This window comes from Bacteroidetes bacterium SB0662_bin_6, from assembly GCA_009839485.1.
Classification (GTDB): domain Bacteria; phylum Bacteroidota; class Rhodothermia; order Rhodothermales; family VXPQ01; genus VXPQ01.
The window spans coordinates 1-57,671 of sequence record VXPQ01000025.1; the positions used below are offsets into that span (position 1 = coordinate 1).

A 57,671-nucleotide genomic window follows, 5' to 3' on the forward strand; every position below is an offset into this window, starting at 1 on the left:
TGTCACCAATGCGTGTAATCGCTTCGTCGTAGGTCGCAATCGCTGACGCGAATTCGCCGAGTTCCCCTTGCGCATCCCCCTTTTGGACTAAAGCCCAAGCAATCGAATCAAGCAACTCTGGTGTATCGCTGTCACCAATGCGTGTAATCGCTTCGTCGTAGGTCGCAATCGCTGACGCGAATTCGCCGAGTTCTTCATACTTTGCTGCCTTGTCGAACACCGTAGTAACCTCTTCCAACAATCGTTCGACATTCTCGTCGTCGATTGCCATGGCCGGCCTGGATACCCGATCAATATTTGGCCGCACCATATTAGGAAACATGCTGCCAATATCCGGTACTTCTTCTATCGCCCGCTCAATGCCCTCCCAAATTATTGGAAATTTCTCCGCCTCTGCCATCAGCTTAACCGACATCTCGGCCAATTCGGCTTCACTGTAAAACACGGACATAAAATGAATCAAATGTCTCACAACAGCCGCCTCATCGCGTTCGCGACGCAGCTTGTAATAGAGACTATAAAGACGCGCCGTGGCGGTGTAGAACCGCTTCTTGCCAATTTTTTTCCCAGTGACCGCACCCCTTTTGACGAGTCGGCCGAGCAGAGTTGATACAGTTCGAACATCCATGCGAGCTCGCATCGCAATCTCGCCCGTGCTCGACGGCTGCCAAAGATCAATCACCCCGAGATATACACGGCGTTCACTCTTGGCAAACACCTCCAGATGATTGCGAAAATACTCGGTATGGTCGTCGATCAATTGCACCAGATCTTCCATCAACTGATGCAGAGATCGGTGCTGTGCAAAACCGGCGATGATAACAAGGAGGCGTGGGCTACCGCCGGTCAGAATCTCAAGTGGCCTAATCTCCCGTCCGCTCACGTGATCGCCACTAACCACTTTCCACAAGTGTCGACATTCTTCCGTATCCAGCGGTGCGAGGCTAATGATTCGGAACAACTCGAAAAACGGTTGCTCCACATTGTCGAGCCCCCTGAACCGGCTGGTGGCTGTAGCGAGCAGCATGACCTGCGGTTCCGATTGCAGCGTCTCGCGAAGTTGCCAGCCGAAATCCTCTTCCACGTTTGCGCAAAGATCCTGCATGTTTTCGATCATGAGCACAAGTCTTTTGCCCAGCCGATCCGCAGCGTCCAGAACAGTGGCGCGGACGCGATCCGCGAGCGTCTCTTCGCCCCATCGCTTAACCAGCTCGGCATGTACCTCGCGCAATTCTCGCGCGAGTTCGGGATCTCGGCTGGCGCTCTCCCGCACGAGGTAAAACAGCGTCTCAAGCCAGAAATCCGTGAGATTGAATATCTCGTGACTTTCTTCCATGAACCGAACCGGTAGAAGACACTCCGAGAGTTTATCGTCAGCGTTCAACTCCGCTGCAACCCGAGCCAGCAGCATAGTCTTGCCCCAGCCTCGGGGCCCAACGACCAAAACATGCTGGCACGATGCCGAATCAATATTCCCCCGGAGGACATCAAGCACAATACCGAGCTCGCGTTGCCTGACCACGAACTGTGCAATCACCTCCTCGTCAGACTGGAACGTTCCCGGATTAAACTTGCGGACTAAGCGATTAGAAGATTCGTTCATCGGAATCCCATGGGCTGTGCGAAGGGACGATTTTCAAGGGCTTTGTGGTGACCTCGGAAGCGCGACGCCCACCAGTCTTTCAGCAAATGCGATGGGAAACAATAGCCATCTTTACCGGCTGTCAGGTACCCGTCATGCATCAGAATATCAAGTATATCCACGATGAGCCCCGGGGCATCATCAACCATCTGGGAATAAAGCTGCTCAAGACAATGCTGTGCATCCGACGTGAATACATTTTGAGTGGCTGCTTCGGCAAGAATTACCATGGCAAGTGAGTAACTTCTCTCATCGCCCAGCGCCTCTTTAAGGCGCGTCTCGTAGTGTACGAGATCATTCTGTCCCGACGGCCCGAGAAGTTCTGTGCGATAGACCTCGTCGACATCTTCCACCGTCACCCGATTCCGCCCTTGCATGATGGCGTGATCTTGCAAACGTGCGAAAAAAGATTGTACATGATGGGGGATACCCATGCCGAGCGCATCGTATACGGCAGTACCCACGCCTTCTTCGACCTGTAATCCGCAACTTGCCGCGAGCTGGTCAAAACACAGGACGCTCGTATCGCGGCCCCACGGCCCTAGCCGAAAAGGATAAAGATGGTTGATCCGGTCAGGTATCTTCAGCTGCTTTACGAGAGGCGCGAGTCCAATGCTGCCGGATACGATGAGGACCGGAGAATCGTCTCCGAGATCCTGAAGCACGCTGCGTAGCCAACTCAAAAACTCGTCGACTCGCTTAAAGCCATCCTCATCGTGCAACATACGCTTGAGAAAGATCGGTAACTCATCGATGACGAGAAGAACCGGCTTACCCTGCACGGCACACGCACGGAGTAACTCTTCACCGTGCCGCTGCCAGTTTCCTGCATTCAGGCCTGCCCGAATCCCAACGCGAAACTGGTATGCACCGACCTCCTGAATGTTGTTCTTGAACCAGCGCCCCATTCCGGCGGTAAGGCGTCCCATTCTGGCGATAAAGCGCGACATGATCGGGCGAATCGGATACACAGCCTCGGCAATACATGCGATGGCGTCCTCCGCGCAGGTCGCTCCCTCGACATCAGTGAAGAGAAAAACCCAACCCTCGATCTCAAGTCGGCGTCCAAGTTCCCGGGCAACGCTGGTCTTTCCCATGCGCCGCTGTCCGGTCAGCAATATGTGGTTGCGAGCGCGAATCCGTTCCTCAAGTATCCGCAACTCCCGGTCACGGTTGAAAAAATTTTCGCCGCTTACCCAGCGGCCGGTTGATGATTGCATGGCATTACGTTTTTTGTTCAACAAAATCGTTGAAGACAATATAATGGTCAACAATCTTGTTGTCAACAAATTCGTTGAATAAATTTTCGGCTGGCTTGCTACGCTACTCCAGAGACCTACCCCACACCGTCAACCGGTACTTCTGATTCTTCGCGGTAGGCGATTCGGGGTGCGTCATTTCCACTAAGCCCGCAGCCATGGCCGGGTGCAGGTAATTTTTATGAAATGTAGGGCGATGTGACAGTCCTATTATTCCGAAACCCTTCTTCAACAGCTTGTAAGTCGGGGCGGGCGGCTCCAGCGCAACCCCTTGAAACGGGCGAAGTCCCGGTCCAGCGTGATCCATTCGCAGCCGGATTCGATCGCCAGAGCGGCGAACCAGGCATCCGGAATCAGATTGCCCCGCGTTTCCGCATCCCGACAGAGCCGTGTGAAAATATCCCAGTGTCGGAGACCCGGGCTGACCGGAACGCAGTGCGGCTGATTTCTGAGCACTTTCGTGAAGCCCAATGCTTCGTCCGACGAAGCTGGAAGTGTGAAAATGCGTGGATGGGTAACAATGCGAAGAAAGCCGCTCAGCGCCAAATCGGACATGCCGAAAGCCTCGTCCCCATTCAGTACCGCCTCAAGCCATGATCGGCAGGAAATATGCTCCGGAGCATCGTCTCGATACGCCGCAACGAGGACGTTCACGTCAGGCAGAATCACGATCGTCCTCCATCAGATCGAGCAGGGAGGCCGAATCGCTCAGGTCCACGCCGGGCATGAGTCCCGTACCGTGAAACAGCGGCAGATCGACGGCGAGACGCTCCGGGGCGCGGCGCCGGGACAGCGACTCCCGGAGTGCCACGTCAATGACCGCGGTCAGGGTGCGCCCGGTGTTTGCAGCAATGCTCTTGAGCTCCGCAAACAGGTGATCGTCGATATGGATTGTTGTACGCATGCATAAAAACATATGTATTAAACATATTTATGTCAACCCTGAATCTGTCGACAGGATCCCCTCTGGCGAAAGAATAAGCCAAGCCAAAAAAACCCACCGCCCGCCGCCCGGCCGATCGCTTCGCCGATGCGTTCAACGAGGGAAAGAATGTCCGCTGTGATTGTGAACGGCGGCTTTTCGATCATAAACGATAAAACACAATCAGGTCCTGGCTCGGGCCCCGGGCGCCGAGTTGGCGCAACATTGTGGTGACCTGTCCGCGGTGATAGGTGGCATGATTCACCACATGCTGCACGGATTGCCAGAAAACGGACTGGTGCGACTGGCCATCGAGCTCGGTATAGCCAAACACATGGTCGAGGCCGGCCGGACCGACTTGATCGACGACTCGCCGCACTTCACGCTCCTCCTCGATCCAGCGCGCGCGAATATCCTGCACGGTCCCGAAATCCTTCGGGTCGAAAAACTCCGGCAGCGGCTCCCCCTCCCAGCGCAAGCGCCATACCCATTCGGAAAACACGATGTGGAGCAACGTGTCCTGAATGGAGGGAAAACTGTTCCCCATATCCTTATGGAAGTGGTCGGGCGCGATCTCCTCGACCGCATCGAGCAGCCGGTCCCGGGCCCAATAGTGATAGTCGAGCAGGGCAAGAAGGGCTTCCAGCGTCATATCTATTACATCCTCCGTATCGTAGCGACCGGTATCCTAAAACATATTCCTGTCAACCCCAAACCTGTTCCTGTGATCCGTTCCGACGGAACGACTATCAAAGCTATCGGGGTGCGGCAGCGTCCCCTCAGAGAACACCTGTTCCGGGGGGCATTCTGCAAGAAAGAACCCCCTGCCATTCACCATCGGATAACATCGATTTCTCCTGATGTGTACAATCGGCGGCATCGGCCATCGGCAGGATTGCGACAGCATACTTTCGGATATGCTCCGTATTTTTCACCTGTCAAAAATGAATGAACCCGAACACCATGATACGCTTCCGCTGCCTGACGCTTGCCGCTACGTTGTTCTTCGCAGGTTCGGCATTTGCTCAAACGAATGTCTCCGGCACAGTTACCGACGCCGATACCGGAGAGCCCCTTCCCGGCGCGAACGTGATCGTCGAAGGAACGGCGATGGGCGCCGCCACAGACGAAAACGGCCGCTACGCGATCGATGATATTCCGTCGGGCACCCATACGCTGACCGTGTCCTTTGTCGGATACGACGACCTCTCCAGCGTCGTCACCATCCGCTCCCAGGATGTGACCGCCGATTTCCGCCTTGCGTTTTCAAGCGAAGCGCTCGAAGCGCTGGAAGTATTCGCCTCACGCGCTGTGGACCGCAAGACGCCCGTCGCCTTCACCAATGTGGACAAGGTGCAGATACAGCGGGAGCTCGGATCGCGCGACGTACCGCTGGTGCTCAACGTCACGCCGTCCGTGTACGGAACCGCCCAGGGCGGCGGAGCCGGCGACGCCCGCGTGAACGTGCGCGGATTCAACCAGCGCAACGTGGCCATCATGATCAACGGCGTCCCGGTCAACGACATGGAGAATGGCTGGCTCTACTGGTCGAACTGGGACGGCCTCAGCGACGCCACGTCCTCCATCCAGCTCCAGCGCGGCCTGTCCGTCGTCAATCTGGCCACTCCGTCCATCGGCGGCACCCTGAACATCATCACCGATCCGTCGGAGAACACGCGCCAGGTCATGGCCAAACAGGAAGTCGGCAACGATGGCTTCCTGAAATCCACCGTTTCCCTTTCGACGGGCCTGATCGACGGCAAATACGCCTTCACGGTGTCCGGCGTGCGCAAGACCGGAGAAGGCTACTACGACGGCACATGGACCGATGCCTGGGCCTACTACGCCGCCGCGGCCTGGAACGTCAACGACAAGCACCGCCTCGACCTCTATGTCGTGGGCGCTCCCCAGCGTCACGGGCAGAACCTCTATCGCCAGAACATCGCCGCATACGATCACGAGTATGCCCGAGAAGTCTTCGAAAAAGATGGGCTGGACCGCGCAACCATCGACGACATTCTGGAAACCTTCCCGGAAGCGGGCCGGCGCTGGAACGAAAACGTGTCTTCGGTTTCCTCGCAATACCGCATGGAGCAGCACGACGGATTCGGAACGGTCAAGCGCATCCAGGCGGGCCAGATCAACGAGCGGGAGAATTTCTTCCATAAACCGCAGCTCAACCTGAACCACTACGCGCAGCTTTCGGACAAGTCGCTCCTGTCCACCGTGGTTTACTATTCCGGCGGAAAAGGCGGCGGGACCGGCACGAAAGGCTCCATGGAATGGGACTACAGCGGCCCTTCCCGCGTCGTCGACTACGACGCCACGATCGCAAGCAACCGGGAGCACGGGCAATCCCTCGGCATCCTCCGGAACAGCCACAACGTCCAGTGGACGATCGGCGCCATTTCGAAATTCAAGCATGAGCCGAACGAAAACGTTACGCTCGAGGCGGGAATCGACTGGCGCACCGCAGAAATAGAGCACTACCGGACGGTGCGTGACCTGCTCGGCGGAAGCGGCTATCAGCGGTTCGACAGCGATTTCTGGGGAGAGAACGGCAGAATTCTCCAGCCGGGAGACCGTTTCGACTACAACAACACCAACACCGTCGACTGGGCCGGCGCATTCGCACAGGGCGAATACGCCCGGAACGCCCTGACCGCATACGGCATGTTCGGGTACTCCATGGTCAAGTACACCTACGAGGACCTCTTCAAAAATGACGGTACGGGCAATACGTTCAAAACGGAGTCGGACCGCATCGGCGGCTACCAGATCAAGGGCGGCGCCTCCTGGGCTGCAAACGATTACCTGTCGGTTTTCGCGAACGCAGGCGTCGTCTCCAAAGTGCCCATCTTCGACGGAGCCATCGATGACGTAACCGGAACGTTGAACCCGGACCCGCGGAACGAACAGTTTGCGGCCTTCGAAGCAGGCGCCGCGTTCCGTTCCCCGGACCGCAAACTGGCCGGGAAACTCAATGTCTACCACACGACCTGGAACGATCGCACCATCACGCGTTTCGTGACGGAACAGGACGGCGACGATGGCCTGATCAACATCAGGGGCCTCAACGCCCTGCACCGAGGCATCGAAGGCGAACTGGCGTACCAGCCGCTGAACATCGTCCGCGCGGACGTAGCCGTTTCGCTGGGCAACTGGAAATACACGGACAATGTCTCGGCGGCCTACACGCCGGACCAGTCGGACCCGTCCACCCAGACCCAGGTGGATATCTACGTGAAGGACGTCAAGGTGGGCGATGCGCCCCAAACGCAATTCGTCTACGCCGTGACGCTGTTTCCGGTCGAGGGACTGTATGCGAAGTTCACGGGGCGTTCCTACGCGAACTACTACGCGGATTTCGATCCGACAAGCCGTACGGATCCCGCCCAGGCCGGAGCGCAGGTCTGGAAGGTGCCCGCATACAACGTGTTCGATCTGAACATGGGGTACGACATCCCGCGTGAACTGCTCGGCCTGTCGCGTTTCGATATCCGGGTGCTGGCCAACGTGTTCAACGTGTTCGACAGCTTCTACATCCAGGACGCCACGAACAACTCGCGTTTCAACGCCTACCGCGGAAACGGAAGAGATGCGAACACGGCCGACGACGCGGAAGTCTTCCTCGGCCTGCCCAGAACGTTCAACCTCGGGGTCCGGGTTATTTTCAGGTAGGGAAAATCACAGCTTCCCGGACCTGGAACACCCTCTCCGGACCGGCCTGCCAAGGCCTGTTAACATTATGCAGCGGCGCTCTGCGGGGCCTAACTCAAGCCAGATCAAAACGATCGAGATTCATCACCTTGTTCCACGCAGCGACAAAGTCGCGCACAAATGCCTGCTGCGCATCGTCGCATGCGTAGACTTCCGCGATGGCGCGGAGCTGGGAATTCGAACCGAAGACGAGATCGACGGCGGTGCCTGTCCACTTGAGTTCGCCCGTCTCGCGATCGTGTCCCTCGAACACGTGCCCGGATGCAGAGGACGCCTGCCACGCCGTATCCATGTCGAGCAGGTTGACGAAGAAGTCATTGGTCAGCGTCTCAGGCCGCTTCGTGAAGACGCCGTGTTCGGACTGCCCGGCATTTGCGTTCAGGACGCGCAAGCCGGCGACGAGCACCGTCATCTCGGGGGCGGTCAGGGTCAACAACTGTGCCCGGTCCACCAATAACTCTTCGTCGGAGCGGTCGTGTCCGTTCCCGAGGTAGTTGCGGAACCCGTCTGCGGCCGGTTCCAGCACGGCGAATGAGTCCACGTCCGTTTGTTCCTGTAGCGCATCGGTGCGCCCTGGCGAAAAAGGAACCTGCACGTCATGTCCGGCGCTCTTCGCAGCCAACTCAACGGCCGCGCATCCGCCCAGAACGATCACGTCTGCGAGCGACACCTTCTTCCCGTCGGACTGCGCGCTGTTGAAGTCCTTCCGGATATCCTCCAGGACTCCCAGCACGGCCTCCAACCGGGCCGGCTGATTCACTTCCCAGTCCTTCTGCGGCGCGAGGCGAATGCGTGCCCCGTTCGCCCCGCCGCGCTTGTCGCTGCCGCGGAACGTCGAGGCGGATGCCCAGGCGGTCGAAACCAGTTGGGAAATGGACAGTCCCGATTCGACGATACTGCTCTTGAGCGCGGCGATGTCCTGCGCATCGATCAACGCATGATCGACGGCAGGCACCGGGTCCTGCCACAAGAGCTGCTCCTCGGGAACCTCCGGGCCGAGATATCGCGAGATCGGGCCCATGTCACGATGCGTCAGTTTGTACCACGCTCTGGCGAAGGTGTCCGCAAACTCGTCCGGATTCTCGAGGAAATGTCTCGAAATCGGTGCATAGATCGGATCCACCCTCAGTGCGAGGTCCGTCGTCAGCATGACGGGGGTATGCCTCTTCGACGAATCGTGGGCATCCGGCACCGTGTTCGCGCCGCCGGAGTCCGCCGGAATCCATTGATGCGCCCCGGCGGGGCTCTTCGTCAGTTCCCACTCGTAGCCGAACAGGGTCTCGAAGAAGCTGTTGTCCCAGGTCACCGGGGTGGGCGTCCAGGCGCCCTCCAGCCCGCTTGTAATCGCGTCGCCGGCCTTGCCGTTGCCGAAGGTGTTCTTCCAGCCGAGGCCCTGCTCCACGATAGCGGCACCCTCGGGCTCGGGACCGACGTACCGGTCTTCACTGGCGGCGCCGTGGGTCTTGCCGAAGGTGTGTCCGCCTGCGATGAGGGCCACCGTCTCCTCGTCGTTCATCGCCATCCGACTGAACGTCTCCCGAATATCCCTGCCGGCGGCAACCGGATCCGGCTCGCCGTTCGGGCCCTGCGGATTCACGTAGATGAGGCCCATCTGAACCGCACCGAAAGGATTTGCGAGCTCCCTGTCTCCGCTGTAGCGCTCGTCGCCCAGCCACTCGGTCTCGGGCCCCCAGTAGATATCCTCCTCAGGCTCCCAGACATCCTCGCGCCCGCCGGCGAAACCGAACGTCTCGAGCCCCATCGACTCCAGGGCGCAGTTGCCCGCAAGGATCATCAGGTCGGCCCACGAGATCTTCCGGCCATACTTCTGCTTGATCGGCCAGAGCAACCGGCGCGCCTTGTCCAGATTCGCGTTGTCAGGCCAACTGTTGAGAGGAGCGAAGCGTTGCGTACCGGAGGCGCCGCCGCCGCGGCCGTCGTGGATGCGGTACGTGCCCGCGCTGTGCCAGGCCATCCGGATGAACAGCGGCCCGTAATGGCCGTAATCGGCCGGCCACCACTCCTGGGACGTCGTCATCACCGCCTCGATGTCCTTCTTCACGGCATTCAGGTCCAATGTCCTGAACTCCTCGGCGTAGTTGAACTTCCCGTCCATGGGATCGGACAACGGGGAGTTCTGGTGGAGCATCTTCAGGTTCAGTTGATTCGGCCACCACTGGTGGTTCGCTATCGCGCCCACCGCGGTGTGTTGGTGACCCAATACGGGGCACTTGCCATTGGTCGCCATCTTGTCCTCAGTCGTGTCGTGCATGTTCTGCAATCCTTTCTGTTTTTGTTTTGCCCGTTATGTTTTCGCCCGAAGAATACGTTGCGGACATTTGGCTGTCAAGACGCGGGCGGAGGCATTTCACGTACGCGTTGTCCGGCGGTAAAACAACAGCAAATCAGCGCGGAAGATCGACGCGCCATCGCTGCCCTCAATAAACGAACGGCAGCATCGCATAAGGCACCCGCTGCTTGTATTGTTCCCACAACTCCCCATACTTGGCGCGGCAGCGGCGCTCATCACGTCTCGAACGATGCCACAACAGACCCCCCAGCCACACGGGCAAAAGATAAGGCGCCCAGGAGGCGAACCCGGTGGTAAGGGCAAACGCCAGGTAGATGCAGATCTCGCCGGTATAGTTCAGATGTCGTCCAATACCCCAGAATCCGGAAATCAGCAGGCGTCCGTCCAGGGTCCGGGCGGGTTTGCCCCAAATCATGGCGCCAGGATCCCGCTTGAAGCGGTGCTTTTGCCCATTGGCGCCGCGAAAGAGCCAGAAGCCAAAGACGAACAACAAAACGATCGCGACGGCCGCGAGGGGAGACAGCGGCTCCGGGGCATGCACCAGCCACCATCCGGGGAGGCAATAGAAAAACGGCACCAGCACATAGTCCCCCCAAACCAACGCCCATCCGAAGCGCTCACTGATCATGTCCCAGGTGTATATCATCCCGCCTTCGAAATGGAAGTAGTTGAGCACGTACGAAAAGGTAAATAGCTGATAGAGCGCCATGGCCAGGGTCAACCCGCCGTAGGTTTCGTACTGCACGACCGCAAACGACACGTTGAACAGCGCCAGACCGATCAGGGAAGGGCGGTAACTGAAAAGCTTCAAATCCACTCCGAGAAAAGTCGGATTGAATTCCGATCCCATCAGGAAACTTCGCCAATTGCCCGGCGATGCATCCCGAGTCCGTGCTCTTCGGAAGTACAGCCAAGCGGAAAAAGCAAATGCGAATGCGTTTGCCGCCACGAACAGCGCGGCAAAACGGGTATGCAGCACCGAAAGAGAAAACAAGCCGGAGACCTGGGCAAGACATCCCCCGATCACGGTGATCAGGAATAAGGCGAGGCCGTTGAGCTTGTAGGTGCGCGATCGCCCCTCTATTTCCGGTCCCGTAACCCGATGTCCGGGCAGGAGCTTCGAACCCAGAAATAAAACGCCGACGAACGCCAACAGCATTGCGACCGCCTCCAGCACGGTGCGGACCGACAGCGTGGACCACAAGAAGTACGATTCAGGCACCGGCATTTTCACCCTCCGTCTCGTGCGCCAGATACTCCGGCCACGGGCGCACCCTCACTTTTTGAAAAGCCTGCGCCACTGGATTGACCGTGATGAAGAAGCCAATATACCATGCTTACACAAGTCTTGTCGCATGCTGCGCGAATCCCCCGCCGAGCGCAATCCGGCGCGCAATACTCGCCATCATTGCGCCATCCCCCTCCCGAATTTTCCCGTCCGAGCCGGGTTACACTTCCCCATCCGGCGTGTCTATAGGATAGTCTGATTAAGTCCGCGAAGTTCAGAGGCTGAGCGAAGCGGTTTTGATCAGACTATCCTAATACAAATATGAGGACACCCGTTTGCATCATTGCCGCCCTGCTGGCGCTTGCCGCCGCCCCACCCGCCGCCGGGCAGATGGTTACCGACACCACGTTCAGTTGGCGGGGATACCGTAACGTTTCGACCTGCCGCGTGCGCATCTACCGCTCGGCCCCAAAGGCCGCGCGCCCTATGACCGTAGTCCTCGACGAACTCGCCGAGAACCGGGGACGCTCCACGCTCGACGATGCGCCGCACCTCGCGGAAATGCTGTCGCGGAGTTTCCCGGTACGGCCGGACTCGGCCTTCTGGATATTCCGTTGGGGATCGTTCAGCTTCCCCGGGGCAACCCCCGGAAAAAAGGAAATCTACCTCCGCGCCACGTTCCGCCGAAGCAAAAACGGAGCGCTGGGATCGCCTTCCTGGCGCCTGATCGACCGGGCCGCCGTAAGCGAATACACGGACCGGGCCTATCGATAGATCATGAACCGGGCCGGTAACGACAGACAGGGTACCGCACAAAGACATGGGGTTTCCGGCACTGCCTCGACAACCGTCGTCCGTACGGGGCAAACGACCACCTTGAACAAGGCCCTGTGATCGCACATTTTCACGTAACGTAAACGTGCGGCAGGCTACGGGTTCGCAGGCGTTTCTCGGGCCCTACGTTCCCTGAAAATGTGCGACCACAGAGCCTTAAGGTCACCGCCTTACGGGCCCAGACGCTCCACATGCCACACGCCCGCCTCGTCGAGCCGGTACACCAGGCGGTCATGCAGGCGATTCGGACGGCCCTGCCAGAACTCCAGCGCGTGAGGCCGCAGAAGATACCCACCCCACTCTTCGGGGCAGAGCACCTCGCGCCCTTCATATTTCTTCCGTGCCGCTTCCACGGCGGCCAGCAGCGTGGCGCGGTCCGCAAGCGAACAACTCTGCGCGGAAGCCACCGCGGCCAGTTGGCTCTCCCTCGGCCTCGATGCGAAATAGGCCTCCGAAGCAGCCCGATCCGTCCGTTCCGTCCGGCCCTCGACCCGCACCTGGCGATCCAGTTCGTCCCACCAGAACGTCAACGACGCCCACGGATTCGCCTCCAGATCGCGCGCCTTGCGGCTGCCGTAATTCGTGTAGAAGACGAAGCCCTGCCGGTCATACCCTTTCAGAAGCACGATGCGCCCGGAAGGACGGCCCTGGGCATCGACCGTGCCGAGCGACATCGCGTTCGGATCACGGCTCTTTGCGTGCGCAGCCTGCACCGCCTCCTCGAACCATGCCCCGAACAACGCGATCGGATCGTTACCGGCCGCGTCGAAGCTGTCTCCACGATATTCGCGTCTCAGCCCGCTTACATCCATTTTTTGAATCTTGTATGGTTGGACGTGTAAACCCGGATCCCTGGCCGCCCCGAAAGGTAAAGGATGCAGCATTGAACGACCGGTCGGGAAATAGGAGCCCGAACCGCCGCACAACGTACGATCGCATGCACTCCGCATCGACAAAAAGGGTCCTGCGTTCCGTTTTTTCCGGTCATTCCGCGCACCGTATCCGCCACGTGCTTCGATAGTGCATACTACGCCCGATGCGTCTTCCCTTTTTGCTGGCACGCCGCTTCGTTGCGGGAGAATCATTCCAGGAAGCACTCCCTGTTATTCGCGCCCTGAACCATAAGGGCCTGAGCGTGACCCTCGACCTGCTGGGCGAACACGTCACCAGACAGAAGGTCGCCGAGACGAGCCGGGACGCCTACATACGTCTCGTCCGCATCATCGCCAAGGAGAGGGCCCGGGGCGCCATGCACGCCGGCATATCCATCAAACTCTCGATGATCGGGCAGAAAATCGACGAAGACTACTGCCTGAAAAACCTGCACATGCTGCTTGCAGCGGCAAAAGAGTGCGATGTGTTCGTCCGTCTCGACATGGAAGGCAGCGACGCCACGGCGTCCACGATATCCCTCTTCGAGGCAACCTTCCCCGAATACCCCGATCATGTGGGGATTGTGCTGCAAGCCTACCTGAAGCGCACGGAACGCGATGTGGAACGCATGTGCGCGCTGAAGGCCCCGGTCCGGCTGTGCAAAGGCGCCTACAAGGAATCTTCGGAGATCGCTTGGCAGAATATGGACATCATCCGCGAGCACTTCATGGCGTGCGCGCAGGAACTCATTGCGCACGGGCGGTATCCCGGCATCGCTACGCACGACGACAAACTGATTTCCGCCACGAAAATCTTTGTCGCGAATCGCGGCATAGACCGGGACCGGTTCGAATTTCAGATGCTCTACGGCATACGCCCGCAGACCCAGGAACAGATCGTTAGCGACGGGTACGGCATGAGAGTCTACGTACCCTTCGGGACGCAATGGGCGCCGTATTTCACCCGGCGGCTGCGCGAACGAAAAGAAAACGTGTGGTTCGTGCTGCGGAATCTCGTCCGTGCATAGCCATGCGGAACGCCGCGGTGCGCTTACCCGCTTAGCCGGTCCCGATCAGCGGACCCGCAGCCTCTGCCCCGGATCGACCGTGTCGGACGTCAACCCGTTCAGGGATCTGATCCGGTCGATGCTCACGCCGTACCTCCGGGAAATGGTCCAGAGACTTTCGCCCCGCATCACGGTGTGATACACCGGTCCTTCCGCGCCGCCGCCCGGCGAGGCAGCCTCTCCGAACGACCCGTTTTCACCGCCGCCCCGTGCATCCCCGGAAAGCCCGGACGCTTCTGCAAGACCCGTCGGTTTCTCCTCTGTCGAGGTGAGCTCATTCGAAACGGATATCACACCCGGCACGCGCACCGCCACCGCGGCAGCACGCTCACGCTGCGCCCAGGTATCCACATGACCGCGCAGGATCACATGCCCGGCGACCGCCTCTGGACTGAACCGGTGCGCGCGCAGATCGCGCGTATCCACGAGCGCCAGTTGCACCTTCGCAGCCAGCGATGCATCGCTTATTTTTCCGGAAACCGACCGGTTTTCGTCTGCAAAACGGTCCGCCGAAGACGCTCCCGCAGCGCCCTCGACACTTGCAGCCATCGTCGTTTCAGGTGTCTCGCCCGCCCCGGCAGCTTCCTCCACATCGGGGGATGGTGCAATCGCCTCTTCCTCCGGCGCCGGATTGCTTGTGCAACCGGAAGAAAAGAGCAATCCCAAGCACAGTACACTCAGGGTAAACCCTCCCGGCGCTATCCAACGTAATCTTGCCCGGGACATCTTACGCAGGCTCCCCGTCTCCGGACGTTTCGGCATGTTCGGCAAACCAGCGTTCCGCATCGATGGCCGCCATACACCCTGTGCCGGCGGCCGTAACCGCCTGCCGGTATACATGATCCTGCGCATCGCCGCATGCGAACACGCCGGGGATATTCGTATACGTGGATTTTCCTTCCGTCAGGATATATCCCTGGGCATCCATATCGAGCCACCCGTTGAACACCTGCGTGTTGGGCGTATGTCCGATGGCGACGAAGAATCCGCCCACCGCCAGTTCGGAAACCGTGTCCGTTTCCCTGTTGCGCAAGACGAGGCCCGTTACTTCGTCGTCGCCCAGCACATCTTCCACCACCGTGCTCCAGATAAACTCGATCTTTTCGTTTGCGAACGCCCGGTCCTGCATGATCTTCGAGGCGCGGAGGCTGTCCCGGCGGTGAATGACATACACCTTCGACGCAAAGCGGGTCAGAAACAGGGCTTCCTCCATGGCGGAGTCGCCGCCTCCGGCGACGGCCACCACCACATTGCGGAAAAACGCCCCGTCGCAGGTCGCGCAGGACGACACGCCGCGCCCCAGCAGGCGTTTCTCGTTTTCGAGGCCCAGATACCGCGCCGAAGCCCCCGTAGAGATGATAACCGTTTCCGCCAGTATGGGCGTTTCCCCATCCACGAGCAACCGGAACGGACGCTGCGATAAATCCACTGCGTTCACCGTGCCGTAGCGAAGATCGGCTCCGAACCGGGTGGCCTGCCCGTCGAAGAGTTGCATCATGTCGGGCCCCAATACGCCCTCGGGGAAACCCGGATAATTCTCCACGTCCGTCGTAGTCATCAACTGACCGCCGGGTTCGGGCCCCTGAAACACGACCGGTTCGAGATTCGCGCGGGCTGCATACAGCGCAGCAGTCAGGCCGGCAGGTCCCGTGCCGACAATGACCACGTTCCGGCGTTCCGCCCCGGAGAAATCGATCCCATCGAAAGCGGACATATCCGGTTCGGCGCGCTCGGTCATGGGAAAAAAGTGATCGGGGCGATCAGGAAAAGGAAAAAGGCAGAGAACCGTCAGACAGCTTGCGCAACCAGCGCATCAAGCCGGTCAACCAGATCCTTTTTGGGAGAAACCCCGACCAGTTGATCCGCAACCTGCCCGTCCTTGAAAAACAGCAGGGTCGGAATCGACCGGATCCCGTACTGCATCGGTGTTTCCGTATTGTGATCGACATCCATCTTGACCACCTTCGCGCGCCCGGCGAATTCCCCGGCCAGCTCCTCGACCACCGGGGCAATCATACGGCACGGCCCGCACCAGGCGGCCCAGAAGTCCACAAGCACCGGCACATCGGAGTCGAGTACTTCCTCCTTGAAACTGCCGTCCGTAACCGCCAGCGGAGTATGCGTATTCATGTTGTTTCTCCAGAATTTGGGGCGAAATAAGGGATTGTTTTTCCTGGATGCAATGCCGGGAGCACGTTGCACAGCATACTACAAAAAAGGAGCGCGTTGGTTTCCCTGCCCCGCCGCAGCGGCTACTGGTTCATATAGCCGGGAATGGCGTGGTCGTACGGACGGCGAAGGTCTTCCGCGGACAGGTCTACAACCGGCTCACCGTCCAGAAGAATCGTCAGATTGCCGGGGCGCACCATGCCCAGCCGCGTAAGACGCACAGACATCTCTCCAATGGCGCGTTCTATCTCAATGGCCTGTTCCGCAGACGCGCTGAATACGATGCGGGACTGCGCCTCGCCGAACAACACCGCGTCCCGCCGCATCCCCGGCGCGGCCAGATCGATCTCCGCACCGGGGGTTTCCGCATAAAGCACGCACTCGGCCAGCGCCACGGCCAGCCCCCCGTCTGAGACGTCGTGCGCACTGCGCACCAGACCTGCCTTTATGAGGCGCCGCATCGCCTCCTGCACCGCCGCTTCTTCTTTCAGGAGCATATACGGAGCGCCGCCGCGCACCAGCCCGTGCCGGCGCACCAGATACTCGGAACCGTTGATGTCCTCCCGGTGCGCCCAGCCTGCCGGACTGAGCAGATACACCGCATCGCCGGCCTCCCGGAACGGCGCGGTAACGATACCGGTCTCGATATCGTCCACGATGCCCAGCATGCCGATCGTGGGAGTAGGGTAGACAGCCCCTTCCGGATTTTCGTTGTAGAAGGAGACGTTGCCGCCTGTCACCGGCGTGCCGAATACCCGGCAGGCATCGCCCATGCCCCCGACCGCCTCCGCAAAGGTCCAGTAGACCTCCGGCTTGTACGGATTGCCGAAATTGAGGCAGTTCGTGATAGCCACCGGCTTACCCCCGGTGCACACCACGTTCCGGGCCGCCTCCGCCACGGCGATGCGCCCGCCCTGGCGCGGGTCGAGATACACATACCGTCCGTTGCAATCGGTCTTGACGGCCAATCCCTTGTCTGTGCCCTTGATGCGCACCACCGCGGCGTCACTCGACCCCGGGCCTGCCAGCGTGTTCGTCCGCACCATCGTATCGTACTGCTCGAACACCCAGCGTTTCGAGGCGATATTCGGAGAACTGAGCAGGTCGAGCAGTACCGCGCCGGCGTCGGCCGCCGACACATCGGGCACATCGTCGAGGTCCAGCGCAATATCGTCGAGCCGGGCCGGACGGCGCGTTTCCCGCTGATACACGGGCGCCCCGCCGCCCAATACGAGATGATCGGCTTCCACATCCGCAACCAGCGCGCCGTGCCAGAAAATCTTTACGCGGGGTTCCTGAACAACTTCTCCTATACATTCCGCATGCAGGTCCCATTTGCGGAAAATGGCCTCGACCTCATCCTCCCGGCCCTGCTCGCACACGAGCAGCATCCGCTCCTGGCTTTCCGAAAGCATAATCTCGTAGGGGGTCATCCCCACTTCGCGCTGCGGCACCTTGTCCACATGCAAAATCATGCCGCACCCGCCCTTCGCACTCATTTCGGAGGAGGAACAGGTAAGCCCGGCGGCGCCCATATCCTGAATACCCACGATCGCGCCGCTGGCGATGGCCTCCAGGGTAGCCTCCAGCAAAAGCTTTTCGGTGAATGGATCGCCCACCTGCACGCTGGGGCGCTTCGCCTCGCTCCCCTCTGCAATTTCCTCGGAAGCGAAGGTAGCGCCATGAATGCCGTCCCGTCCGGTCGAGGATCCGACGATATACACCGGATTCCCCACCCCCTCGGCAATGGCCGAAGCGGTTTGTCCGATTTTCGCCACACCCACGCTCATGGCGTTGACAAGGGGATTCCCCTCATAGGACGGATCGAAATACACCTCGCCGGCTACGGTGGGCACGCCGAAAGAATTGCCGTAATCCCCTATTCCGCGCACCACGCCGTCGAAGAGATAGCGCACGCGGGGGTTCTCCAGCGCACCGAACCGGAGCGAATTGAGCGAACAGATGGGCCGGGCGCCCATCGTGAAGATGTCGCGCTGGATACCGCCCACACCGGTGGCGGCCCCCTGGTAGGGCTCCACTGCCGACGGGTGATTGTGCGATTCGATCTTGAACGCGACCGCAAGTCCGTCCCCGATATCGACGAGACCGGCGTTTTCCTCCCCGGCTTCCGCAAGAAGCGCTTCCCCCTCGCGAGGCAGCGTCTTCAGCAGCGCAATGGAGTTTTTGTAGGAACAGTGTTCGCTCCACATGACGGAATAAATGCCCAACTCGACGAAGGTCGGCGTGCGACCCAGCTTTTCGAGTATCCACCCGTATTCTTCGTCCGTCAATCCATGATCCCGGGCCATCTCTATGGTGACTTCCGGGGTTGCGTCCGGTTGATCCGGCCTTGTTTTCGCCATGCCTGCGTGAATAGCTGATAACGTCTCTGCGGGACCCGTGGAAATATAGGCCGCAGGCAACCGGTTTCATATGGAGAAATCGTTACTTCAACGTAATATGTCGTTACATCAACGTAATATGTATTATTCGTTTTTCCCCGATTCCGTGGTATACTATATGGATACGGTATCAGGATACCGGAATGCGAACAGGCCCCGAGGCAACCCGGCAACCCCATGCTGAAGATTATCCCGAACATCCCGGTGGCAGATCTCGAACGCTCCGTCGAGTTTTACCTGGATGTGCTCGGCTTCGAGATGGTCAACATACGGGGGCGCGGCGAAATGGCGCGGGCGCACCTGCGCAGAGGCGGGGCGGAAATCATTTTTCGTTCCTGCGACCCGGAGGCGCCGCTTCCGTTTCCCGACCCGTTCCTGACGAATCAGATCATTCTCCACATTCAGGTGAACGACATCCTCGCCTTGTACGACCGTATCAAGGAGACTCGGGTGGAAGTGGTGCAGGCGCTCGAGCCCACGCTGTTCGGAGCTGCCCAATTCATGATTCGCGACATCGACGGGCGCATCATTTCCTTCGATCAACCGGGAAGCGTGCAGGGATAGGCCCTGCGGATACTACGCACCCGCAAAAGACATTGAACGGGCTGATGCGCTATGGCGCAGATTCCTCCGTTAGCCGATGTGCATCTGCAGTTCCTCGCGCCGGTGCTTCTGCCGCAGCTTGCGCAGCGCTTTTTCCTTGATCTGACGAACGCGCTCGCGGGTCAGGTCGAAGCGTTGGCCTATTTCTTCGAGCGTCAGGGGATGCTCGCGCCCGATCCCGAAATAAAGGCGGGTAATCTCCGCTTCACGTTCCTGCAACAGACCCAGCGCACATTCGATATCGATTTTGATGGATTCTTCCAGAAGGGTTTCGTCGGGAGAAATGTCTTCGTCGGGAGAAAATATATCCAGTAAACTATTGTCGTCATCCTCATTGAACGGTGCATCCATCGAGAGGTGGCGCCCCGTATGCTGCATGGCCTCGCGAACCTTGTGGACGTCGATCTCGAGTTCCTCGGCCAATTCCTCGATGTTGGGCGCTCGCTCGTGCTCCTGCGAAAGTCGGGCGCTGGTCTTGCGAATCTTCGAGATCGTGCCGATGCGGTTCAGCGGCAATCGCACCACGCGGCTTTGTTCGGCCAGGGCCTGCAGAATGGCCTGGCGAATCCACCAGACCGCATAGGAGATAAACTTGAATCCGCGGGTCTCGTCGAACCGCTGGGCCGCCTTGATGAGCCCGTAATTACCTTCGTTGATCAGGTCGGCGAGGGACAATCCCTGTCCCTGATATTTTTTGGCCACGGAGACGACGAAGCGCAGATTCGCACGGGTCAGTTTGTGCAATGCTTCCTGATCTCCACCATGGATGCGCTGGGCCAGATATACCTCTTCATCCGGTTCAAGAAGCGGGATGCGGCCGATCTCCTGGAGATACTGATCCAGCATCCGCTGCTGACGAGGGACATACATAGGTCAGGCTGGGGTTGTAGCGGTAGTGCGGGGGGTGGTTTGCCGTTTACTTGAAAAAAACTGGACGAAGCGCCCTGTGCGCCACAAGGCCGGAAAAGCATTGGCCTCCCTGGCGCCCTATCGTATCGAGTCGGTTACAATCCATGCCTGCAAACAAAAAAAGTTCCGGATATTTCCCGATTTCGACGCGAAAGACGCGTTCGTTACAAGATGCGTACATCATTGAATACGAAAATCCTACCGGCGTTCCCCGGCATGGGTTTCCGAGTTGAGCAAAGCAATCACGGCGTCGGCGATTTTTCGATCCTCGCGCATGCGCGGCACTTTGGTTTGCCCGCTCACCTTCTCCCGCGTTTCCCGGAACCACGCATGAAACGTTCCTGGAGGCAAGGCTATCACATCAGGGCGCTCGAACGCCTGCGCCTCGCGACGAATCCGGTAATGCCGGTTGAACTCGTTGAGGTACCCGTCTATTTCCTCCGAAAAACGATCCATGCTGTCCGGCAGGCGCTCGAACTCCACGAGCCACTGGTGAGACGGGGGACGATCTGCTTCAGGAGGTTTCGGAGCCACATGAAAATCACGCACGTGCGCCCCCGTACGCTCGCAGGCCACGCGTAACGCATGGCGCGCTTCCTCGCCGAAAACAGCCTCTCCGTACTTGTCTATCATTTCGCTCGTACGTCCCGCCACAAAGATTTTATGCGGAGAGGTATCCGTGAAGCGCACGACATCCCCGACGGGGTAGCTCCAGAGCCCGCTGCATGTGGAAACGAAAAGACCGTACCGTACACCGGTTTCCACCTCGCCGATCGTATATCGACGCGCATTCGGATCGTTGATTTCATCCATCCGGACAAATTCGAAAAACACCCCGTTGTCGAGGTGCAGGAGCATGGCCGGATCGTTCGCATCGTCCTGAAAGGAGAAAAATCCTTCCGAGGCGCCATACACCTCGAGAAACCGCAGTTTCGGCGAGGCGATCTTCTCCTGGAGCAATTCCCGGTAGGAACTCAGCGCCACGCCTCCCGCAATGAATACCTGCAGCCGGGGCCATACGTCGGCGACCGTTCTGGCGTTGGAACCGAACCGCTTGCGATGCTGGCGGATAAGTTCGTCGAAAAAAACCACGGACCATGAAGGGACCATGATCAGACACCGCACATCCTTCCCTACCGTCCTCCGGGCGATCTCGCGCAACTTTTCTTCCCAGTTCGGCAGAAAGGCTACCTCGTTCGGCACAGCCTGAAGAATATGCCGGTACAAAAAAGGCGTATGTTCGGCCTGAAGCCCACTGACTTCCCCGATTTTCATCCCGGGATAGGCCGGGTCTTCTTCAATGCGGCCGGGCAGCACAACGTGTTTGCCCAGCAGGTACCCGACATTGCCCGTCCGGGCCAGATACGTTATCCCGACAGAGAGCGTAAAACGGCGATTCGCGGCAAGCATTTCCGCACTCACCGGGATGATCTTTCCGGTGGAGGTCGTCCCGCTCGACACCGCGAAGTGCCGAAACGCGCCGGGCCATATAACATCCCGCGCGCCGCCCCGGATACGACGTATGTCCTCCTCGAAGTCGCTGTAGGTATGAAGCGGAACGCGGGCCTGATAGGCCGCAACCACATCCCGGGCGCGGGCTATCTCTTCGAATCCGTACCGGCGGCCCCACTCCGTATCGGCGGCCTGCTGCAAGAGACCTCGCAACAGGATATGCTGCACATGCACCGGGTCCTTTAAAAACCCTTCCACTTTCGCGAGCGTTCGTGAAGGAAGCCAACCCGCCGATTTTTCAGCGGTATCTGGAGAACAGTGCGGATCGGCACCGTTTGCGCCGGACAAAGTAAACATACTTATACTTAAGACAACGTCCGAGACAGGTCTTTATGTTCGAAACACACCCGGCAAAAACGATATCCGATCCTGATGCGTTCCTTATGCGCGTACGCGGGCATACGCTGGATTGTACCCCGGGGATAGCCTCCGGAGCGTATGTCATGGGCATTCTGAACGTAACCCCGGATTCGTTTTCGGACGGCGGAGCATATACCTCCGTGCCGGCGGCTTTGCGCCGCGTCGGGGAAATGCTCGACGAAGGCGCTTCACTCATCGACATAGGCGGGGAATCGTCCCGTCCGAGCGGCACTGTGTATGGCGAAGGGGCCTCCGCCGTTCCGGTCCGCGAAGAAATAAATCGGGTGCTTCCGGTCGTGGAAGCCGTGGCCCATCGCTTTCCCGAAGCCATTCTGTCCATCGACACCTGGAAGCCGGAGGTGGCGGAGGCAACGCTTGCAGCGGGGGCGCACATCGTTAACGACGTCACCGGACTTCGATATACCCGGGAAACGGCAACCGTAGCAGCCGGGTACAATGCCCCGCTCGTCCTCATGCACTCGATCGGCAAACCGGGTGCTATGCCGGCCCGGCACGACTATACGGATGTCGTGCGCGAGGTCACGGCTTCGCTGTCCGCCAGCGTGGAACGGGCGGAAGCGGCAGGAGTGCAGGACATTGTGGTCGATCCCGGTTTCGGTTTCGGAAAACGCCACGAAGAAAACCTGCAACTGCTTGGCGCGCTGGGAGATATATTGGAACTGGGACGCCCGGTCATGATCGGCGTATCGCGGAAAAGCACCATCGGGGCCATCCTCGGCACCCCTGACAACCCTGCCCCCGTCGGGGACAGGCTTTTCGGATCCCTCGGAGCCACGGCGATCGGGGTTCTGCGGGGCGCCTCTATCGTACGTACCCATGATATCCGCCCTACTGTAGAATTGCTTAGAAGTATGCGCGCCGCGCTGTATGCATAAGCCACACCGGAATGCGATAATATTGTGCAGATAGCCGACTGGATCATACCGCTCCGCATCGTCGATTTCGTTGAAATCGCAGCGGTGTCGTACATCCTGTATAAGCTCTACCGGTTCATGCGGGGTACGATCGCCTTGCAGATATTGATCGGGCTCATTGCGCTGTACGTCGTACAGGTGATCGTGACGGCGGTGGATATGACCATGCTTCCGGCTCTTTTTTCGTCGATTGGCGAGGTGGCCGTGCTGGCGGTCATCATTCTGTTTCAGCCGGAAATCCGGCGTGTACTGCTCTTGCTGGGACGTAATCCGCTGGTAAGACGCTTCGTCCGTTCGCCCACACGGGAAAAAACGATGCTGGAAGTCATCGGCGCCGTGGAAAAAATGAGCGAGGACCGCGTGGGCTCCCTGATCGCATTCGAACGGTCCTCGGGCCTGCGGAACTACACCGAAACGGGTATCGGCATCGAGGGCAATGTCTCCCGCGACTTACTGGTCACGATCTTTCAGGGACAAAACCCTCTGCATGACGGCGCCGTCATCATAAGCGGTCACCGCGTGGAAGCTGCGCGATGTATCCTGCCGGTTTCGAGCAACATAAAACCGGGCACGCCCATGGGGTTGCGCCACCGTGCAGCCATCGGCCTTTCCGAACAGACGGATGCGTTTGTCATCGTCGTTTCCGAGCAAACGGGCGCCATTTCCGTATCGGTGGACGGCGAATTGCGGCAAAACCTCTCTGTCGACGACCTGCGTACAAGCCTCGCCAAGGCGTTTACCCAGAGCTTCGACCATGACCCAGCCCCTGTCGAGACGTAATCATGCTACGTGACGGCGTATTCGACCGGCGACGGCAGCGGCTCGTAGACAAGATGCGGGAGAATGGCATTACCGATGAGCGCGTGCTGGCTGCTATCGGCTCGGTGCATCGGCACCGGTTTGTGGAAGGGGCGTTCAGGCCGCGCGCCTACGAAGACGAAGCGCTGCCGATCGGCATGAAGCAAACCATATCGCAGCCCTTCACGGTGGCATATCAGACCATGCTGCTGAATCCGCGCCCGGGAGATCGGATTCTGGAAATCGGCACCGGAAGCGGATATCAGGCGGCCGTACTCTGTGAAATGGGCGCCCGCGTATTTTCTATCGAGCGCCACAGGCCGCTGCTGGCGCGTACGCGCAGTATTCTTGAATCGCTCGGGTACCGGGTCGTGCTCAGAGCCGGCGACGGCACCCTGGGGTGGGAATCCCAGGCTCCTTTCGATGGCATTGTGGTCACTGCCGGCGCATCGGAAGCGCCGGAAGCACTCCTCCAGCAACTCCACATCGAAGGAGAAGACGACAAACCGGCCGGTCGCCTGGTAATACCTGTCGGGGACCGCCGCACGCAGACCATGAATCTGTACAGGCGTCTCGGCAAAGACGATTACGAGCGAACAGCCAGCAGAAATTTCAAGTTCGTCCCGCTGATCGGAAAGCAGGGAGGGCTATAGGCCAGGGCCTGTTACCACTATGCAGCGGCGCTCTGCGGGCCCTACTCGACGATAGTGCACATGCCGGTGTCAAAGGCTTCCCGAAGCGCCTCCGTGGCTTCCCTGCGAAGCGCTTCCGCGCTGGCATTCCCCTCATGCAGCAAGGCAATACCTATGCTCACTCCATCTTCCAGCAACCCGGAATAACTGAGCATATCCTGCTGGAACCGGATCGCCCACTGCTCTACGGCTACCCCCTCTTCCTTGAAGAACACGCCGAACATAAGTTCGCCGAACCGCTCGACACGAGCACCCTGGACGGTCTCTCTCAGCCTCTGCACCAGCAGGCTCTCGGCTTGCATGACCACCCGCTTGCCTCCTTCGTCGGCGACCTCCTCGGCGCGATTCAGGTAAACGAGCGCAAGCGCAAGGGGCGTGTCCTCGTCACGCGCCTTAAATATCTCTTCGTCGATGATTTCACTACGCGGTCGGACGTCTTCTTTCGATTCCTGCAACAGTTCGTCGCATATCCCCATCTCGAGGATGTTACCCAGAAGATGGGCAAAATGCGTGGACAGTAACTGTTTTTCCTCAGAATCAAGGATGTGCTCGCGCATCGCATCGGCAAGCAGCACGTATTGAGCCAGCGACGAAGGAACCGGAACGGGTAAAAGAACCACTTCCTTGACCGCAACCCGTTGCCGGTAATACCCGCACACATTCCCTGAAAGCTGGTCTTCGGATGCCCGGAGCACATGCAGCCCCGGCTGCCGATGCTCCCATGGCAAAAGAGGTGTTTTCGATACAAAAAGACCGTTTCCGCGGGCGTTGCCGTTGAGACTGACGATGGCCTCGATATGGTACTGCGACGCTCTTTTCGGCTGCCTCAACAAGCAAACCGTATTGGCCCGGGTAATGGCGCGGTACGCCTGTAAATAGGGAAGAAGTACTCCGCGCAGCGATTTGTGCGTCGACTCGCTGACGGATATCCGAACGCTCTGCGGCTGTTCCTGAATAGAAAAATCCAGGGTGCCCTGTACAGGTACGGTCTTACCGGCGCCGTTCGTCTCTGTGGCGCCGTTCGTCCCGGACGTCTCCGACCCGTTTCCCGAAACGACCTCCGTCAGAGAGCCTGCTTCCTGCTCTTCGGATCCGTTGCCCGAACCTTTCGGGCGAATATCAAGAATGCCGAGTGCAGCAAGATCCTCCTCTTGCTTGTCTTCCTCCCCTTCCTCTTCCGAGGCATCGGATGTAATATCGGGCAGGGATTCCGGCCTCACCCTGTACCTGTTACGACGCTGCCGACGACGCACTAAATGAACGATCACCATGGCCAGGGCGACACTTAGCGAAGCGCCAGCCGCCACGAACAGTAAAGGTTGTTCAATGACCAATGCCAGCGCGGCAGCCACCACAGCCGCGATGACAAAAAGAATGCGGAACATATCCTCTCATATACCGCCAGTGAACAGGGTAATGAAAACGAGGCAGATCTGGCATTCGTACGTTGGGTGGATACAAAACGCCGTAAATAAGTTACGAAAAAATACAGGGATTATCAACATTGCTAATGCAATGCTATGTTTCCTATCACCTTGCGAAATGCAAAGCGGGAACCAATCCATCCAAGCACCATGCCGCATGCCGTTAATCCACCGAACGCGAAAAGAAGAAAGACATTCGAAAACGTACTCGTTTGCGGGAGATAATCCTGAGCCAGCGTATGCAACCCCCAGAGCAAGAGCGCCGCAAGAAGCCCGGACACGATCCCCTGCACCATACCTTCCACCACAAACGGCCGGCGGATAAAGCGCTCCGTGGCGCCGACAAGTTTCATAGTGCGAATAAGCAGACGACGCGCATACATGGTAAGGCGGATCGTGTTGGCGACCAGAAATATGGAAGCCAATACGACAATACCCCCGATCACCATGCCGATCATGGCCAGCAGGCGTAGATTTTCCTGCACCTTGGCAAGCAGAACACGATTAAAAATCACTTCGTCCACATGATCCCATGAACTGAACTCTTCGGTGAGCGCCGCAAGACTATCCGGATGCACATAGGCGGGCAGCACCCGAACCTTGATGGAGGCCGGAAGAAAAGGCGTATCCAGAAATACATCGGCCCCTTCTCCGAATTCTTCCCGGAAAATAATCCGGGCATCGCTTTGGGACACAAATTCTGTCTCGGCAACGCCCCGCATACCGTCGACCTGCAGATGTACGGCGGCAATCTCCGCATCCTCCGCAGTTTCTTTCAGGAAAATCTCCAACTCACCGACGCGTTGACGCAACCATGTCGATACTTGCTGCACCTCGTAGGCAAGCAGCCCGAACAATCCGATCATTGTCAGCGCTACCGTCATTGCACTGACTGAAGTAAACGCCGAAACCCTGGCCCGGCGGAATCCGGCCAGTCCCTCTCGAATGCTGTACGGTATCCGCATTACTCTTGCGTTTTTCCGCTCCTGTATGACCCCAGTACCTTGAGGTACGACGCAATTTCCCGGAGATGATCCAGCGCCAGTTCCACGGGTTTGTCCGAGGCAGCGCCGAGCACATCCAGGTAGAAACGATAATTGCCCGGACTCCCTACGAGGGGGCGGCTTTCTATCTTGAACAGGTCAAGTTCCCGGAGAGCAAATACGGCAAGGCTCTTGAAAAGCGCCCCGGGGACATTGGTCCGCATCGAAAACACGATGGATGTTTTCCAGTCCTTCCGGATGTCGGGGACCGGCGGAGGCATTTCCTGTTTTGGCGAAAGCAGCAGGAACCGCGTATAATTCTGATGATTGCTTTCGATGCCGGCTTCGAGAATCTCGAGCCCATACACAGCCGCTGCACGTTCACTCCCGATAGCGGCCTCGTTCGGACCGCCGCCCTGGGCAAGTTCCCGTACGGCGCCCGCGGTGTCGTATGCGGCGATCACGTCAGCGGATGACAGATGCATCCGGAGGAAACGCCGGCACTGACCCAACGCTTGCGGATGGGAACGCACCACGCGAATATCCTCAAGGGAAGCGCCCGAAAAACCGATCAGGTTGTGCCTGATCCGCAGCTTCAACTCGCCGATAATCGACACATCGTGTATGCGCAGCAGGTCGTAGCACTCGTGTACGCTGCCGAACAGCGAGTTTTCGATGGGAATGACCGCCTGATCGGCTGCTTCGCTTCCGAGCGCCTCGAAAACCTTTTCGAAGGATGGGAAGGGAGCCCCTTCGGCGCCCGGATGCAAGCACTGCAACGCTTCCTCACTGAAAGCGCCCGTTTCTCCCTGAAAAGCAATCCGTATGGCGGGGGAAGACTGCATCACATACGCTCCGGGCTGGAGATACCGAGTACGTGCAAACCATTCGCGAGTACGATCCGCGCAGCGCGCGCCAGTTGCATGCGGGCAGCCGCCAGATCATTTTCCTCTCCGATAATACGGCAGTGTCCATAGAACTGCGTAAAAGCAACGGCCACTTCGCGTAAAAAATTGGCCACCTGGTGCGGCTCGCGCATTGTTGCGGCATACTCAAGAACCTCCGGCAGCCGCAACAGCGCCTTCATCAGCGCAATCTCGGCGGGATGCCCAAGCAACGACAAGTCGGCATCGGCCCCGCCGTGAAAACCCACTTCCTCCGCCTTGCGAAGAATGGAGCAAATGCGCGCATGCGCATATTGCAGATAAAACACCGGGTTTTTTTCGCTGGCTTCCTTCGCCAGGTCCAGATCGAATTCGAGATGGGCATTGGGTGACCGCATCAAAAAGAAAAACCGCGTTACATCCTCGCCTACTTCATCCATCAAGTCGTCCAGCGTCACATAGGTCGCCCTGCGGGTGCTCATCTTTACGGGCGCTCCGCCGCGCACAAGCGTAACAAACTGGTGAACAATGACCTCCACGCGGTCGGCGTCGTAACCCAACGCCCGCAGGCCATGCAACACATCGGGGTACGTTGCAATGTGATCCGCGCCGAGAATGTCCACGATCCGCTCGAAGCCCCGCTCGCACTTATCGGCATGGTAGGCGATATCGGGAAGGCGATAGGTCGGCTCGCCGCTGCTCTTGACCAGCACCGTATCCTGTTCCTTGCCGAATGCCGTGGTTCTGAACCACACGGCTCCGTCCCGATCATAGCAATGACCCTGCTCCCGTAACCGTTCCAGCGTGCGCCATACGGCATCGTTCTCGTACAGGCTCCGCTCGTTGAAATACGTATCCATGTGGATACCGAGACGGGTAAGCGTATGCGCTATGTCGGCGAAGATCGCCTCCTCGGCCGCTTTCTTGAAGGGAGCAACGTCGCCGGCCATATCGGGAGCGTCCTCTGCCCGGGCATGAAGGCGCTCTGCAATGTCGGTAATGTAGGCGCCAAGGTAGCCGTCCTCCGGGAACGATGCGGGCACCTCCATGGAAACTCCACCGGCGTCTATTTGCTTGCGCGGCGTTTCCGGATCCACGATCGCCTGATACCGCGCCTGCACCGACTCGCCCAGCACCCGCATCTGGCGCCCGGCATCGTTAAAATAATACTCGCGGGTCACGTCGTAGCCATTCCATGCCAGCAGGTTGGCCACCGTATCGCCGAGCACCGCATTCCGTCCGTGGCCGACCGTCAGCGGGCCCGTGGGGTTTGCACTCACATACTCAACGAGGGCCCGTTTGCCGCGACCTGTCGTCGAGCGGCCGAACGACTCCCCGGCTTCGAGCAATGCCCGTAACTCGCTGACCAGATATTCGGTCGAAAAACGAAAATTGATAAATCCGGAACCTGCCGCCTCCACAGAGGCAATCCGCGTAGCGTCAAGCGGACGGGCAAGCAGACGGTCCGCCAGTTCTTCGGCAATACTGCGGGGGGCACGGCGCAGATACCGCGCCAGTTGCATAGCCGCATTCGTGGCCAGATCGCCGTGCTCGGGATTTTTGGGTTTTTCGAACTCCGGCACGAAATCCTGCGGCACCCCCTCGAAATCCGCCAGCGCCGCAATCAGTTCTCTCGCAAGATACTCTTTCACTGTTTGCAAAAATCTCCGATCCGTACCAAATGATTTGCGAACGTCAATATACGTAGATGGGAAAATCGTCGCGCCGCATGTGCAGATTCAACAGGATCCCCAGCAACACCGTGTTGGCGAGCATAGCCGATCCGCCGTATGAAACGAAAGGCAACGGAATACCAATGACCGGCAGCAGGCCCACCACCGTCCCGATATTGACAAAAACATGCACGAGATAGATCGCCGCTATTCCTACGGCAGCCATGCTCCCGAAGGGATGTTTGATCTGGATGCCCATCTGGATCACTCGAATGAGCAGAAGCGCAAACATGGCAATCACGACCATCGAGCCGATAAATCCCCATTCTTCTCCAATGATACTGAAGACAAAATCCGTCGATTGCTCGGGCACGTAGGCCCCCTGCGTCTGCGTCCCTTCCATGAATCCCTTACCGGCCAAACCCCCTGAGCCGATGGCTGCCTTTGACTGCACGAGTTGAAAACCCACGCCCGACCGGAATTCCTCCGCACCGGGATTCGTAAAAGAAAGGATGCGGGCTACCTGATGAGGACGAAACACCCGGTTCAATGCAAACAGCACGGCGCCAATCGCGCCAAAGGAAAATACCCCGGCCATGACGCCGTACACGCGCTCCCGTGTCTGCCATAACACAGCGAGCGTAAACAGCACCGAGAAAACGATCGCCGTTGGAAGATGCACGATCGAAAAATAGCCCGCGATGCCCGTAGCGACCATCACGATAAACATGCCTGTGGGCCAGATCGACCAGAACAACGCAATGGGCGCGATGGCGAAAAACACAAGCGCGGTTCCGGCATCGTTCTGAAGAAGAATCAACGCCATGGGTATCAGGAAAACGCCAAACAGTAGCATCGCATACTTCGCCCTGCTCGAATTGGGCCGCATGGTGGAAATCAACTGGGCCCCCGCCAGCACGGCACCTACCTTGGCCACTTCGGATACCTGCAGGGTCAGCCCTCCTATCTGCAGCCAACTCCTCGCTCCATTGATTTCCCGTCCGAACAAAAGAGCGAGAACAAGCAATATCAACGTACCGAAGTAGGCAACCCAGGCAATCCGCTGGAAAAAATGCACCGGAAGAAAAAGGCATGTCATACCGGCGCCCAGCGATATGACGATCCATGCCGACTGGCGCCAGAAATTCTGACGCACAGACTCGAGAAGATACTCCGCGGAAGGACCATTCGTGGTGCTGTAGATGGCCACCAGGCCGATCATCACCAGGGCCATCCAGGCAAAGATCGTGAAATAATCCAGATTCCGATACCAGATACGCATAGGACAAGCCTTACGAAACTGCGGACAAGAAGCGGGATGTACGGCACATGCGACCGGAGGGGAGACTGTTATGTATCGTCGCCGGATTCTCTTTCTGCCGATTCGGCGTCGGCCGCGGCGCGCTCGCCATCCTCGTCATCTCCCGTCTCCAGAGGCTCACTCCGCACGGCAAGCACACTCTGAAGTACCCATTGTCTCGCGGGGCTCGGGGAAATGGAGCCGGTCAGGTATTGTTCCGCCATCAACGACCCGATCGGGCCGGCGGCAACCGCCCCAAAGCCGGCATTCTCCACCTGAACCGCCACAGCGATCTGCGGATCGTCATAGGGTGCAAACAGGATAAATACGGAGTCGTCCTCCCGATCATGGGGGGCCTGCGCCGTACCGGTTTTGCCGCCGCTGGGAATACCGGGAATCTGAATCCACTCCCCGGTCCCGTCCTCCATCACCCGTTTCATGCCGTTGCGCACCACATCGAAATGCGCCTCGTCTATCGGCAGTTTTTGCGGAGCGGTAATCTTCGGATAGAGCGTTTCTCCCGTCTCCTGGTGCACCATCCGGGTTACGAGATGGGGCGTATATAACATACCCCGGTTGGCCACTGCAGCCGTGTACCTCGCCAATTGCAAGGGCGTCACGCCCATATCCCCCTGCCCGACGCCGAGATTGATCGTAAAACCGGGCCCCCAGCCGGGAAAGCGCTGATTAAAGTAGGCGGAATCAGGAATCAGGCCGGCCCCCTGCTCTCCGATATCCGTGGACACCCGCTGGCCGAAGCCGAACATATGCGCATACCTGCTGAAGACTTCCACGTCCGTGCGCATCATCAACTCAAAGAAAAACGTATTGCACGACTGTTCGAGCGCCTCTTCCACCGCGATGCTGCCGTGCACGTGCATGTCGCGGAAGACACCCGGTCCGCCAAGGGGATGATAGCCCGGGCAATGGATGTGCTCCGTCGGAGTGATTTTCCCTTCCTGAAGCGCCATCAGCGCCATGAACGGCTTCCATGTCGAGCCGGGGGGCAACCGGTTCATGGTTGCCCGGTTGTACAGCGGCTTCTCCGGGCTGGTTATGAGATGGTTCCAGGTCTCGGGATCCATGGCCTCGGTAAAAACGTCCGGATCGTAGTCCGGCATGCTTACGAGCGCCAGAATCTCCCCGCTGTTCACGTCGAGTGCCACGGCCCCGCCCCGTTTGCCGACAAAGAGAGACTCCGCCAGCGCCTGCAGACCCGCATCGAGGCCGAGGTGAATGTCATACCCGCTTTTCGGAGCATTATCGAATGCGCCGTCCTGCCAGGACTTGACCTCCAGGCCATGTACGTTGACCACTTTGATTTCGGAGCCCAGTTCGCCCCTCAGATTGGGCTCGTATCTGCTTTCGAGGCCGGACTTGCCGATCAGGTCTCCCTGCCGGTATCCTCTTTCCCCCAAACGAACCAGCTCGTTGTCCGTAATCTCCCGCACGTATCCAAGTACGTGTGCGGCGGTGGCGTCCGTATGGTACCGGCGACGGAAATCCTGGTCATACCCCACACCCGGCAGCCGATAGAAGTTTTCCGCCACGCGGCTGAAAACATCTTCCGGCACATCCCGGAACGCCTTGCCGGGCTGGAAGGCGCTGTAGCGGCGAAGTTCCGTGAATCTGGCGGACACGACGCTGTCGGGGACCTCCAGCAGATCGGCCAGGAGAGGGATATTGTCGCGGTCGAAACTGCGTGGGGTAATGGTAATCGTATAGCTGGGCTCGTTGTTCACCAGGGCCCTGCCCCCCCGATCATAGATCGCGCCGCGCGCCGGCAACACCCTGCGTTCCCGGACCGCATTGGATTCGGATTCGATGGTATAATCGTCGGTCCGGACCAACTGGAGTTGCGCAAGCCGCAAACTCAGGAGACCCATTGCGACGACGATAATGCCGATAAAAACGCGCCCGCGTATTGTGTAATCATACATGGCCTTGCGCCCCGTTCATGCACCACGCAACGGCATACGTGGAATGTGCGACTATTCGGAGCGGTCCAGGACACTCCGGAATAGTACTCTCAACCCGGTAAACGGCTGAAATATCCCACCATGACGGATTCTTGTACGAATGGGCGAACCGGAAACGTTTATGCTCGTAAACAACTTCACGGTGCAGACCGCAATCAATCCTCAGTAAGTATCCCGTAACTACCGTACCGTTTCCAAAGCGCACCCTTCCCGAAACTTCCATCCTCCGACCCTATCGGGCCCGCCGATGTTTCGAACCGCTTCCCTGCTTGCCTGTCTCTCCATCTTTCTCACATGTGCGGTGCTGACGCCCACGCTGGCCAGCGCACAGTACTTCGGTCGAAACAAGGTCCAGTACGATCATTTCGACTTCAAGCACTTCGAGACCGAGCATTTCATTATTTACTATTACCCTGAAGAGGAACAGGCGGTTCGCGACGCCGGACGCATGGCCGAGCGCTGGTACAGCCGGCATTCCCGCACGTACCTCCGGGAATTCAAGGAAAAGAAGCCGCTCATCTTCTATGCGAACGACGCCGATTTTCACCAGACGAATGTCATCGGGGGACTCATCGGCGAAGGCACGGGGGGCGTCACCGAATCGATCAAGCAGCGGGTCATCATGCCGCTTACCGGCAGCTACGCCGAAACGGACCATGTGCTGGGACATGAACTCGTCCACTCCTTCCAGTACGACATAGGTCTCAGCGACCAGGACCCGATCCGGTTCAATCTGGCGCTCCTGCCGTTGTGGATGATCGAAGGCACGGCGGAATATCTCTCCGTAGGACGATCCGATCCCCATACGGCCATGTGGCTGCGGGATGCATTGCTCCGCGACGACCTGCCCACGATCGAGCAATTGACGCGCGACCAGCGCTACTTCCCGTACCGGTTCGGACAGGCATACATGGCCTACATCGGCGGGAAATACGGCGACGCCGCCGTAGCGAATCTGTTCAAGCTGGCCGGGCGGGCCGGCGTGGATTCTGCTTTCGTGTATACGCTCGGCATTACGACCGACTCGCTGTCCACGGAATGGAAACAGGTGATCCGCAAAACCTACGAACCGTTCATGGAGGATAAAGCGCCCCCCGAGGAATCGGGGCAGCGCATTCTGGCTCCTGAAATCGACGGAGGCGAAGTCAATCTTTCTCCTGCGCTCAGCCCCGACGGAGAATACATTGCGTTCCTTTCGGAAAGAGATCTGTTCTCGATCAACCTGTTCGTGGCCAATGCAAAGACGGGCGAGGTCATCTCGAGCCTGAAAAATCCGGCGGCGAATCCCCACATGGACGCGCTGCGATTCATCCAGTCGGCCGGATCCTGGTCGCCGGACGGAAGGCAGTTGGCCTTCGTTTCGTTTGCGGGCGGGGACAACCGGATATCCATTTTCGACGTCAGGCGGCGCAGGGTACGGCAAAACATCGCCGTGGAGGGAGTCACCGCGCTGACGAACCTCGCCTGGTCGCCGGACGGATCGTCCATTGCGTTTACCGGCCTCGAAGGCGGCATCAGCGACCTGTATGTCCTGAATCTGGAAACGGACGCCGTGCGCCAGTTGACCAACGACCGGTTTGCGGACCTGCAACCGGACTGGTCGCCGGACGGAAGGTACATTGCCTTTACGACCGATCGAGGGGAAGGCCTCACGGATTTCGATCAACTGGAGTATCAGAAAAAAGGCCTTGCGCTGTTCGATCTGGAGCGCAACGAAATACGGCCCCTGAGACCCTTCGGTAATGTCCTGCACCACAATCCCCAGTTCTCTCCGGATGGCGACGACCTGTATTTCATCAGCGATCAGAACGGGTTCAAAGATGTCTACCGGCTCAACCTGTCCTCCGGGGAAGTGTACCGGCTTACGAATCTGGCGACGGGCGTCAGCGGCATCACTGCACTGTCTCCGGCCATGTCCGTGGCCGACCGCACCGGCCAGATGTCCTTCTCGGTATTCTCGGACAACGCCTATACGGTATACCTGCGCGAACCCGACGAACTGACAGGCGAGGCCGTGCAGCCCCAACCTGCCGGCCATGTCGCTACGGCGGGCGTCCTGCCTCCGATCCGGTCGCTCAACGAAGGACTGGTAGGCAACTACCTCAATGATGCGATGACGGGCCTGCCCAGCCTCGGCCTGCAATGGCCCGGAAAGGAGTACCAGTCGAACCTCCAACTGGATTATGTGGCGCCCCCGACTATCGGGGTAGCGGCGGGCGGATTGTACGGAACGCAAGTCGCCGGCGGCATCGGCTTTGCGTTCTCGGACATGCTCGGCGACCGGAACCTGTACCTTGTAGCGCAGGCCCAGGGCACATTCAAGGACATTGGGGGCCAGGCCTCCTATATCGATCTCGGACGTCGAATAAATCTCGGGGCATCGGCAGGGCACATCCCCCTTCTGTACGGCTATTCCGTAGGCGGATTCGTAGGTGGCGCGCAAGTGGTCGAGCAACTCCGGCAACGCATCTTCATCGATCAGGTATCGGGGATTGCCCAGTATCCTTTCAGTCAAACCCGCCGGGCCGAAGCGAATGCGGGTTTCGTGCGGTACGGATTCGATAACGAAGTGGAGCAGTTCGTGGGATCGGGCTTTACATTCGGTCGAAACCGCGTCGACACCGACGACTCCATATTTTTCCAGGGCATTACGGAGCAGGAGCCTATCTATTTTTTCCAGGCCGGGCTGGCCTTTGTCGGAGATTACTCCTTCAACGGATTCACTTCGCCGATCAGCGGAGGGCGCTACCGCCTCGAAATCGCCCCGAAAATCGGGAGTTCGACGTTTGTGACGGGACTCGTCGATTACCGGCAATACCTGTATATACAGCCGGTCACGCTGGCCGTACGCGGGATGCACATCGGGAACTACGGCGCCGAATCGACGGGGGATCTGTTCACGACGCAATACCTCGGATATTCCTACTACCCCGGATTCGTCCGAGGGTACAATTTCCGCTCGTTCGAGGCGTCGGAATGCCTGGCTGACGCAAACATCCCCGGTCGGGGAGCCGTGTGCTCCTCGATGGATCGCTTGCAGGGTACCCACGTTGCCCTGTCGAGCGTGGAGGTGCGCGTCCCGTTCCTCGGCACCGAACAGCTGGGACTCATTCCGTTTCCTTATCTCCCGACCGAACTGGCGGCGTTCGTGGACGGCGGCGTGGCATGGACCGAAGAAGATCTGCCTGTACTTAAATTCGATCGGACGACAAATGAGCGCGTGCCCGTATTCAGTGTCGGCATGTCTGCGCGCGTCAATATTTTGGGGTACATTGTGCTGGAAACGTACTACGCATTTCCTTTCCAGCGACCGGACGCCGGCTGGCAGTTGGGATTCCGGGTGACGCCCGGCTGGTAAGGCTTTTTCGCCCCAGATGTACGACATTCTTCGATCCGCGCTGTTCAGGATAGCACCTGAGCAGGCCCATTACGCAGCTGCTTGTGCAGCCCGAACCGCGCAATTGGTGCGGGCAGGAGGAGCGCTGGAAAAAATGTTCGGGTTCGAGGACACGCGCCTCGAACAGGCCCTGTGGGGCAATACCTTTTCCTCTCCGATCGGTCTTGCCGCCGGTTTCGACAAGAACGCCTCTTTGGTGCCATTCTGGCCCACGCTGGGATTCGGCTTTGCGGAAGTCGGCTCGGTCACAGCCTACTCCTCCCGGGGGAATCCAAAGCCGCGCGCTTTTCGCCTGATCGAAGACGAGGCGCTCATCAACCGGATGGGACTCAACAACAAAGGGGTGCGCAGCATTTCCCGGCAGCTTCGACGAACCGCACCCCGAAGCCGGATTCCGATAGGAATCAACATTGCCAGCACACACGGCCGCGAGATCACGGGTAACTCCGCGGTGGAAGATTTCCGCATGAGTTTCAAGACCATTGCGGATCAGGCAGCCTATATCGCACTGAATATTTCCTGTCCGAATACGCGCGACGGCAAAACCTTCGAGGATCCTGAATCCCTGGAAGTTCTGCTGAAGGCCATCATGGAGCAACGAAAAAAATCGGCGCCCGACGTACCCGTGCTGCTAAAAATGCCGCCCCCCGTTTCCGACCGGATCGTGTTCGACAGTACCCTTCGGGAAACCGTGCGCCTTGCCCTGGAATACGGAATCGCGGGATTCGTGGCCACCAACACGGCAACCGATCGCGAGGGGCTCACCACACCCCCGGCGCGGTTGCGCGCCATCGGGAGAGGCGGACTCAGCGGACGGCCGCTCGAAGCCCGAGCCACGCATCTTGTGCGGCGCCTGTACCGCCTCACGGAAGGGGCTTTGCCCATCATCGGCGTGGGAGGCGTATTTTCCGCAGAAGACGCCTATCGGAAACTCCGCGCCGGAGCCTCGCTCGTACAGATTTACACGGCACTTGTTTACCGCGGCCCGGGGGTGGTGCGCGACATCAAGACAGGATTGGTTCAATTGCTTGAAAACGACGGGTTCGATTCGATCACGGATGTGGTGGGTATCGACGCCGCGTAATTTGTTCATTCACTCGTCAGTATCCGTGTCCACTCCCCGAATTTCCGTTCTCGCCTGTGCCCCGACATTTGTTCTCGCCGTGGTCCTGCTCATTGGCGCGGCGCCGGCGCATGCGCAGTCCGCGGCAACCACCGGCATCATACGAGGAACGGTGTATAACGCCTCGGGCGAGCCGGTACCCGACGCTTCGGTGATCATTCACCACCTCGAAACCGGTCTGCGCACCGTGGCTGAAACCACTTCCTCCGGCACCTTCGCGCGGGCGCTGCTTCCACGGGGGACCTACACGATCCGGGTGGTCTCCGAAGTCAACCTCGGGGAAATCCGCCGCGAGAATCTGGTGCTGCATGTGGGTGAAACGCTCGACGTGGATCTCGCTTTTCAGGCCATCGAAATAGAAGAAATCACCGTGACCGCCGAACAGACGCCTTTGCTCGACCCCGAAGACGCGACCCGGTCGCAACGCCTGTCCGAGGAGATCGTGGACGCTCTGCCCAACAATGGCCGCAATCTTATCGACCTCACGCTACTGACTCCCGGCGTGGCCATCAGCCAGGGGCCCGACGGCGAAGTGCTCAACATCGGCGGGCAGCGGGGCATCTTCAATAACTTCATGGTGGATGGGGCCGATTTCAACAACCCCTTCTTCGGCGAACAACGGGGCGGACAGCGACCGGCGTTCACCTTCAACCAGGATGCCGTGGAAGAGATGGTCGTCGTAAGCCAGGGGGCCCCTGCCGAGTTCGGTCGTTCTTCGGGCGGCTTCATCAATGTCGTGACGCGTTCCGGGACCAATGAATTCCGGGGATCGGCGCATTATTTCGGACAGTGGGACGCCATCTCCTCCGAATACCGCCCGCACCGGGGCGGCGGCAAGCCGGAGTTCGGACGAAACCAGTTCGGGTTTACGTTCGGCGGCCCGATCGTCAGGGATCGCGCGTTCTTTTTCGTGGCCTACGATCAGCAAATCGCGTCAGAGACCAAGCAAACCTCGCGGGCTGTCCGCAGCCCGGCGGAACTCGGCAAACTGGATATTTTTCTGCGCACCCGATGGCCCCAACTCTTCGACGCCGAATTCGGGCCCATTTCCCGCAGCGACGACGCCCGCGCCGTCACCGCCAAACTGGACTTCCACCTGAATACCCTGAACCAGATTTCGGTGAAGTACAACTATGCCTGGTCCGAACAGGTAAACGGCACCTTTGACGTGGACTCGTGGGGACTCTCGGCAAACGGCGTCGAGCAGGACCACTCACACGCTGTCAATGTCGGCCTGCGCTCGTTGCTGGGAAACACAGCGTTCAACGAATTCCGGGCCCAGTGGGCCATAGAGCGCCGCCCCCGGCACTATCAGGGGCCCATTTTGCCCGGCGCCGTTCCCCCGCCCACCCCCCAGTTCGACGCCATAGGCGGACGTCCCTTCCCCGACATCGCCATGGATTTCGCCGACGGATTCCGGATAGGCTTGCCGTTCTTCCTGCCGATCGACCCCGGCGAAGATACCCGGCTGCAACTCATCGACAATGTTTCTTTCCTGACGGGCGATCACCTTTTCAAGGCCGGGATAGAGTACAACCGGACAAAGGTAGAACAGCAATTCATCGGTTTTGCCAACGGGCGCTATATATTCGACTCGGTGGACGGCTTTATGGGATTCGTCGAGCAGGGAAACCGGTACGTTACCTGTTCGGACGGGTCGAGCAGTCCGGAGGGAATCTGTCCGGAAGGCGCTTCGATCACCGGGCCGGTGCTTCTGTACCTGCAGTCGGCCACGGTGCCCGGGACGTCCCCCGAAGACCTGGGACGGCAGGCTTTCTACACCAACGAACTGGCGCTGTTTATCCAGGACACCTGGAAGATCGGGACCCGTCTGGTCCTGAATCTCGGGCTGCGCTGGGAAGGGGTCTGGCATCCGGATGTGTTCGTAGAACCCGAGGAAACGTTCTATGCACCTTACCTGAACGACCCGCGTTTCCCGTCGGACGGGACGATTCCCGACGACCTCAACAATTTCCAGCCCCGGCTCGGGTTGACCTGGAATGTCGGGGGCAAGGACGCCACCGTCGTACGCGCCAATGCCGGCTCGTATTATGCGCGCATACCGGGGCTGGTCTTCGCGCAACACCGCTCCACCAACGGCGCATTTCAGCAGATACTGTTCCGAAGCAGCGCCGATGCCCCCGTGCTCGGTCCCGTGCCGCCGATCGACGAACTGATCGACGGGGCAAGCACCACGCCCTTCCTGCCCGAAATTCATGTAAGTGACCGGGAACTGCAACTGCCGCGCACGTGGTCGTTCAGCGCCGGGGTGGACCATGCCTTCGGAAACGGTCTGGCAGCGAGTATCTCCTGGCAGCACGCGCGCACCGATAATCTTTTTCGCTTCGTAGACCGCAACGCCGCCGTGCTCGGATCCCCCTTTGGGCCGGGTACGCATCCCGGAGGCGGCGGCATCACTTCCCTGTACACCCTGGAAAGCTCGGCGCGCTCGCGGTACCACGGCATCACGGTCGGCGCGCGCGGACGCGACGCATTCGACGGACTGCTGGATTTCGAAACCAGCTACACGCTCGCCTTCGACCGCTCGGACGATGACAACGAGCGCGACCCGTTCACCTTCACCTACGCGGACGCCCGCAATCTGGCGCCTGAGTACGGCTGGTCCGACCGTGACCGCCGCCACCAGTTCACCGGCTATTTCGTTTTCTCGCTTCCGGGCAAGGTGTCGTTCAGCAACATCTTCCGGTATCTGTCGGCCTCGCCGGTGTCAGAGAGCTGCGCCCTGCGGGGGGAGCGCGCCGCGGTGCCGTCGGACCGTATCTGTGCAGACGGGACGATCCTCCAGCGCAACACACTGCGGCGGGACAACGAGTTCTTCACCTGGGATGTGCGGCTGTCGCGTACATTCGGGGTGCAGCAGCGGGTGGAAATCATCGTGGACCTCTTCAACATCACCAACGCCGACAATTTCCTCGACACCGCCCTTGGATCACTCCTTTTCAATTTCGACGGCGCGATCCGAAGCGGGCTTGGGGACACACGCCGGGCTCAGGTAGGAGTCAAGGTGCGCTTCTGAGCGTGCACGAGAAGCGGGGCGGTGAAACCCGGCAGGGGAGTGCGCGTTCGACTTTGCCTTTTGTCTGCTTTCGGATTTTTTGGAAGCGGATCCGGCTTTTCGGGGTGTGGCGCAGCCCGGTAGCGCGCTTCGTTCGGGACGAAGAGGTCGTGGGTTCAAATCCCGCCACCCCGACCATTTCATACTTCCGGTGATTTCGCTGTCCTCTGCATCAGCGAAGGTGGCGCGCGCAAGTATCCGCGCTACTCGCCGGCCGGTCACAACGGCGTCCTGATCTGCGCCAGGATCGGCTACTCGATGTAGCTTACGTTCCGCTTGCGGCCAACGAGAACCGTGCTCGGGGTTTGGCGCCAGACGCACTCGGCCTCGAACCGCGCCTCACGCATCGCCCGAAGCTCCCTGTCAAGGGGAAAGTAGGTGTCCTCGTCCGACCACTCGTCAAAGTGCCGATAGGCCTGCGCCTCATCGATGCCGCAGGCCACCAGATGCGCCGCCCAGGCAGCGTAGTCCGCTGCGCGGTCGGGGTCCGCCCCCGGCATGGTCACGTCGGCATTGACGAAAACGCCCCCTGCACGTAGCGCCTGCGCGATGCGGCCGTATAACGCAGTCTTGGCGCCCATGTCGGCCACATGATGCAAGGAGAGGGAGGCGGCAACCGCATCGCAGCCCGGCAACGGATCGTTGAATGACTGCCTGCGCAAACGGACCCGCTCCCCGAAGCGCCGTAACCTCGACCCGGCACGACTTAACATTTCCCCGTCCACGTCCACCAACTCCACGACGCCTGCCTGCCACCTTTTCAGGATCACCTCCGCCAGCGCGCCCGTCCCGGCGCCAAGATCGAGGATCCGTTCCGGCTTGACCCGGGCGATTTCCTCCGCGGCCCGTTCAAGCATCGCCTCGTAGCCGGGAATGAAGCTGCGAATCGACGCGTCGTAGGCTTCGATGTCGACTTGCAGGTGCTGGCGAACGGAATGGCTCATGAGCGTTAGTATGGTTGGCGACCTTGTCCGGTTTCACGAAACCATTTCCGGGTTTGTCCTTTTACGAACAATAGCAACCCGGATAATGCGTGCCGCTGATCGTTCCTTTTGGAAATTATAAAGAATGCTCCGTGCGCTGAGAATATACAGACTTCTTTCCACGCTGCTCGGTCTGAGTTTGCTGTTCGGCGTGGCGTCGCCTCTGGTGCAAACGACCTGCGCCATGGGGCAAAACGACCTGCATGGAGCCCACGACTGCCACCACGAAAACACGCATTCCCATGCGTCTGCCGATGCGCCAGTTCCTCCCTGCCCGCACGAACACGAAGGGGAATCGACGCATGAAGGTGTACCATCTTCTTTGGATACCCGGCCATGCTGCGCATTCGAATCGGCTTCGATCGGCGAGGCCGTAGCGCTTCTTTCCAGGACCCCATCGCGGGATGCAAGCAATTTTTCCCTTGCTCCCCTTCTTTGTACCGGATACGAAGCACCGGATAAGGTATCTATATCCCCACGCATCTCCGCTCCCCCACCCTTTACCGAGTTTCCCCTCGTCGACAGACAGGCCCTTCTCGCTACGTTCCTGATCTGAGAGACTTGTTGCTTCCCCCTACTCCTTGAGGTCCGGGTCGACCGTACCTCTCGTGTTTGCAACAGGAAGTCTTAACAGGTCAGGAATTCCATGAAGCTGATTCAACCCATTGGCGCAGCCCGCGCCATACTCATCGCCGTGCTTCTGCTCCCGGCGATGGCCCATGCAAAGCATCGACCGCTTGCGCCCGTCGACACGCTCCTGAGTCTCGACCATCTTCTGACAGAGATACAGGCCAACAACCCGTCTCTGCGAGTGTCCCGACTGGAGACAGAGGTATTGGCCACCCGAAGCCGCCAGGTGTCCGCCTTCCCGGATCCTTCCGTGACGGTCGGTTATCAACCGTACCCGCTGCTAACGGCGCGGGGCACGCAGCGCAGCCAATGGCGCATCGAGCAACCGGTGCCGTACCCCGGCAAGCTCAGTCTCCAGGGCGCCATCGCCGACCTGAACGCCGTAGTCGCAGGCTTTGAAGCAGATACCTTTGAAGAGGACCTGCTCTTCGAGGCCAAGCAGGCGTACTACGAACTCTATCGGATCCAGCAGCAGGAGCAGCTCATCCTCGATTTTCAGGACAGGTTGGAGAGCTTTGAAGGGGCCGCCGCCGCGCAATACGAAGTGGGTAGCGGCGTGCAACAAGCCATCCTGAAAGCGCAACTGGAGAAGAACACGCTCGCGCGCGTGCAACTTGAACTTGCAGAGCATCGCCGCACGGCCGCCGAAACCCTGACACGCCTGCTCAACCGGCCCACATCCGACGCCTTTACAGCCGGCATCCGGATCGAGGCGCCGCCCATTCCCCGCCTCGATGAAGCCGCGCTGTTAGAGATCGCCCTGAGAGAACGGCCCGAAGCCGATGCCCTCGACGCGGCAGCACGGTACGCCGATGCCCGGATCGCCCTGGCCCGCAAGCAGTTCATGCCCGATTTCGGCCTGAACATTACGTATTTCGACATAGGCAGCGCCGACGTGCCCCCGACGGCCACGGGACGCGATGCCGTCGCGGTTGGCGCCACCATCAAAGTGCCGCTCCAACGCGGGAGCCGGCGGGCCCGCCTGGAGGAAACCCACGTACGCCGCATCCAGGTCGAGGCACGCCAGGAAGCGCTTGAAACCTCGTTCCGGACGCAGATCGCCGATCTCGTAAGCCGGTTGCGGGGGGAGGCTCAGCAGCTTGCCCTGTATCAGGAAGCCCTTATTCCCCAGGCCGAGACCACGCTCCAGGCTACGCTCAGCGCCTACACCACCGGCCGCACCGATTTCCTTGACCTGCTTGACGCCGAGCGCATGCTCTTCTCGTTGGGGACGGGCTACGAAGACACATTCGCGCGCTACCTGAAGATGACCGCCGCCCTCGAACGAGCGCTGGGCATCCGCTCGCTTGCAGACCTCGACACACGTTAAGATGCCAACCCGGCATCCAGCCAGACCCTGAATACCATGAACACACAACAATTCACCAAATGGCTCGGAATCCCGCTGCTGCTTGCGGCGCTTGCGGCCGGGGGGTTTCTCCTCGGGCGCATCACCACGGACGGAACGGCCACCGTAGCCCGGAATGAGGCATCTGCCGACGAAGGGGAACGCAACGTCCTCTACTGGCAGGCGCCCATGAACCCGGAGGAAATCTACGACCAGCCCGGCAAGTCGGCCATGGGCATGGATCTGATCCCTGTCTACGCGGACGAAGGCGAAGCGGAATCGGGCAGTACGGTGTCCATCGATCCCGCGACGGTACAGAACATGGGCGTACGCACCGATCACGTCCGGCGAATGGATTTTTCCCGCATGATCCGTACCGTCGGCGAGGTCCGGTACGACGAAGAGCGTCTTTATCTGGTCAACGCCAAGATATCCGGCTGGATCGAAAGGCTTTACGTCAACTTTATCGGCGATCAGGTCCGGCAGGGAGACCCGTTGATGGAAATCTACTCCCCGGAACTGGTCGCCACCCAGCAGGAATATCTGCTGGCGCTCGAAAACTACCGGATGCTGGCCGAGAGCAGCGTCGCTTCGGTCCGGGAAGACGCCGAAAAATTGCTGGCCTCGGCCCGCACCCGCCTTGAATACTGGGACATCCCCTCCTCGGAGATCGAGCGCCTGGAGCAAACCGGCGAGGTGAAAAAGACCACCCTGCTCGAAGCCCCGGCTACCGGCATCGTCGTGAAAAGAGACGCCATAGAAGGCGCCCATATCGAGGCCGGCATGGACCTCTTCGAAATCGCCGACCTGCGGACGGTGTGGGTGCATGCCAGCTTCTACGACAACGAGGCGCCGTGGATCAGCGAGGGGCAACCGGTCGAGATGGAACTATCCTACTTGCCGGGGAAAACCTACACGGGGCAGGTCTCCTACATCTACCCCTATCTGCGCGAGAAAGCCCGCGATGTGCATGTGCGCCTGGTCTTTTCCAATCCGGATCTGGACCTCAAACCGGGGATGTACGCCAATATCCGGCTCCAGGGCAAGGTCATACCCGATGCGTTGGTCGTGCCTTCCGAGGCCGTGATTCGCTCCGGGGCCCGCGCACTCGTCTTCGTGGCCCACGGTGAAGGTCGATTCGAGCCGCGCGAAATCCGGATCGGCGAAGAAGGCGGGCCGGGCAACAGCCTGGTGCGAGTGCTCACCGGCCTGTCGGGCGACGAAGAAGTCGTCACGTCCGCCCAGTTCATGCTGGACAGCGAAAGCCGCTTGCAGGAAGCCATCCGAAAAATGTTGCAGGAGCAGACGCAATCGGGCGCACAGCCTGCCGGCGAAGCATCGGAGACCATGCCGGAAATGGTATCCACCACGCCTGAAGAATCCGACGCACAAATGCATCATCAGCATTGAGCCTGGGGCCCATCCCTGATTCCTGATTCGCCTTAGGGCATTCCCCGACCGTTTACAGAGAAAATCATGTTGGAAAAGATCATAGAGGCCTCGGTCAATAACCGCCTGCTGGTGATCATCTTCACCCTCCTGATCGGACTGGCCGGCGCCTGGGCGATGTTCCGCACGCCCGTAGACGCCATCCCCGACCTGAGCGATGTGCAGGTGATCGTCTTCACCGAATATCCGGGACAGGCTCCGCAGGTCGTCGAAGACCAGGTAACGTATCCGCTCACGACAGCCATGTTGGGGGTACCCTTTGCGAAAGCCGTGCGCGGTTATTCGTTCTTCGGCTACTCGTTCGTCTACATCATCTTCGAAGACGGCACCGACATGTACTGGGCCCGCAGCCGGGTCCTGGAGTATCTCAACTATGTCGCCAATCGGCTTCCCGGCGGCGTGACGCCCACGCTGGGGCCGGACGCCACGGGCGTCGGCTGGGCCTTCGAATATGTGCTCGACGGCGGAGACCGGTACGACCTTCAGCAACTGCGCTCGATACAGGACTGGTTTCTGCGCTACGAACTGATGAGCGTGCCGGGGGTGGCCGAAGTGGCTTCCATCGGCGGCTACGTCAAGCAGTATCAGGTCGAGGTCGATCCCAACAAACTGCTGGCTTACAACATCCCCCTGTCGAAAGTGCGCACGGCCCTGCAACGCAGTAACAACGATGTGGGCGGCAGACTGGTCGAGATGGGCGAGACCGAGTTTATGGTACGGGGGCTAGGCTATATCCAATCCGTCGAGGACATAGAGAACACACCCGTCGGGGTGGACGAGAATGGCACGCCCATTCTGATCCGGAACATCGCCCATGTGCATCTGGGGCCCGAGTTGCGCCGCGGCCTGGTGGATCTGGATGGAGAAGGCGAAACCGTCGGCGGGATCGTCGTGATGCGCTATGGCGAAAACGCCCTCAAGACGATCGACGCCGTCAAGGCGAAACTGGAGGAACTGAAGACGGGACTGCCGGAAGGAATAACCATTCAGACCGTCTATGACCGCAGCAGCCTCATCGAGCGCGCTATCGACAATCTGAAAGGGAAGCTTCTCGAAGAGAGCCTCATCGTGGCGCTGGTGACCATCCTGTTCCTGCTGCATTTCCGCAGCGCCTTCGTAGCGATCTTCACCCTTCCGATGGGAATTCTGATCGCGTTTCTGGTAATGTATTACCAGGGTCTCAATGCCAACATCATGTCGCTCAGCGGTATCGCCATCGCCATCGGCGCGATGGTCGACGCGGCGATCGTGATGATCGAGAACGCCCATAAACACATGGAGCGCGACCTCGGGAAAAAAGACCGCTGGCGCATCATAATCGATGCGTCCAAAGAGGTCGGGCCGGCGTTGTTTTATTCGCTGCTGATTATCACGCTCTCCTTTCTGCCCGTATTCACGCTCCAGGCGCAGGAAGGCAGGCTCTTCAAGCCGCTGGCTTTCACGAAAACCTACGCCATGGCGGCCTCGGCGCTTCTGGCCATTACGGTGGTGCCGGTGCTGATGGGCTACTTCATACGCGGCAATATCCTGCCGGAGAAAAAGAACCCTGTCAATCGCTTTCTGATCGCCATATACCGCCCGGTGATTCACGCCGTGCTCCGGTTCAAATGGATCACCATTGCGGCGGCGCTGGTGGTGCTGGGAGCCACGGCCTATCCCCTCGGCAAACTGGGTTCCGAATTCATGCCGCCTTTGAACGAGGGGGATCTGCTCTACATGCCCACCACCGATCCGGGTATCAGCATTACCAAGGCCAGGGAACTGCTTCAGCAAACGGACAAGATCATCAAGAGCTTCCCCGAGGTAGACCATGCGTTCGGCAAGGTGGGCCGCGCCGAAACGGCGACGGACCCGGCGCCATTGTCCATGATAGAAACCACGATCACCCTGAAGCCGGAGGATGAATGGCGAGAAGACATGACGATGGACCAACTCGTCCGGGAACTCGATGCCGCTATCGACTTTCCGGGCCTCACCAACGCCTGGACCATGCCCATCAAAACGCGCATCGATATGCTCTCGACGGGCATCAAGACGCCGGTGGGCATCAAACTGATGGGGCCTGACCTGAATATCCTTTCCGACCTGGGACAACGCGTTGCAGCCATTGTGCAGACGGTGCCCGGCACGTTGAGCGCCTTCCCGGACAAGGCGGTCGGCGGCAACTTTATCGACTATCGGATAAACCGCGAAGAAGCTGCCCGGTACGGCCTGACCGTGGGCGATGTGCAGGATGTGATCATGTCGGCCATCGGCGGAATGAATGTCACCCGGACGGTCGAGGGGCTTGAGCGCTATCCGGTCAACGTCCGATACAGCCGCGAACTGCGCGATAACCTGCCGGCGCTCAGGCGGGTGCTGATCCCTACCCCTACGGAGGCGCAGATTCCGCTGAGTTATGTGGCCGATTTCAGTATCGTCAACGGGCCGCCGGTCATCAAGAGCGAAAATGCGCGCACGACCTCCTGGGTTTATGTGGACATCCGCGACATCGATGTAGGCACCTACGTAAAGAACGCCCGTGCTGCCGTGCATGAGCAGGTAGACCTGCCGGAGGGATACAGCATGGTCTGGAGCGGGCAGTACGAATACATGGAACGGGCCCGGCAGCGCCTGCAGATCGTTATTCCGCTGACGCTAATCATCATCTTCCTGCTGCTCTATCTGAACTTCAAGAACATTACCGAGAGCCTTATCGTGATGTTGTCGCTGCCGTTTTCGCTCGTCGGCGGGATCTGGCTATTGTATCTGTTCGACTACAACCTCAGCGTAGCCGTTGGGGTCGGCTTCATTGCCCTGGCCGGCGTCGCCGCGGAAACAGGCGTGATCATGCTGATCTATCTCGATCAGGCATATAAGGACAGACTTTCGCGGGGACAAATGACCTCGCTGAAGGATCTGTACGAAGCGATCATTGTGGGCGCCGTTGATCGCGTGCGGCCCAAAATGATGACCGTCATGGCCATCATGGCCGGCCTGTTGCCCATTTTATGGGGGCACGGTACGGGCTCCCAGGTAATGAAACGCATCGCGGCGCCGATGGTCGGGGGAATGGTTTCGTCGACGATCCTGACGCTGGTCGTCATCCCGGTTATTTACTATCTATGGAAAAGCCGGGCATTGAAAAGGCAGGCGAATCGCTGAGGCGACGGGACTGGTCGGGGCATCGCCCCCGACCAGCCCCAGCGGGTATTCCGCTCCTGCCCAATTCTATACTCATTGGGGAGAGAATCTTTTGCTGCCCTAATTCACTACCCGCCGGGTAGCGAATCTCCGGAATGCGTTGTTCACCGTCCGGGCTTCATAGCGCATGAACCAAACGCAGCGGTACACGTAAGGGATTGTCCGGTTTTTTCAGACCATTTCCGTAACCTCTGTGGAAGCATTCGTCGATTGGTTTATGGGGCTTGGGGAGCGCTACAACGTGAATCCGATCATCTTCGGATCGATTTACGTGGGCGCCATTCCCTTCTTTACGGTCTCCATCGCCTGGCTCGTTCGGAACCTGCGCCGCCGCCGGTCGATCGTGGCCCCCGTATTGTCCGCCTCGTTCTTCTTCGTATCGGCCTACCTGTATCTGGTCGTCGTCGGACGCGACATCCCCATCTGGGTGTACTTCTTCGTCGCCGGTATGGTCATCTTCGGAGTGTTCTCCACCCTGAAGAAAATCCGGGGGCAGTTGAAGGAGGGGGAAGATGAGGAGAGCGCCTGAGCGGCAAGGAGGTCAATACCTCCCAACCCCTACCTGTGCTCCGGGTTCGCATGGTCGAACCGGCACCCGGCATCCCAGGCGGCGCGCTGATTTCCATGCGCCGGAACGCCGCCGGCGTCCTTGAGCATCCGGGCGAAATGTATCAGATTCCACGTCATGAACGTGGTGTTGCGCTGGGTGAACTCGTTTTCCGGGCCGCCGGACCCCTCGTCAAGGTAGGATGGCCCCGGCCCCGCCTCTCCAATCCATCCTGCATCGGCCTGCGGCGGAATCGTATAGCCCACGTGCTGCAAGGCGTACAGAATGCTCATGGAACAGTGCTTCACGCCATCCTCGTTTCCTGTAATGAGGCAGCCTCCCGTCTTGCCATAGTAGGCATACTGGCCCGCATCGTTAAGCAGCGCCGAGCAGGAATAGAGCCGCTCGATGACCTGCGTGCATACGGATGATTTTTCGCCCAGCCAGATGGGCGAGCCGATCACGAGGATGTCCGCTGCGCGCACCTTCTCGTACAACATGGGCCAGTCGTCCCGGTCCGCCCCGTGCTCGGTCATGTCGGGATAGACTCCGAACGCAAGATGATAATCCACCGGGCGCAGCGACTCCACCGCGATCCCGTTCTTCTCCATGATGGCGATAGACACATCCATCAGTCCCTGCGTGTGGGACCGTTCGGGAGACGGCTTCAACGTGCAATTCAGAAAGAGTGCGCGAAGGTCCGAAACATCCCCGTCGTACGAGGCGCAAAGCGCTTCCTGCGTGGGGGATAGCGTGTGATCGGGCATGGCGGTACGGGAATGTCGAGTGGATCCGTCCCGGTCGTCAACCGTTTACCGAAACGCCGCGTTCCATACCCTGTCCCACAACTCTGCACTCCCGACCATGCCCGATCCATCATCCCGCGAAATGAATCGATACAGCCGCCTGATCACACAGCCTCTTACACGAGGGATCTCGCAGGCCATGCTGTACGCGACCGGGCTTACGGAAGAGGACATGAACAAGCCGCAGGTCGGCATCGTGTCCAACTGGTGGGAGGGCAATCCCTGCAACATGCACCTCGACAAGCTGGCTGCGCAGGTGCGCGAGGCAGTCGCTGCATCCGGTCTGGTGGGCCTGCGGTTCAACACGATCGGGGTCTCCGACGGCATCAGCATGGGCACCGATGGCATGAGCTTCTCGCTCCAGTCCCGCGACCTCATCGCCGATTCGATCGAGACCGTGGTGCGGGCCCAGTGGTACGACGCCGTCGTGGCCATTCCGGGTTGCGACAAAAACATGCCCGGCTGCATCATGGCGCTGGGCCGGCTGAACCGGCCGGGCATTGTAGTCTACGGCGGCACGATCCTGCCCGGGCGCACGTATCTGCGGGGCGGAGAGCAAAAGCGGGACATCATCTCCGCCGCGCAGTCCTACGGCGAATACCTTGCCGGCGCCATCACCGACGAGGAACGCAAAACCATCGTCCGGCACTCGTGCCCCGGCGCGGGCGCGTGCGGGGGCATGTACACGGCGAACACGATGGGCTGCGCCATCGAGGCGCTGGGGATGTCGCTTCCCTATTCTTCCTCCACGCCCGCCGTATACGACGAGAAAATGGACGAATGCCGCCGGGCGGGCGAGGCCGTGGGCGAGTTGCTCCGGCAGAATCTCAAACCCCGCGACATCATGACGCGGCAGGCTTTCGAGAACGCCATGGTGGTCGTGATGGCACTGGGCGGCTCGACGAATGCCGTGCTGCATCTCATTGCGATGGCCCGGGCTTCGGAGGTTGACTTGTCCATGGACGATTTTCAGCGGGTCAGCGACCGCGTGCCGTATCTCGCGGACCTGAAGCCGAGTGGCCAGTACGTGATGGCGGACCTGCATGAGATCGGGGGGACGCCCGCCGTCATGAAGTACCTGCTCAAGGAAGGCTATCTCGACGGCTCCTGCATGACGGTGACCGGCAAAACGCTTGCGGAGAACCTCGAACCCCTGCCGGGCCTCGCCGAGGGACAGGATATCGTGCATTCCCTCGAAAAACCCCTGAAGAAAACCGGACACCTGACGATTCTCTACGGAAATCTGGCGCCGGAAGGAGCCGTAGCCAAGATAACCGGCAAGGAAGGCACGTATTTCAAGGGCCCGGCCCGGGTGTTCGATGCTGAGGAGGACATGCTGGATGGGCTGAAGGCGGGCCGGATCCAAAAGGGTGACATCGTCATCATCCGGTACGAAGGGCCCAAAGGCGGCCCCGGCATGCCGGAAATGCTCACCCCCACGTCCGCCATCATGGGCGCCGGCCTCGGCAAGGATGTGGCGCTGATGACCGACGGGCGTTTCAGCGGAGGATCGCACGGATTCATCATCGGGCATGTATGCCCCGAAGCCCAGGAAGGCGGCCCCATCGCCTTCGTGCAGGACGGCGACATCGTGACCATCGACGCCGAGCAGCGCACCATCGACATGGATGTCAGCAAGGAAGAACTGACGCGCAGGAAAGAAAACTGGTCCGCGCCCGCTTTCAAGGCTGCGCGCGGCACCCTCTACAAGTACATCAAGTGTGTTCAGCCCGCCAGCCTCGGCTGCGTGACGGACGAGTAATCACTCTCCGAGTAACCCCTGGACCCGCATCCAGTCCTCAAGACGATCGGGCCAGGTAGAAAGCACCGGATCGTCGGGTGCCAGGCCTACGCCGTGGGGACCGGATCGATAGATGTGCAATTCCGCAGGAACGCCCACCGCGCGCAGTGCAAGGTAATACGCCACGCTGTTGTCCGCGGGGACCGGTCCGTCGTCATCCGTATGGAACAGAAAAGCCGGCGGCGTATCGGCGGTTACCTGTTTCTCGTTCGAAAGCCGGTCCGCCAAGTCGGAATCGTAATCTTCCCCCAGCAGATGAAGGCGGGACCCCTGGTGCGTGTGGGGATCCGTCATGGTAATGACCGGATACGCAAGGATCGAAAAGTCCGGCCGGGAGGAATGGCGTTCGAGGGGATCCGCCGCATCGGATACGCCCGGCGTAATATGCGTGGAGGTCGTAGCCGCGAGATGCCCGCCCGCAGAGAAACCCCAGATGCCTATGCGCGACGGATCAACGCCGAGTTCGCCGGCGTGCGCCCGGACGTACCGAATCGCCCGCTGCGCATCCATGAGCGGAGACGGATGACCGTAGCGCGGCCCGAGGCGGTACTTCAGGACAAAGGCCGCGACGCCGCGTTCGTTGAGCCATTCGGCAACCTGCCTGCCTTCATGATCCATCGCGAGATGGGCGTATCCGCCGCCGGGGCATACGACCACCGCCGCCCCGTTCGCAGCGGACGTTTCGGGAAGGTAGATCGTAAGCGTGGGGATGTCTTCCGCTTCTTCACCCACAGCCCCGGGTGCTCCCTCAGGCCACAACGGTATGGCGTCCTGCGCCATGCCGGACTGCCTTGCCCATGAGCCGGTCAGCAGGACAAGAAGCAGCGCACAGAACATGCGGAGCGCACAGAAAAGCGTTCGCCGATAACCATGCATTGCGATATACCCTGATTATGAAAGAAAATCGTGCCCCGGCGCCCGCAAACGCGGCGCTTATGCCAGGGATAGTTCTCTAAAACCGATCCGTAGCGCCTATCCGTTCACAGGTCACGAAACGAAACCCGTCGCGGCGATCTTCCCCGGTCTTCCTGAACACGGTTCCGATCAGGTGTTCGTATCGTGGGAAATAAGTGTCTCCCTGATAATTCCCTTCCACGATGGTTAATTCCCACCGATCCGCACGTTCGAGAAAGTGTTCGTAGATGGTCGCGCCACCGCCGATGAAGACGCACGGCGCTTCCTGCGCAGCGGTCAGGGCAGCCTCGGGATCGGGGAAGGTCTCAATGTCGGGATATCCCTTGAGCTTGCCTTGGGATGTGACGATCAGCAAACGTCGGTTGGGCAGCGGCCCGCCGAACTCGTTTACAAGCGACTCGAACGTGCGCCGGCCCATGATCATGGGATGGCCCGATGTCAACCGTTTGAACCGTTTCAGATCTTCGGAAAGATGCCAGGGTAGCCGGTTCTCCCGACCGATGACCCGGTTCGTCTCCGCCACGGCGGCAATGAGTACGATCTCTGCTCCGGCGCGGCGCTTATCGGTCATGATTGCGGAGAGGGATGAGGTCGCGGTTCTTTGGGAGAAGCAAGCCGGGCTGATCCATTCGGTCAGCCTATTCGGTCAGATCGCGGTGCAGCGTGGCGATCCAGCGCTCGGTGGAGATAAAACCGTCGCCCCACGAAGCCCATTCGTCGCCCGTGCCCGCCGCCTGCAACTCCTCAAGGCTGTGACCCGCTTCGATCCCCGCAGCGACAGCGGCCCGGGTTTCCTCGATCATGCGCAGATAGGTTTCGAGGTCGGACGGCGAGGCGACAGGGCCATGGCCCGGAATGATCCGGGTCTCGTCGTCGGCGTGCGCCAATACCGCGCGGCCCGCCGCAATGACCCCTTCGACGGCACCGCCGCTGTCGATATCGACGAAGGGAAAGCGCTGGTTGAAGAAGGTGTCCCCCATGTGGACGACATTGGAACCCGTGAAGAAAATGAGCGCGTCCCCGTCGGTGTGGGCATGGGGAATGTGCAGCACCTTGACTTCCTCGCCGTTGAAGTGGATGGAGATCGCATCGTCGAAGGTGATCACCGGCCAGGCCGCGGGCGGCGCCGGTGGAGTGACCCGATCGCCGCGGCGCTGCTCGGTCATCAGCCGGGTACGGACATTGTGGTGGGCGATGATCGGGGTTTCGACGCCGAACACCTCGTTGCCGCCGGTGTGGTCCCCGTGAAAATGGGTGTTGAGGAGAAATTTGAGTTCGCCCTCGCCCAGACCCTCGAGTCGGGCGCGAATCTGGTCGGCCAGCGGGGCGAATTTGTCGTCGACCATCAGGAAGCCGTCCGCCCCGACGGAGACGCCGATATTGCCGCCCTGACCATTGATCATGTGGATCGATCCGGCGACCGGAGAAACTGCAAGGTCCTGGGCGGCGACGGGCAGCATGACGGGTAGGGCCGAAAACAACATCGCAAAGATCAGTGATCGGGTCATGGCAGGTCCTCATGCGGTGGGCAATGCAGTGGGGGAAAGGCCCTCACGACCTCGGTGAAAAGAGCCTTTGGGTGGCTACGGGAGAACAGGAGGAGGGGTTCCGGGGACATTGGGAACGGAAAATTCGGCGAGCGCCTCCGGCACAGCCTCAAGCAGGAAGAAGTCTACCGACGCGCCCATAAGACGGTGGCCAAAGCCCGGAAGGAAATCGCCGACTACCTGGGCTGCTTCGACGAAGAACGCCCGCACCAAGGCCTTGACAACCGAACACCGGATGAAGTTTATTACGGTTTGGATGGGAAATTACCGAAAAAGGAGGCAGCTTGAAATTGTTCGGAAAAAAAGAGGGAAATCTCTCTTTTGCGTCGGTTGGGTCCACTTTTACAGGGGACGTATTCGGCAGTGTCACCTCCGCGATTGTGATGCTTCCGATGGCCTTGGCCTTTGGTGTTGCCTCGGGGCTGGGGCCGGTTGCTGGAATCTACGGCGCCGTCGCAGTGGGATTCTTTGCCGCCGTGTTCGGCGGCACGCCTTCGCAAATCTCCGGCCCCACCGGCCCGATGACTGTTGCTATGGCGGCGGTTGTCACCCTGTATGCGGACGATCTGGCAATTGCCTTCACCATAGTCATGCTGGCCGGCCTGCTACAGATCTCCCTCGGTTTCCTCCGGATCGGCAGCTTTGTGAGTTACACTCCCTACTCCGTGATTTCCGGCTTCATGACCGGGATCGGTGCAATCATCATAGTCCTGCAGGTTCTGACCATCCTCGGCGCCGAGCCGGTTCCGGGAGGGCCGCTTGCCCAGATTGCGGCCTGGCCGGATGCCATCGCCAAACCCAATCCGCACGATCTTGCTGTCGGGTTGACCGCCTTGGCTACTTGCGTCTTCTGGCCCCGCCGGATACGACGCTTCCTGCCTCCCGCCTTGGCCGCCTTGATACTCGGCACTTGCGTCGCGTTTTTCTGGCTCACCGAGGCGCGAACCATCGGCGTGATTCCTGCGGGCCTGCCCGCATTCCAGATGCCGCAGTTGGAGTGGGGCTTGATCGGGGGCTTCGTGGAACCGGCGCTGATCCTTGCGCTTCTCGGTTCCATCGACAGCCTGCTGACCTCGTTGGTAGCGGATTCGCAAACCCGCACCCGCCACAACCCCAACCGTGAACTCGTGGGACAAGGCCTCGGTAATCTGGCGGCCGGTATTCTGGGCGCGTTGCCGGGGGCGGGCGCCACTATGGGCACCGTCACCAACATCCGGGCCGGGGGGCGCAGCCCGCTGGCAGGCGCCCTGGCCGCACTCCTCCTGCTCGGCCTGCTGCTCGGCTTCGGCTGGATTGCCGAACCGATTCCGCTTGCCGTTCTGGCCGGCATTCTTATAAAAATCGGCTGGGACATTATTGATTGGCGTTTCATCATCCGCCTGCGGGCGATCCGGCCCGAGTACGTTCTTGTAATGCTCCTTACCTTCCTTGTTACCGTGTTCGTCGATCTGGTTACCGCCGTGGCGCTCGGGTTGATCGTGGCGGGCGTGGTGCGCTCGAGAGACTTGGCGCAGAGCGAACTGGAAAGCGTGGTTTCGGTGCCACTTCTGGACCTCGATTTTTTTCCGTCTCCGGAAGATATCGATCCCTATAATCTACCGGTCGGTCTCATCAGGTTGAGGGGAAGTTTCTCGATCGCTTCCGCACACGAACTGACCAGAGCGATTGCTGCGGACATCGAGGATCACGATATCATCATCCTTGATTTTTCCGGGACCACCGGCGTAGACGATAGCGCTGCGCTCGCGATCGAGGAACTCGTCCAAAACGCCATCGACGACGACACCGCCTGCGTTGTGTTGGGCTTGTCTGGCGACGTGGCCAGGACGCTGCGATCTCTCAAGGTTTTTCGCCGTGTCCCCGCCGGATATTTCGTGGATAGCCTTGATGAAGCGAAGCGGTTGTCCAAGCATCTCCTCCACGAGTGCGGCGCCGATGGAACGAAGCCCATCGAGCAAAGATGAACGGCGCCGTGCAGATTAGTTGGCGTATATGTTCATGCACCTCCATGTCTTAACAACACATTCACATTTCAGGGCAGACCTGTACACGTCATATATTTATATTTAGACTCAATTTAAATAAGCAACCTGCCAACAATATTTATGATGCGGAAATCAGAACGTGCCTGGACTGTATGCACCGCCATCGCCATACTCTGGATGGTTAGCGGCTGGACACAAACAACACCTCTCTCTCACGAACAGGCGGCGGAGCCGACCGGGGATAGTCTCGGGGTGCTGATCATGGCGCACGGCGGCGGCGCGGACTGGAACAAACAGGTGGACGCGTCCATCGCCGGACTCCGCGACCGCTTGCCTGTATCCCTGGCGTTCGGCATGGCGAATCCTGAAACGCTGCAAGCCTCGCTGGACTCGCTCCGTAATCACGGCGCAAGTACGGTAGCGGTGGTGCGGCTGTTTATTTCGGGTGATTCCTTCCTGCATCAGACCGAATTTCTGTTCGGGCTGCGGTCCGATCCGCCGGAACAGGCGATCATGGGGCACCACCTGATGGACGGCTCCCATCTCAAACCTCTCAAGACGGACAGTCGCATCCTGCTGGATCGCCAGGGGATGATGGGCTCCAGCGAAGCGTCCCGTATCCTGCTGGCCCGGGCAAACGAGAACACATCCAGCCCGGAAGACACCGGGGTAATGCTCATCGCACACGGCATGGGGTCCGAAGACGATAATAACCGGGTGCTCGGTGCCATGCAGGATGCGGCGGAGGCGCTCCGGTCCGCAGGCTACGGGGAAGTGCATGTGGCGGCCCTCAGAGAAGACTGGGCTGAACCGAGAGCCGAAGCGGAACGGCACATCAGGGCCACGGTGGCGGAAATGGCGGAACGCCGGGACCATGTCGTAGTGATCCCGTACCGCATATCCGGATTCGGCCCCTACGGCGATGTGCTTGACGGGCTGGAGTACGTACCTGCCGACGGGCTGCTCCCGCACCATCTGGTCACGGAATGGATCGCCTCCCGCGCCACGGCCAATTTCTGCTCGGCCGGTCTGGCGTCGCCGCTCGGATCGTGCGCGATGCCATAGCGGGGTGGGGTTTCGTTTTCTCCCGGGCCAAGCTCGAATTGCATAAGGATGCAAGGGGATTAAGTGCATCCGCAATCCACCGTTCTGAGTAAAAACTACTCCAAAAAGGAGTAGAAATTACTCAAAAGGGGCAAAAACGGATTATGGGGGCCCGGCCAACGACCAAGATGAGGCAGCCCCGACGTCCGCAGGGAATATTAAGGAAACACGACACCTGTCAGCGGTGTGGCGTGTGGTTTGTATTCATACCCCCCTCACACCGCAATCGGGGCGCGGATGTGCGCATGGGGATAGTAATCCACGATCTCGAAATCCTCGTATTCGTACTCGTAGATGGAAGGCGGTTTGCGGCGGATGACGAGACGCGGCAGCGCCCCCGGTTCGCGCTGGAGCTGCTCCTGCACCTGATTCAGGTGGTTCAGGTAAATGTGGCAATCCCCGCCGGTCCATATAAATTCCCCCGGCCTCAGATCGCACTGTTCCGCGAACATGTGCGTCAGGATCGCATAGGACGCGATGTTGAACGGCAAACCCAGAAAACTGTCCACGCTCCGCTGGTAGAGTTGGCAGGATAACCGCCCCTGCGCCACGTAGAACTGGAAAAGCGCGTGACAGGGCGGCAGGGCCATCTGCTTCAGTTCGTCCACCTTCCAGGCGCTGACGATGTGGCGGCGGGAATCGGGATTCTCGCGCAGGCCGCGCAGCACTGTGTCAATCTGGTCGTGGATGCTTCCGTTGTCCCCTTCCCAGCGGCGCCACTGTTTCCCGTACACGGGACCGAGGTCCCCGTCCTCGTCAGCCCACTCGTCCCAGATCGTAACGCCGTGCTCGTTCAGGTAACGGATGTTCGTATCCCCGTTCAGAAACCAGAACAACTCGTGAAAAATACTGCGGAGGTGCAGTTTTTTGGTAGTCAGCAGGGGAAATCCTTCCGCCAGATCGAAGCGCATCTGGTACCCGAAAGTGCTGATCGTGCCCGTGCCCGTACGATCGTCCTTTCGAACGCCGTGATCCAGAATGTGCTGGAGATAATCGAGGTACTGGCGCATCGGGGAAGGATGGACCAGGTTGAAGGCTGGCTTTTGTATGCCGGGTGGGGTGCGGAATCCGGGCAACGAAAATCCGCAAGACATTCTCGTTTGCAGGCCCGATAACCCACCTGGTATCGCCCCGCGACACGGCATGAGCCCGGTCTGCAAGCCGTATTGAGAGGATATCGGGATCTGGTGTGGAAGTTATGAAATCCACCGCGCATTGGCGGCAATATTTATCCACAATCGTTCGATTTTTGTAGAATGCATACTCTTAAAAACAGCCATCGGAAACGACTGAGCAGGC

Annotated in this window: 45 protein-coding genes, 1 tRNA gene and 1 pseudogene; 20 read left to right on the forward strand and 27 right to left on the reverse strand. The window is 59.5% G+C overall.

Going from position 1 to position 57,671, the window contains the following annotated elements; all coding sequences use genetic code 11:
- From F4Y00_03865 to F4Y00_03890, 6 genes and pseudogenes are all read right to left on the reverse strand, one after another.
- On the reverse strand, positions 1-1,603 hold a 1,603-nt coding region (locus F4Y00_03865), incomplete at its 3' end, for an AAA family ATPase (protein MYE04091.1).
- The gene (locus F4Y00_03870; GenBank protein ID MYE04092.1) at positions 1,600-2,862 is read right to left on the reverse strand and encodes an ATP-binding protein; all 1,263 of its coding nucleotides are present in this window, start codon (positions 2,860-2,862) and stop codon (positions 1,600-1,602) included. The genes F4Y00_03870 and F4Y00_03865, both read right to left, overlap by 4 nt.
- Before the next feature lie 103 nt (positions 2,863-2,965).
- A pseudogene (locus tag F4Y00_03875) lies at positions 2,966-3,109 on the reverse strand (Fic family protein).
- A gap of 20 nt (positions 3,110-3,129) precedes the next feature.
- Positions 3,130-3,570 (reverse strand): type II toxin-antitoxin system VapC family toxin, encoded by a 441-nt coding sequence (locus F4Y00_03880; GenBank protein MYE04093.1) that lies wholly within the window; start codon positions 3,568-3,570, stop codon positions 3,130-3,132.
- A complete protein-coding gene (locus F4Y00_03885; protein ID MYE04094.1) occupies positions 3,557-3,805 on the reverse strand; it encodes a DUF2191 domain-containing protein in 249 nt (82 codons plus the stop codon). The genes F4Y00_03880 and F4Y00_03885 overlap by 14 nt, the downstream gene beginning before the upstream one ends.
- A gap of 181 nt (positions 3,806-3,986) precedes the next feature.
- On the reverse strand, positions 3,987-4,475 hold the full coding sequence (locus tag F4Y00_03890) for a hypothetical protein (protein ID MYE04095.1): 489 nt from the start codon (positions 4,473-4,475) through the stop codon (positions 3,987-3,989).
- Between the two features lie 311 nt (positions 4,476-4,786).
- Between F4Y00_03890 and F4Y00_03895 the strand changes: the two genes are divergently transcribed.
- Complete coding sequence (locus tag F4Y00_03895) at positions 4,787-7,504, forward strand: TonB-dependent receptor (GenBank protein MYE04096.1); 2,718 nt, start codon at positions 4,787-4,789, stop codon at positions 7,502-7,504.
- Positions 7,505-7,598: 94 nt separating this feature from the next.
- Here the strand turns inward: F4Y00_03895 and katG are convergent, their stop codons facing one another.
- Positions 7,599-9,791, reverse strand: coding sequence for a catalase/peroxidase HPI (gene katG, locus F4Y00_03900; GenBank protein MYE04097.1), 2,193 nt, complete (start codon positions 9,789-9,791; stop codon positions 7,599-7,601).
- A 190-nt stretch (positions 9,792-9,981) separates the two neighbouring features.
- Positions 9,982-11,082, reverse strand: coding sequence for a DUF1295 domain-containing protein (locus tag F4Y00_03905; protein MYE04098.1), 1,101 nt, complete (start codon positions 11,080-11,082; stop codon positions 9,982-9,984).
- 321 nt (positions 11,083-11,403) lie between these two features.
- Here F4Y00_03905 and F4Y00_03910 point away from each other — a divergent pair, with 321 nt between their 5' ends.
- Entirely contained in the window at positions 11,404-11,856 is a 453-nt protein-coding gene (locus tag F4Y00_03910; protein ID MYE04099.1) for a hypothetical protein, read from the forward strand.
- 230 nt (positions 11,857-12,086) lie between these two features.
- Here the strand turns inward: F4Y00_03910 and pdxH are convergent, their stop codons facing one another.
- Entirely contained in the window at positions 12,087-12,728 is a 642-nt protein-coding gene (pdxH, locus tag F4Y00_03915; protein ID MYE04100.1) for a pyridoxamine 5'-phosphate oxidase, read from the reverse strand.
- A gap of 224 nt (positions 12,729-12,952) precedes the next feature.
- Between pdxH and F4Y00_03920 the strand changes: the two genes are divergently transcribed.
- Positions 12,953-13,816, forward strand: a complete 864-nt coding sequence (locus F4Y00_03920; protein MYE04101.1) for a proline dehydrogenase — start codon at positions 12,953-12,955, stop codon at positions 13,814-13,816.
- A 45-nt stretch (positions 13,817-13,861) separates the two neighbouring features.
- Here F4Y00_03920 and F4Y00_03925 read toward each other — a convergent pair whose 3' ends face one another.
- The 4 genes from F4Y00_03925 to purL form a co-directional block, all read right to left on the reverse strand.
- The gene (locus F4Y00_03925; GenBank protein ID MYE04102.1) at positions 13,862-14,707 is read right to left on the reverse strand and encodes a BON domain-containing protein; all 846 of its coding nucleotides are present in this window, start codon (positions 14,705-14,707) and stop codon (positions 13,862-13,864) included.
- Positions 14,583-15,593 carry a thioredoxin-disulfide reductase gene (gene trxB / locus F4Y00_03930; protein ID MYE04103.1) on the reverse strand — a complete coding sequence of 337 codons (1,011 nt, stop codon included), beginning with the start codon at positions 15,591-15,593 and terminating at the stop codon, positions 14,583-14,585. The genes F4Y00_03925 and trxB overlap by 125 nt, the downstream gene beginning before the upstream one ends.
- Before the next feature lie 50 nt (positions 15,594-15,643).
- Positions 15,644-15,985: a thioredoxin gene (trxA, locus tag F4Y00_03935; protein ID MYE04104.1), complete on the reverse strand. Its 342-nt coding sequence runs from the start codon at positions 15,983-15,985 to the stop codon at positions 15,644-15,646.
- Positions 15,986-16,107: 122 nt separating this feature from the next.
- Positions 16,108-18,387, reverse strand: coding sequence for a phosphoribosylformylglycinamidine synthase subunit PurL (gene purL, locus F4Y00_03940; protein ID MYE04105.1), 2,280 nt, complete (start codon positions 18,385-18,387; stop codon positions 16,108-16,110).
- A 216-nt stretch (positions 18,388-18,603) separates the two neighbouring features.
- On the opposite strand from purL, the gene F4Y00_03945 reads away from it, so the two are divergent.
- Positions 18,604-18,990 (forward strand): VOC family protein, encoded by a 387-nt coding sequence (locus F4Y00_03945; GenBank protein MYE04106.1) that lies wholly within the window; start codon positions 18,604-18,606, stop codon positions 18,988-18,990.
- Between the two features lie 69 nt (positions 18,991-19,059).
- Here the strand turns inward: F4Y00_03945 and F4Y00_03950 are convergent, their stop codons facing one another.
- Both F4Y00_03950 and F4Y00_03955 read right to left on the reverse strand, forming a co-directional pair.
- Positions 19,060-19,899: an RNA polymerase sigma factor RpoD/SigA gene (locus F4Y00_03950; GenBank protein MYE04107.1), complete on the reverse strand. Its 840-nt coding sequence runs from the start codon at positions 19,897-19,899 to the stop codon at positions 19,060-19,062.
- Between the two features lie 237 nt (positions 19,900-20,136).
- A complete protein-coding gene (locus F4Y00_03955; GenBank protein MYE04108.1) occupies positions 20,137-21,747 on the reverse strand; it encodes a GH3 auxin-responsive promoter family protein in 1,611 nt (536 codons plus the stop codon).
- Between the two features lie 35 nt (positions 21,748-21,782).
- Here F4Y00_03955 and folP point away from each other — a divergent pair, with 35 nt between their 5' ends.
- The 3 genes from folP to F4Y00_03970 are packed head-to-tail and all read left to right on the forward strand — an operon-like array spanning position 21,783 to position 24,196.
- Positions 21,783-22,706, forward strand: coding sequence for a dihydropteroate synthase (gene folP / locus F4Y00_03960; GenBank protein ID MYE04109.1), 924 nt, complete (start codon positions 21,783-21,785; stop codon positions 22,704-22,706).
- 24 nt (positions 22,707-22,730) lie between these two features.
- The gene (locus tag F4Y00_03965) at positions 22,731-23,525 is read left to right on the forward strand and encodes a TIGR00159 family protein (GenBank protein ID MYE04110.1); all 795 of its coding nucleotides are present in this window, start codon (positions 22,731-22,733) and stop codon (positions 23,523-23,525) included.
- Positions 23,525-24,196, forward strand: a complete 672-nt coding sequence (locus F4Y00_03970) for a protein-L-isoaspartate(D-aspartate) O-methyltransferase (protein ID MYE04111.1) — start codon at positions 23,525-23,527, stop codon at positions 24,194-24,196. Before F4Y00_03965 ends, F4Y00_03970 begins: the two co-directional genes overlap by 1 nt.
- Positions 24,197-24,237: 41 nt before the next feature.
- Here the strand turns inward: F4Y00_03970 and F4Y00_03975 are convergent, their stop codons facing one another.
- The 6 genes from F4Y00_03975 to mrdA all read right to left on the reverse strand — a co-directional run bounded on the left by F4Y00_03975 (position 24,238) and on the right by mrdA (position 32,439).
- Complete coding sequence (locus tag F4Y00_03975) at positions 24,238-25,620, reverse strand: GGDEF domain-containing protein (GenBank protein ID MYE04112.1); 1,383 nt, start codon at positions 25,618-25,620, stop codon at positions 24,238-24,240.
- 122 nt (positions 25,621-25,742) lie between these two features.
- Positions 25,743-26,624, reverse strand: a complete 882-nt coding sequence (locus F4Y00_03980) for an ABC transporter permease (GenBank protein ID MYE04113.1) — start codon at positions 26,622-26,624, stop codon at positions 25,743-25,745.
- Positions 26,624-27,487, reverse strand: a complete 864-nt coding sequence (pheA, locus tag F4Y00_03985; GenBank protein ID MYE04114.1) for a prephenate dehydratase — start codon at positions 27,485-27,487, stop codon at positions 26,624-26,626. Before pheA ends, F4Y00_03980 begins: the two co-directional genes overlap by 1 nt.
- On the reverse strand, positions 27,487-29,178 hold the full coding sequence (locus F4Y00_03990; protein ID MYE04115.1) for an arginine--tRNA ligase: 1,692 nt from the start codon (positions 29,176-29,178) through the stop codon (positions 27,487-27,489). Before F4Y00_03990 ends, pheA begins: the two co-directional genes overlap by 1 nt.
- A 43-nt stretch (positions 29,179-29,221) precedes the next feature.
- Positions 29,222-30,481: a rod shape-determining protein RodA gene (gene rodA, locus F4Y00_03995; GenBank protein ID MYE04116.1), complete on the reverse strand. Its 1,260-nt coding sequence runs from the start codon at positions 30,479-30,481 to the stop codon at positions 29,222-29,224.
- Positions 30,482-30,549: 68 nt separating this feature from the next.
- Positions 30,550-32,439: a penicillin-binding protein 2 gene (gene mrdA / locus F4Y00_04000; protein MYE04117.1), complete on the reverse strand. Its 1,890-nt coding sequence runs from the start codon at positions 32,437-32,439 to the stop codon at positions 30,550-30,552.
- A 286-nt stretch (positions 32,440-32,725) separates the two neighbouring features.
- Here mrdA and F4Y00_04005 point away from each other — a divergent pair, with 286 nt between their 5' ends.
- The 4 genes from F4Y00_04005 (at position 32,726) to F4Y00_04020 (ending at position 40,212) form a co-directional block, all read left to right on the forward strand.
- Positions 32,726-35,836 carry a peptidase S9 gene (locus tag F4Y00_04005; protein ID MYE04118.1) on the forward strand — a complete coding sequence of 1,037 codons (3,111 nt, stop codon included), beginning with the start codon at positions 32,726-32,728 and terminating at the stop codon, positions 35,834-35,836.
- A 16-nt stretch (positions 35,837-35,852) separates the two neighbouring features.
- Positions 35,853-36,959 (forward strand): quinone-dependent dihydroorotate dehydrogenase, encoded by a 1,107-nt coding sequence (locus F4Y00_04010; protein ID MYE04119.1) that lies wholly within the window; start codon positions 35,853-35,855, stop codon positions 36,957-36,959.
- Positions 36,934-40,035: a TonB-dependent receptor plug domain-containing protein gene (locus F4Y00_04015; GenBank protein ID MYE04120.1), complete on the forward strand. Its 3,102-nt coding sequence runs from the start codon at positions 36,934-36,936 to the stop codon at positions 40,033-40,035. Before F4Y00_04010 ends, F4Y00_04015 begins: the two co-directional genes overlap by 26 nt.
- 100 nt (positions 40,036-40,135) lie before the next feature.
- Positions 40,136-40,212: transfer RNA gene (locus F4Y00_04020), tRNA-Pro, on the forward strand.
- Between the two features lie 113 nt (positions 40,213-40,325).
- Here the strand turns inward: F4Y00_04020 and F4Y00_04025 are convergent.
- Positions 40,326-41,018: a class I SAM-dependent methyltransferase gene (locus F4Y00_04025; protein ID MYE04121.1), complete on the reverse strand. Its 693-nt coding sequence runs from the start codon at positions 41,016-41,018 to the stop codon at positions 40,326-40,328.
- 124 nt (positions 41,019-41,142) lie between these two features.
- Here F4Y00_04025 and F4Y00_04030 point away from each other — a divergent pair, with 124 nt between their 5' ends.
- The 5 genes from F4Y00_04030 (at position 41,143) to F4Y00_04050 (ending at position 48,196) form a co-directional block, all read left to right on the forward strand.
- Entirely contained in the window at positions 41,143-41,613 is a 471-nt protein-coding gene (locus tag F4Y00_04030) for a hypothetical protein (protein MYE04122.1), read from the forward strand.
- Positions 41,614-41,703: 90 nt separating this feature from the next.
- Positions 41,704-43,017: a TolC family protein gene (locus tag F4Y00_04035; protein ID MYE04123.1), complete on the forward strand. Its 1,314-nt coding sequence runs from the start codon at positions 41,704-41,706 to the stop codon at positions 43,015-43,017.
- Positions 43,018-43,053: 36 nt separating this feature from the next.
- On the forward strand, positions 43,054-44,445 hold the full coding sequence (locus F4Y00_04040; protein MYE04124.1) for an efflux RND transporter periplasmic adaptor subunit: 1,392 nt from the start codon (positions 43,054-43,056) through the stop codon (positions 44,443-44,445).
- Positions 44,446-44,511: 66 nt separating this feature from the next.
- A complete protein-coding gene (locus F4Y00_04045; GenBank protein ID MYE04125.1) occupies positions 44,512-47,628 on the forward strand; it encodes an efflux RND transporter permease subunit in 3,117 nt (1,038 codons plus the stop codon).
- 256 nt (positions 47,629-47,884) lie between these two features.
- The gene (locus tag F4Y00_04050; GenBank protein MYE04126.1) at positions 47,885-48,196 is read left to right on the forward strand and encodes a hypothetical protein; all 312 of its coding nucleotides are present in this window, start codon (positions 47,885-47,887) and stop codon (positions 48,194-48,196) included.
- 29 nt (positions 48,197-48,225) lie between these two features.
- Here F4Y00_04050 and F4Y00_04055 read toward each other — a convergent pair whose 3' ends face one another.
- Positions 48,226-48,981 (reverse strand): flavodoxin family protein, encoded by a 756-nt coding sequence (locus tag F4Y00_04055; GenBank protein ID MYE04127.1) that lies wholly within the window; start codon positions 48,979-48,981, stop codon positions 48,226-48,228.
- A 97-nt stretch (positions 48,982-49,078) separates the two neighbouring features.
- Here F4Y00_04055 and ilvD point away from each other — a divergent pair, with 97 nt between their 5' ends.
- Entirely contained in the window at positions 49,079-50,782 is a 1,704-nt protein-coding gene (ilvD, locus tag F4Y00_04060) for a dihydroxy-acid dehydratase (GenBank protein ID MYE04128.1), read from the forward strand.
- On the opposite strand, the gene F4Y00_04065 is transcribed toward ilvD, so the two are convergent.
- The 3 genes from F4Y00_04065 to F4Y00_04075 form a co-directional block, all read right to left on the reverse strand.
- Complete coding sequence (locus F4Y00_04065) at positions 50,783-51,658, reverse strand: alpha/beta hydrolase (protein MYE04129.1); 876 nt, start codon at positions 51,656-51,658, stop codon at positions 50,783-50,785.
- A gap of 115 nt (positions 51,659-51,773) precedes the next feature.
- Positions 51,774-52,307 (reverse strand): dihydrofolate reductase, encoded by a 534-nt coding sequence (locus F4Y00_04070; protein ID MYE04130.1) that lies wholly within the window; start codon positions 52,305-52,307, stop codon positions 51,774-51,776.
- A gap of 67 nt (positions 52,308-52,374) precedes the next feature.
- Positions 52,375-53,244 carry an MBL fold metallo-hydrolase gene (locus tag F4Y00_04075; protein ID MYE04131.1) on the reverse strand — a complete coding sequence of 290 codons (870 nt, stop codon included), beginning with the start codon at positions 53,242-53,244 and terminating at the stop codon, positions 52,375-52,377.
- A gap of 54 nt (positions 53,245-53,298) precedes the next feature.
- Here F4Y00_04075 and F4Y00_04080 point away from each other — a divergent pair, with 54 nt between their 5' ends.
- The 3 genes from F4Y00_04080 to F4Y00_04090 all read left to right on the forward strand — a co-directional run bounded on the left by F4Y00_04080 (position 53,299) and on the right by F4Y00_04090 (position 56,333).
- Entirely contained in the window at positions 53,299-53,571 is a 273-nt protein-coding gene (locus F4Y00_04080; protein MYE04132.1) for a transposase, read from the forward strand.
- Between the two features lie 92 nt (positions 53,572-53,663).
- The gene (locus F4Y00_04085) at positions 53,664-55,247 is read left to right on the forward strand and encodes a SulP family inorganic anion transporter (GenBank protein MYE04133.1); all 1,584 of its coding nucleotides are present in this window, start codon (positions 53,664-53,666) and stop codon (positions 55,245-55,247) included.
- A gap of 141 nt (positions 55,248-55,388) precedes the next feature.
- Positions 55,389-56,333 carry a hypothetical protein gene (locus F4Y00_04090; GenBank protein ID MYE04134.1) on the forward strand — a complete coding sequence of 315 codons (945 nt, stop codon included), beginning with the start codon at positions 55,389-55,391 and terminating at the stop codon, positions 56,331-56,333.
- Positions 56,334-56,587: 254 nt separating this feature from the next.
- On the opposite strand, the gene F4Y00_04095 is transcribed toward F4Y00_04090, so the two are convergent.
- Positions 56,588-57,382 (reverse strand): thymidylate synthase, encoded by a 795-nt coding sequence (locus F4Y00_04095; protein ID MYE04135.1) that lies wholly within the window; start codon positions 57,380-57,382, stop codon positions 56,588-56,590.
- Between the last annotated feature and the right edge of the window lie 289 nt (positions 57,383-57,671).

Coding starts and splice junctions, on each gene's coding strand:
- F4Y00_03925 (MYE04102.1), bottom strand. CDS start 14,707: ATGCGCAGGATCATGTATACCGGCAGGCGGTTACGGCCGCCGGCACAG.
- mrdA (MYE04117.1), bottom strand. CDS start 32,439: ATGTATGATTACACAATACGCGGGCGCGTTTTTATCGGCATTATCGTC.
- F4Y00_04095 (MYE04135.1), bottom strand. CDS start 57,382: ATGCGCCAGTACCTCGATTATCTCCAGCACATTCTGGATCACGGCGTT.
- F4Y00_04075 (MYE04131.1), bottom strand. CDS start 53,244: ATGACCCGATCACTGATCTTTGCGATGTTGTTTTCGGCCCTACCCGTC.
- trxB (MYE04103.1), bottom strand. CDS start 15,593: ATGACCGAGCGCGCCGAACCGGATATGTCCGCTTTCGATGGGATCGAT.
- F4Y00_03895 (MYE04096.1), top strand. CDS start 4,787: ATGATACGCTTCCGCTGCCTGACGCTTGCCGCTACGTTGTTCTTCGCA.
- F4Y00_04045 (MYE04125.1), top strand. CDS start 44,512: ATGTTGGAAAAGATCATAGAGGCCTCGGTCAATAACCGCCTGCTGGTG.
- purL (MYE04105.1), bottom strand. CDS start 18,387: ATGGCGAAAACAAGGCCGGATCAACCGGACGCAACCCCGGAAGTCACC.
- F4Y00_03975 (MYE04112.1), bottom strand. CDS start 25,620: ATGTTCCGCATTCTTTTTGTCATCGCGGCTGTGGTGGCTGCCGCGCTG.
- F4Y00_03950 (MYE04107.1), bottom strand. CDS start 19,899: ATGTATGTCCCTCGTCAGCAGCGGATGCTGGATCAGTATCTCCAGGAG.
- F4Y00_04055 (MYE04127.1), bottom strand. CDS start 48,981: ATGCCCGATCACACGCTATCCCCCACGCAGGAAGCGCTTTGCGCCTCG.
- F4Y00_04015 (MYE04120.1), top strand. CDS start 36,934: ATGTGGTGGGTATCGACGCCGCGTAATTTGTTCATTCACTCGTCAGTA.
- folP (MYE04109.1), top strand. CDS start 21,783: ATGTTCGAAACACACCCGGCAAAAACGATATCCGATCCTGATGCGTTC.
- F4Y00_03945 (MYE04106.1), top strand. CDS start 18,604: ATGCTGAAGATTATCCCGAACATCCCGGTGGCAGATCTCGAACGCTCC.
- F4Y00_04005 (MYE04118.1), top strand. CDS start 32,726: ATGTTTCGAACCGCTTCCCTGCTTGCCTGTCTCTCCATCTTTCTCACA.
- F4Y00_03910 (MYE04099.1), top strand. CDS start 11,404: ATGAGGACACCCGTTTGCATCATTGCCGCCCTGCTGGCGCTTGCCGCC.
- katG (MYE04097.1), bottom strand. CDS start 9,791: ATGGCGACCAATGGCAAGTGCCCCGTATTGGGTCACCAACACACCGCG.
- F4Y00_04025 (MYE04121.1), bottom strand. CDS start 41,018: ATGAGCCATTCCGTTCGCCAGCACCTGCAAGTCGACATCGAAGCCTAC.
- F4Y00_04090 (MYE04134.1), top strand. CDS start 55,389: ATGATGCGGAAATCAGAACGTGCCTGGACTGTATGCACCGCCATCGCC.
- F4Y00_04040 (MYE04124.1), top strand. CDS start 43,054: ATGAACACACAACAATTCACCAAATGGCTCGGAATCCCGCTGCTGCTT.
- F4Y00_04010 (MYE04119.1), top strand. CDS start 35,853: ATGTACGACATTCTTCGATCCGCGCTGTTCAGGATAGCACCTGAGCAG.
- F4Y00_04070 (MYE04130.1), bottom strand. CDS start 52,307: ATGACCGATAAGCGCCGCGCCGGAGCAGAGATCGTACTCATTGCCGCC.
- F4Y00_04050 (MYE04126.1), top strand. CDS start 47,885: ATGGGGCTTGGGGAGCGCTACAACGTGAATCCGATCATCTTCGGATCG.
- rodA (MYE04116.1), bottom strand. CDS start 30,481: ATGCGTATCTGGTATCGGAATCTGGATTATTTCACGATCTTTGCCTGG.
- pdxH (MYE04100.1), bottom strand. CDS start 12,728: ATGGATGTAAGCGGGCTGAGACGCGAATATCGTGGAGACAGCTTCGAC.
- F4Y00_04065 (MYE04129.1), bottom strand. CDS start 51,658: ATGTTCTGTGCGCTGCTTCTTGTCCTGCTGACCGGCTCATGGGCAAGG.
- F4Y00_03870 (MYE04092.1), bottom strand. CDS start 2,862: ATGCAATCATCAACCGGCCGCTGGGTAAGCGGCGAAAATTTTTTCAAC.
- pheA (MYE04114.1), bottom strand. CDS start 27,487: ATGCAGTCTTCCCCCGCCATACGGATTGCTTTTCAGGGAGAAACGGGC.
- ilvD (MYE04128.1), top strand. CDS start 49,079: ATGCCCGATCCATCATCCCGCGAAATGAATCGATACAGCCGCCTGATC.
- F4Y00_03885 (MYE04094.1), bottom strand. CDS start 3,805: ATGCGTACAACAATCCATATCGACGATCACCTGTTTGCGGAGCTCAAG.
- trxA (MYE04104.1), bottom strand. CDS start 15,985: ATGAATACGCATACTCCGCTGGCGGTTACGGACGGCAGTTTCAAGGAG.
- F4Y00_04030 (MYE04122.1), top strand. CDS start 41,143: ATGCTCCGTGCGCTGAGAATATACAGACTTCTTTCCACGCTGCTCGGT.
- F4Y00_03890 (MYE04095.1), bottom strand. CDS start 4,475: ATGACGCTGGAAGCCCTTCTTGCCCTGCTCGACTATCACTATTGGGCC.
- F4Y00_03980 (MYE04113.1), bottom strand. CDS start 26,624: ATGCGGATACCGTACAGCATTCGAGAGGGACTGGCCGGATTCCGCCGG.
- F4Y00_04035 (MYE04123.1), top strand. CDS start 41,704: ATGAAGCTGATTCAACCCATTGGCGCAGCCCGCGCCATACTCATCGCC.
- F4Y00_03955 (MYE04108.1), bottom strand. CDS start 21,747: ATGTTTACTTTGTCCGGCGCAAACGGTGCCGATCCGCACTGTTCTCCA.
- F4Y00_03905 (MYE04098.1), bottom strand. CDS start 11,082: ATGCCGGTGCCTGAATCGTACTTCTTGTGGTCCACGCTGTCGGTCCGC.
- F4Y00_03920 (MYE04101.1), top strand. CDS start 12,953: ATGCGTCTTCCCTTTTTGCTGGCACGCCGCTTCGTTGCGGGAGAATCA.